Consider the following 56,383-nt stretch of genomic DNA (forward strand, 5'->3'; position numbering starts at 1 on the left):
GGATGTGGCGCGGATGGCGCAGCCAAGTTCCCAGGCTCTCGGGGCTCGCCGCATAGGTCATGCGGTCGACGTTCACCACGACCTCCTCGGTGGTGCCGAGCAGGCGCCGCACCACAGCCGAGCCGATGAAGCCCAGGCCCCCAGTGATCAAAAGGGTCATGCTGATTTCGATTCGCCCCCGGACATCACAGTCGTTCGAGATTTACGCAAGGAAAGCGGCAGGATCTAGACAGCGCCGCGTCGCGCCGCCCGGCCGCGCCAATGGCCGGGCAGGAATGCAAGGAAGCGGGCCGGCCACAGTGCATCGGCAGCGAAGCCGCCGCACGCGGTGGCGGCGGCGGCCGCGACGTCCCCCCGTCGGGCCTGGACCAGCAGCCGATATCCGGTGGCCCAGCCGTGCCAGCGTCGGTAGGCGGCCCGCGCAGCCGAGCCGGCCGTCAGCTCCGCCAGCCTGGTTCGAGCGGTGTCGAGCAGATGACGTGACAGCTTCTCCCGCAGGTCGCCGGCGGCGAATGTGAGCGACCCGGCGTGGGAGCGGTATCGGATGATCGTCGCCCCCGTCACCGCCACCGTGGGGCGCAGCAGCACCAGCCGCATCCAGAAATCCTTGTCCGCCGACAGGGGAAAGCGGTCATCGAAGGGGCCGACGCGCTCGATCAGGCCACGGCGGTACAGGGCTGCGTTCATGGTGGTGATGCCGCCGATGACGTTCGCCTCCGCGAGCGCGACGGCGCCGCCGGACAGACGCTTCAGGGTGCCCGCCTCGCTAAAGAACTCGGCTGCGCCGAGTACCATCTCCGCCGCGGGGTCGGCCAGCGCCGCCTCGGCCGCGGCGAAGGCGCCCGGGGCGTAGAGATCGTCGCTGTTCAGCAGGCCGACGATCTCTCCGCGCACCGCCCGCAATCCCTTGTTGATCGCGTCGTAGAGGTTGCGGTCACTTTCCCTGATGACCGTCAGTGACGGGTAGCGGGCGAGTACCTCCGCCGTGCCGTCGGTCGAACCGCCATCGACGATGATGTGCTCGACCGAGGGGTGGCGCTGCGCCAGTACGCTCTCGATGGCCGCGCCGATGGTCGCTGCGCGGTTGAGACAGGGCGTCACGATCGAGAACCGCGGCGTCACCGGCGCACCATGCCGCGCAGGCGGCGCAGCGCGCCGCCGAGGATCAGCGCCTCTGCAGCCCGGCCCAAGGCTGGCGAAAGACGGTCGCACAGCCCGATCAGGGCGATCGCCGCACGTGCCGGCGCGGCGGCCCGGCGGCGCGCCTTGGCGTCCCCGGCCGCGTCGTCCAGCGCCTCCAGCACCCTTGCGCCCGCGGCCGCGCCGGCCTCGGCGGCGACGAGCTGGTACCAGGCGCGCCGCTCGGCGGGCCAGTCCTCCGGCAGGTTGCGGGTGCCCAGGATCTCGTCCGAATCATGGATCGGGATGCCGGCCAGCCGGGCGCGGCGCAGCAGCGCCGTCAGGTGATGCGCGGTCTGTGGCGGCGCGGCATCGAACTGGCGCAGCACATCCGCATGGATCAGCGTCGCCTGCGGCACGCCGAGGCCGCGTGGGCCGCGCGGCCCCACATCCCCGGCGAGCAACCGGTCCCACCCAGCGCCGAACTCGGCGATGCGCAGCAGCGTCTCGCGGCCCGCACGGTCGCGCGCCACGTGGTGGCCGCGGATGATGCGCGCTTCCGGCGGCGCCCCGCCAATGACGCGGTCGAGTGCGGCGGCGTCGTGGCGGACGCCCTCGCCGCCGAGGATATGCCAGGGCGAGGGCGCCGCCGGCACGGCGACGCTCGCCTCGCGCGCGGCGATGGCGGCGCGCGGCGCGGCGATGAAGTCGAGCAGCGCCGGAACCCCCGCTTCCCACGCCGCGCGGCCGCGCAGCATGGTCTCGCGCGCCCGCGCACCAAGGTCTCTCGCGTTGGCGAAGTCGAGCGCCCGATATTGCCCCGGCGCATACAGCAGGCCGTTCGCGCCGTGGGAGATGTACTCGTTCATCGTGGGCGCGTCCGGCGCGACGACGCAGAGCCCGCGCGCCATGGCTTCGAGGAAGGACATGCCGATGCCTTCCAGTGGCCGCGGTGCGAAGAAGACATTGGCGCCGGCGAGCGCGGTGGCGAAGGCGGACCCGTCCTCGGACCAGCCCGTGCGCCGCAGCGTGCCGATGTGGCGTGGCGCCGCGGCGGGGAAGGGTGCCTCATGACCGGGATCGGGCCCGTCATGGATGGTGAGGCTGTCGAAATGCGAGCCGGCCGTCAGGGCGAAGACCGCTTCGGGGGAGATGTCGCGGCGTCGGTACCAGAGGAAGCCGCGGAGCGTATCAAAATCGCCGACCGGCGGGACGGCGTCCGCATCCGGGAAGTACTGCACGCGCCGATGCACGGCGGCGTAGCGCGCCACTTCCGCCGCCAGCGCCCAGGAGAAGCAGAGGATCTTCGCCTTGCCGAAGGACGGCTTCCACGTGAAGGCGCCGCCCCGCCACATCGCATCGTACATCGGTGCGAAGGTGACGTTGGGATGCCGGCCGGACAGCAGTGCGAAGGCTTCGTGCAACTGCCAGATGACGATGGCGTCGTAGCGCGATTCGTCGAAGCCAGGCGCGGCGCGGCGCACCGCGGGGACGCTTGCCTCCGCGAAGAAGGTGTCGACTGTCGCGTGCTGTTCCAGCAGGTCGAGGAGGAAGCGGCTCGACCCCGTCTTCGCGTGATAGCCGAGGCCGAAGAAGGCGACGCGCATGCGCGCGGCCTTCAGGTCCGCAGCGAGGGCTGTTCGAGGAACCAGCGGTAGGTGGCCGCGAGCCCCTCGCGGAAGCCGACCCGCGCCTGCCAGCCGAGGGCGGCGATCCGCGACACGTCCATGCGCTTCAGCATCGTGCCGTCGGGCTTGCTGGTGTCCCACTCGATCCGGCCCTGGAAGCCGGTGACGCGGGCGATCTCCTCGGCCAGTTCCCTGATCGTGATATCGGATCCGGTGCCGATGTTGAGATGGCCTTCCCCCGAATAGGTCCGCAGCAGGAATGTGCAGGCGGCGGCGACGTCGTCCACATGCATGAATTCGCGCCGCGGCGTGCCGCTGCCCCAGCAGGTGACGACCTCGGTACCGTCCTGCGCCGCCTTGTGGAACCGTTGCAGCAGGGCCGGGATGACGTGGCTGCGCTCGGGGTGGAAGTAGTCACCCGGGCCGTAGAGGTTGCACGGCATGGCGGAGATGTAGTCGCGCCCGTACTGCCGGCGATAGGCCTGGCAGAGCTTGATGCCGGTGATCTTGGCCACGGCGTACCACTCGTTGGTTTTCTCGAGCGGGCCGGTCAGCAGCGCGTCCTCGTTGATCGGGTTCGGCGCCTCGCGCGGGTAGATGCAGGAGGAACCGAGGAACAGCGCGCGGTTCACATCGTTGCGGTGCGCCGCCTCGATGAGGTTCGCCTCGATCATGAGGTTGTCGTAGAGGAATTCCGCCGGATAGGTGTCGTTGGCGAGGATGCCGCCCACCTTCGCCGCCGCAACGACGACAGCGTCGGGCTTGGTCCGCGCCATGAAGGCCTCGACCTGGTCCTGGCGGCGCAGATCGACCGTCGCCCGGTCGGACGTGATGACCTCGGCACCCTGGCCCACCAGATGGCGTGCGCAGGCAGCGCCGACCATGCCGCGATGGCCCGCGACATAGATGCGCTTATCCTTCAGAGTGAAGAGGTCAGCCATTGGATTTCAACGCGGCCACGTCGGCGGCGACCATCTCGGCCGCCAGTTCGGGCAGCTTGATCGTGTGCGACCAACCGAGCACGCGCTTCGCCTTGGCGGGATTGCCGATCAGCAGGTCCACCTCGGTCGGGCGGAAATAGGCTGGATCGACCCGCACAAGCTCCCGCCCGGTCTTCTTGCAGACGCCGATCTCGTTCACGCCGGCGCCGCGCCAGTCGAGGGCGATGCCGACCTCGCCGAAGGACAGGTCGCAGAAATGGCGGACCGTATAGGTCTCCCCGGTCGCGAGCACGTAATCGTCCGGCGTGTCCTGCTGGAGGATGCGCCACATGCCCTCGACGAAATCCTTCGCATGGCCCCAGTCGCGGCGGGCGTCGAGATTGCCGAGCCAGAGCGTGTCCTGCTGGCCCAGATGGATCGCGGCGACGGCGCGGGTGATCTTGCGGGTGACGAAGGTTTCGCCGCGGCGCGGGCTCTCATGGTTGAACAGCACGCCGTTCGAGGCGTGCAGCCCGTAGGCCTCGCGGTAGTTCACCACGATCCAGTAGCCGTAGAGTTTCGCAGCGGCGTAGGGGCTGCGTGGATAGAAGGGCGTCATCTCGTCCTGCGGCACTGCCTGGACCTTGCCGTACAGTTCCGAGGTCGAGGCCTGGTAGAAGCGCGCTGACTTTTCCAGGCCGAGGATGCGCATCGCTTCGAGCAGCCGCAGCGTGCCGAGCGCGTCGGAATTGGCGGTGTATTCCGGCGTCTCGAAGGAGACGGCGACGTGGCTCTGGGCGCCGAGATTGTAGATCTCGGTCGGCTGGACCTGCGACAGGATGCGGATCAGGTTGGTCGCGTCGGTCAGGTCGCCGTGGTGCAGCAGGAAGCTCGCGCCCGGCACATGCCGGTCGTGATAGAGATGATCGACGCGGCCCGTGTTGAAGGAGGAGGATCGGCGCTTGATGCCATGCACCTCGTACCCCTTCTCGAGCAGCAACTCCGCGAGATAGGAGCCGTCCTGCCCAGTGATGCCGGTGATGAGGGCGACCTTGCGACGATCCGACATCCTGTTCCTTCCATGGGCGGCCGCGCTGGGGCGCGGCGCTGATCTGGGGGCCCGGAGTCGGGCTGTCTAGCAGCCCGGCGTGGGCACAGGAAGGGCGGCGAGGTCAGGATCGGATGCGCGAGAGCCGCCGCTTGGCGCCCTGGACGGCGCGGAGGACCGGCCGCGGCAGAATGGCAGCGAGGCGCGCCTTCCACGGGAGGGGCGGGGGCGCCAGCCCGGATGCCGCAGCGGCCTCGCGCAGCGCGGCGGCCTCGATCCGGGCCTCAAGCCAGGCCTTTTGAAGCAGCTCGATCCTCCGCCGGTCCCATTCGGCGCTGCGGTACAGCATGGAGGCGTTCTGGATGGCGAAGACCTCCGGCTGCCCCTTGGCAAGTTCGGAGGAGGCGCCGCCAAGCGCAAAGGAGGCGACAACGGTGTCGATTCGGCGGAGACGAAGGGTCGGGTCCGCCATCACCTTGAGCCACCAATCGTAATCGGCGTGGCGGCGCCAGCGCAGATCGAATGGTCCGGTGCGATCGAACACCGCCCGGCGCGCCAGCGTTGCCTGATGCGGCAAGCAGCCGGTCACCATCTCCTCCGCAGCGGCATCGGGTGACGCTGGAGTATGAATGACGGGCCCAAAGCCTTGGCCCAGGTCGCTGCGAACCTCGATCGAGCCGTAGTACACGTCGCCGTCCGGCAGCTTGTCGATGGCAAGTATTGCATCTCGCAGCGAATGTCGTGACGCAAAGGTGTCATCGGCATTCATGAACAGCACGAACTCTCCGTTCGCCGCGGCTATTCCTTTGTTCATGGCGTCGTAAAGGCCCCGGTCGGGCTCCGATATCAGCGTGCCAATTTCCGATCTGTGCTTCTCGAGGATAGCGAGCGTGCCGTCTGTGGACGCGCCATCGACCACGACATGTTCGAAATCGCGGTAACTTTGCCGTGCGATGCTGAAAAGGCATGAATCAATTGTCGCTGCTGCATTCATACAAACCGTAATTAGGGAGACCCGTGGGCGATTCATTCTGCAAATCTTCGACATTGCGTACTGCTCCGGCCTGGAGCAAAGACCCGCGTCCCCGGCGACCATGCAGTCACACTCGATACGGAGTAGGCAAGTTTGAGCTATAACACCAGCGGGGAGAGCGGCGTAATGGCGAGCGATCATGCATTAGTCGGCGTTGAGACGCCGCGGCTGGTTGCTAGCATGCGCATGCTTGTTGCGGGGCCGGCGACGGATGCACCAGCCCTGCGCCGTATCGTCGAAGTGCAGGCCGAGGATCTGGTCAGGCTGCGGCGGGAGCTCGTTTCCGCTCGTCATCGGCTCAAGGCGATGGGCGAGGGCGGTGCGGCGCCCGAGCCGATCGCCGATAGCGCCGATCGTGTGTCGGACGACCAGGTGCTGGCCCTGCTGCGCGCCGCGCAGATTGATATTGAAGCGGTGACACGGCGCTCGCGCTGGCTTCGGCTGGGACGCCAGCTTGGGGTGGCGCGGCAAACAGAATGGGAACAGGCCGACTGGCGTTCCCCCTATGCCGAGGATACCGCGTCATCCGACGCTGCTCTGCCGGCCGGCTTGCTTCGGGCGGAACTGTCCCGGCTAAAGCAACTTCAGCGCGAACTGAGCCGATCCCGGTGGCGTCGCCTTGGACATGTCCTTCGCCTTTCCAAACCTCTGAGCTGGGACCTCGCCACCCCGCAGCGCGCGACGCCGCGCGCACCCGTTCATCCCGCAGCAGGAAGCTCGACCGCCACCGAGATGGATCACGTCGAAGGCCAGTTTCTGACGGCGGAGTTCGTCGAGCAGTGCAAGGCCTTCGCGGTCGACGTGGTCCTGGATGTGGGCGCGAACAGCGGGCAGTTCGCCGGCGCGCTGCGCGCCAGCGGCTGGCACGGTCAGATCGTCAGCTTCGAGCCCCTTTCCGATGCGCATGCGCAGCTCCGGAAAGCGGCGGCGGGCGACGCGCTCTGGGACGTGGCTGAGCGCTGTGCCCTCGGTGCCACGAAAGGCGACGCCAGGATCAACATAGCGGCCAATTCCTGGAGTTCGTCGCTGTTGCCGATGGCGGCCCTGCACCATGAGGTCGCACCGCAATCGGTCTACAGCGGCACAGAATCCTGCACCGTCCTGATGCTCGATGACGTCATCGGCGGGACCTACTCCGACCCCACGACGCTGTTCGCCCTGAAGATCGACGTTCAAGGCTACGAGAAGCAGGTTCTCGAGGGACTTCGGAAGTATGGCCCGCAGGTGCGCGTGCTGCTGTGCGAGCTCTCGCTGGCCGAGCTCTACGACGGCGCAGCCCAGATCAGCGAAATGACCGCCTATCTGGCGGGACGAGGCTTCCGATGCCTGGCGTTGGCGCCGGCGCTGGAGGATCCGCGGACGGGCCGGTTGCTGCAGGCCGATGGCCTGTTCGTGTCGCGCTGAGAAGGGTCGGGGACATGCGCATCGCGCTACAGAACGCATTCCCGAATGCCCGTCACACTGCGGAGGCCGAGTGGATCCGCCGCTGCATCGCCGCCTGCGAGCGGCTTGGCTTCTCTGCCGTGTCGGTGGTGTCGTCCGACGACATCATGGAAGCGAAAGTGGATTGCGTCCTCGCAACCCATCACTTCACGCCCAAGCTCACGAGCGTGCCGACGATCGGGCTGATGTGGAACGCGCCCGTGTACTTTGCCGGCGATCAAGCGGCACATGACGCCATCCTGAGCTATGACGGGCACCTGTGCGGATCGGAGCCGATCGCGCAGTGGGTGGACGATTTCCTGGCGAGCCGCGGCAAGGAGAGCGTCATCCATGAGGGGCTGATGCTGCCGTCATCCCCCGACAGCGGTCCGGCCGACCGGCTGCCGCCCGTGCTTCGCCTGATGTACGCAGGCATCCACTGGGACGGGTCGCGGCACGGGGAGGTCTTCCGACACCTCGACGGACAGGTTCCCATGGACATCTATGGGCCGCCGGAGGCCTGGAAGGATCGGCCCGACAGCTACCGCGGTCCGCTGCCCTTCGACGGGACCTCCGTCATCGAAGCGCTGCGCCGGTCCGGCGTGGCTCTGTGCCTCCACAAGGGCGCGCACCGGGATTGGAATTGCCCATCGATGCGCCTGTTCGAGGCAGCCGCGGCCGGGGCTCTGATCATCACCGACGATTTCGAGTTTCCGCGCGTCTGGTTCCGCAATGCCGCGCTTTATGTGAATCCGGAGCTTCCGCCGCCACAGGTTGCCCGGCAGGTGATCGGCCATCTGCGCTGGGCGGCGGCAAACCCGATGGCTGCGCAGAGGCTTGCGACCCGGGCCAACGAACTGTTCCGTAGTCGACTGTCGCTTGAAAGCATGCTGTCCGGCCTGCCCGAGTACCTCGACAAGGTGCGCGAGCGCCGTTCGATGGTGCGCACGGAATCGTACCTTTCCGCGCCGCCGCCGACGGTTGAGTACGTCGTGCGCGTCGGTCTTCGTTCCACGGAGATGATCGCTCGCGCGCTGGACAGCCTGGCCGAGCAGACCTGGCCGTCCATTGCCGTGACCCTGCTGCAGTTTCATCCCGTGCCGGGCCTGGATGCCCTGATTGACGCGTATCGCGACCGCTTCGCCTGGATCCACCATGTCATCGTCGCGAATGACGGGAACCGGGCCACGTCGCTTTGGGCCGGGGTCTCCCATGTTTCCGCCGAGTATTTCGGCATTCTCGATGACGACGACACGTTCCATCCCAATCACGTCGCTTCCCTGATGGAATGCCTGAAGCGCCATCCGCGGTGCGGCTTTGCCTATTCCGGCCTCATGCGCGTGCATGACGATGAGGGACATTTTTTCAGCACTCCGCGCGACCGGACGTCACGCGCCCCACTCGCGACAAGAGAGCGGCGCGAACTGTTCAGCATGTATGAGGAGGAGTTCCACGACCTCTCGCCTGTCCGCAACGTCATTGGCATTCACGCCTGGGTATGCCGCCGGGAGTTGCTCGATGAGCACATCCTGAAGAACCCCCGGCTCGATCTGTCGGAGGACGTGTTCCTCATGGCGTCGCTGGCGGAGCGTACGGAATTCGTGTTCAGTGGCATGGCGACCGCCGAATGGCGCTGGCGGCAGACGCAGCAGGACAATTGGACATTGTCGCATCCGACCGACGAGGCCCGCGCCTTCATCGCCAGATGGCACCTGCGCGGTCGGGCCCTGAAGTTCATTCAGCGGAAGCGGCCTTCGCCGCCGGAGGCGATCTACGATTTCGCGCGAGAAGTCGAGCGTGACCGCTCACCGGGCGCCCCGGCCGTGGTACCTGACGCCGAGCCCCCGCGGTGGCGGCAACTCGTGACAAAGTTTGTGCACTCTCTTGAGGCCGGTCGGAAAGTCCAGAGATGAATCCTGAAGCTGATGTTGCGCGGGGCGATCGCCCGGTCGCGCCGGCAGTGTCGGACAACGAAGCGCTGCCGATCCACTTCTTCACGATCGTCCTGAACGGGGAGCCGTTCATCCGCTACCACGAGACGATGCTGGCCGAGCTGCCCTTCCGCTGGCATTGGCACATCATCGAGGGCGTGGCCGCCCTGCGCCACGACACGGCCTGGAGCGTCGCCGCCGGCGGCACCATCAGCGACGCCGTCCATCGCGATGGCCGCAGCAACGACGGGACGAGCGAATACCTCGACGATCTCGCGCGCCGCTTCCCCGGCCAGGTCACGATCTACCGCAAGCCGCCTGGTGTTTTCTGGGATGGCAAGAGGGAGATGGTGAACGCACCGCTCGAATCGATCCGCGAATCCTGCCTGCTCTGGCAGATCGATGCGGATGAGCTGTGGACCGCCGACCAAGTGGCCGAGATGCGCCGCCGCTTCATCGCGGAGCCGGAGCGTGGCGCCGCCTTCTACTGGTGCTGGTACTTCGTCGCACCTGACAAGGTGATCACCACGCGCGGGAATTACGCTGCCAACCCGAAATACGAATGGCATCGCACCTGGCGCTACGAGCCGGGCGACCACTGGGCCGCGCATGAGCCGCCGACACTGGTGAGGCCCCGCGCGGAGGGAGAGCCGCTCGACGTCGCGACGCAGCTTCCCTTCACCCATGATGAGACGGAAGCCTTCGGCGCGGTCTTCCAGCACTTTGCCTACGTCACCGAGGCACAGCTCGGTTTCAAGGAATCCTATTACGGCTATGCCGGCGCGACGGCGCGCTGGCGGGAACTGCTCGCACATAAGGGGCCGGGCTTCGTCGCCGACTATTTCGCCTGGGTCACCGACCGGGCGGTGTTCGACGATGCGGCGATGCTGCGCATCGAACCCATCGCGCGGCCCGATGCGAACGGGGCTTGGCACTTCGCCGCGCCGACCGGGCGGAAGGACCGCGGCCCGGTGCCGGTGCGGCCGCGCATCCTCATCGACGGCATCTACTGGCAGTACCTCGCCACCGGCGTTGCCCGCGTCTGGCAAAGCATGTTCGAGGAATGGGTGAAGGATGGCACCGCCGACCATTTCATCCTGCTCGACCGCGTGGGTACGGCGCCGCGCATCCCGGGCGTGCACACTGTCACCATCGCCGAACATGACTATGGCCGCTGCGGGGCGGACAGCCTCTATCTGGAGCGACTCTGTCGCGACCTCGGCGCGGATCTGTTCGTCTCGACCTACTACTCGGCGCCGACGGCGACACCCGCCTTCTTCTTCGGCTACGACATGATTCCCGAGGTCACCGGCGTCGACCTTTCGGATGAGGGCTGGCAGGAGAAGGCGCGCTCTATCCGGCACGCTTCCGGTCACGCGATGATCTCGCATTCTTCCGCCCGGGATCTCACGCGCTTCTTCCCCGCCATCGCCGAGGCGGACATCGCGATCGCCTATTGCGGGCTGCCGCCCGTCTTCACGCCGGCGACCGCCGGTGAGATCGCCCGGTCGCGCGCGGCGCTCCGCATCGACCGCCCGTATCTGCTGCTGGTCGGCGACCGCAGTGGCGCAGGCGGGTACAAGAACGGCATCCTCGCCTTCCGCGCCGCCGAGGCCATGGCGAAGCGTGGTACCGTCTTCGAGATCGTCTGCGTTGGTGGTCTGGCGGATATCGAGCCCGCCTTCCGCGCGGCCGCGCCGTCGGTGCCGATGCGTCGCGTGAAGGCGGACGATGCGACGCTGCGCCTGCTCTATGCCGGCGCGGCGGCGCTCATCTACCCCTCTCGCTATGAGGGCTTCGGCATGCCGGTGCTGGAGGCGATGGCCTGCGGCTGCCCGGTGGTGACCTGCGCCAACTCCTCGCTGGTCGAGGTCGGCGGGGATGCGGCGATCTTCGTTGGTGCCGACGATGCGGCCGGCGCAGCGGACGCGGTCTTGTCGCTGTCCGACCCCGCATTGCGCGCATCGCGCGTTGCGGCGGGGCTCAGCCAGGCGGCGAAGTTCACCACCGCGGCGCAGGCGCGCGCCGCGTTCGACGCCTTCCGTGTGACCATCGACGATCTCGCCGCCGGGCGGCGGGCGGTGCCCGGCGATGGCTGGCGGGAGTTCCGCACCTACCAGGCCGGCATTCAGGCCTGGCTGCAGCGCCGGCCGGACCTCGCGGTCGAGGCGCTGGCGCATGCGGGCGGCAGCAGCGCGCTGGCGGCGCCGGCCCGGCCTTCCGGCGCCCTGCTGCGCGCGCTCGCCGAGATCGAGGCGATGAAACGCAGCCCCTTCTGGCGGCTACGCGGCACTGTCATCGACCTGTTGCGCCGCGCGAAGCTGCGCCATCACGGCTAATCCATGCGGCTGCTGCTCTGGTATTGGGGGCGGAGGGGCGGTGGGGCCCAGCAGACGCTTGCGTTGGCTGCGGCGCTGGCGCGACGGAACGATACCCCTGCGGTGTTGTCGCTGTCGGCGCAATGCGAGCTGATGACCGAGATCCGGGCCACCGGCCTGCCGGTCGATGCCGTGCCGACCTACCGCTCCGCCGCCGGCTTCGCCACGGGGTTCTTGCGGGTGCCGGCGCTCGCGCAACGGCTGCGGCGCCAGGCGCTGGCCTTCCGGCCGGATGCGGTGATCTCGGTGATGACGCATCTCTGGACGCCGCTGATCGCGCCGGGCCTGAAGCGCGCCGGGCTGCGCTATGTGCCCATGGTGCATGACGCCGAACCGCATCCAGGCGACCCGGCCCTGTTCTGGGAATGGCGGCTGATGCGCGAACTCGACGCGGCGGAATCGGCGATCGCGTTCTCCGACAGCGTGGCGGCGGGCATTCACAGACGGCGACCGACGCTGCGGGTCCATCGCCTGTCGCTCGGTGCCATCATGCCCGCCGCGCCGGAGGTGGCGCGTAGACCGGGTGAAGGCCTGCTGTTCGTCAACGCCGGCCGGATGCGCGCCTACAAAGGCCTCGATCTGCTGCGCGATGCCTGGCGGCTGTTCCAACCCCGATTCCCCGCCGCGCAGCTGCTCGTGGCGGGGGAAGGTGATGCGGAGGCGCTCGCCCCCGGCCTCGCCGCGCTGCCGGGCGTCAAGCTCCGCGCGGGCTGGCTGCCCGAGGCGGAGATGGCGCGGCTCGTTGCCTCGGCCGATGCGGTGGTGCTGCCCTATCGCGAAGCGAGCCAGAGCGGTGTCGCGCCGCTGGCTCACGCCGCCGGCGTGCCGGTGGTGGCGACCCCGGTCGGTGGCTTGGCCGAGCAACTGCAGGACGGCATTGACGGCTTGCTCGCCCGCGCCGTGACGCCGGAGGCCTTTGCCGAAGCGATGATGGTGATGGCCGACGCCGACCGTCGCGCCAGGCTTGCGGCCGGCGCGCGGGCGGCGGGGCTGAGGCTCAGCGACTGGGACGGCATGCTCGATCGGTTGCTGGCGGCGCTCGCGACGGCCTGACCGCGCCTGCGAGCTTCTGCCTGCCCGTGGTCGCAAAGCCTGCGGGCGCCATCATGCGCCCGGCCGCCTTCAGTCAGGCGCGATCCGCTTCGATTACGTCCTCGACCGGGCCATCGGCGACGATTCGCCCGCCCTCGAGTCGGATCGCACGCGTGCACCACTTCCGCACCACGGTCATGTCGTGCGTCGCGATCATCAGGATGTCGGCGCCCGTCACGAGCTGCGCGAGGCGTTCCTCGGCGCGCTTCATGAAGTCCGCATCGCCGGCCAGGAACCATTCGTCCATCAGCAGGATATTCGGCGACATCGCCGTCGCCATGGCGAAGGCGAGGCGGACGTTCATGCCGGCGGAGTAGCCGCGGGTCGGCACGTCGAGGAAGTCGCCGAGCCCGGCGAAGCCCGCCACCTCGTCGGCCAGGGCGCGACCCTCGGCCTCGGTCATGCCGCGGAACAGGGCGCGCAGCACCACATTCTCCCGCCCCGTCAGCAGCGAATCCATCCCGGCGGCCGGGTCGATCAGCGAACCGATCTCACCCTCGACGCGCAGCATGCCCGCGACCGGTTCGTAGACGCCGGCGATGGTGCGCAGCAACGTCGTCTTGCCGGCGCCGTTCGGCCCCACCAGCGCGACGCGCTCCCCCTTTCCGATGGAAAAGCTGAGGTCCCGCAGCGCGGCGACCACCACGCGGTTGTCCGCGTCCTGCTTCAGCCGCAGGCCGGAGGAAGCAAGGATGCGCTGCTTCAGCGAGCGCGCATTGTGGTGGTAGAGCGGGAACTCGATGGCGAGCCCCGCCGCTTCGATCGTGGCCATCGTGTCAGACCCAGAAGGCGATCCGGCCGCGGAAGCGGACGAAGAAGGCCCAGGCAATCACCACCATCACGCCGGTCCAGAAGATGGCGGCGAGCCAGACCGTGATGCCGCCGGGGGACCCCATCAGCGGCGCACGCACGGCCTCCATCAGGGCGAAGACCGGGTTGATCGGCAGATAGGGCTGCCAGTGGCCGACCATCTCCGGCTTCCAGATCACCGCCGAGACGAAAAAGGCGACCTGCATGACCGAGCCGATGATCGGCGGGATATCGCGGAACCGCGCGCAGGCCATCCCGAGGAACAGGGCTGCCGCGAAACCCGCGACGGCCATCAGCAGGAAACCGGGTATGGCGAGCAGCGCGTACCAGCTCGGCGCCACGCCGAAGATCATGAAGACCACCGCGATCAGCGGCAGGTTATGGGCGGCGATCAGCGCATTCCGCATCACCACCCGCATGGCGTGCACCGAATAGGGCAGGGGCATCTGGCGGATGACGCCCTCGGCGCCCGTCAAACTGCCGGAGGCGTCGGAAACCACCTGGTTGAGCACGTTCCAGACGATCAGGCTGACCGTGAGCCAGGGCAGATAGTCGGTCATGTCGATGCGGAACAGCTTGGCGTAGAGGAATCCCAGCGCCCCGAGCATCACCGCGGTGGACAGGGTGAGCCACATCGGCCCGAGGATGGAGCCGCGATAGCGATGCGTGATGTCGCTGCGCGCGAGAGCCCAGGCGAGTCGCCAGCGCGCGAGCCCGCCTGCCAGGTCCTCGAGGGCGCGTTCACGCCGGCGGGGATTGGCGGCATCGAAGCCGTGGGTCGGGCGAGCGGTGTTCAGCATCGGCGCGGGCTTCTACACCCTGGCAGATCGGGCAGGAAGGGCGTGCCGCAGCGGACCGCGTGGTCGCGGGCCTGGGCTGCGACCTTCACTTCCCCGGAGCGTCGACCGGACCGCCGCCGTAGCCGCCAGAGGCCCCCCCGGGATAGGCCGCGCCGTAGCCTACCGGCGCGGCGCCGCCGGCGCGCGACAGGCGGACGCGATCGGTCTGGGTCATGATCACGCGTTCCCCGACGCCGAGGTTCTGTTCGTTCGTCTGGATCACCGACCGCATCTGGCCGTTGTCGTCGCGAATGATGAATTCCATGGCGTTGCCGCGGGTGACGCCTTCCTCGATGGCGCCGCCGGCAAGGCCGCCGGCCAGGGCGCCGACCACCCCGGCCACGGTGCGGGCGCGCCAGTCGCCGCCAATGGTGCTGCCGATCAGCCCGCCGGCCACGGCACCGCCCGCGGCGCCGACGCCGCTACGCGAGCCCTGCACCTGAACCGGGCGCATGCCAACGATGGTGCCGGCCGAGACATAGCCCGACGAGCCGAGCGCGTTGTGGCTGACTACCGAGTTGCCGGCCGGCGCGCAGGCCATGAGGCCCGTTCCGAGGGCCAGCATGACAGCCAGCGGCGCAAGGCGGCGAAATTCGAATATCATGCAACTCTCCGGTTGGTTGCGGACGGCATGGGCCGGATCATCCCGCAGGTCGCCTCGCTCTGGCCACAGTCTGATGGTCCCGTCCACCCACGGCGCGGCCGGCCAGGCAGGACACACCATATGGTGCGATGCGTCCGCAATGCTTGACCGGGTGGCCGGCACTGGCCTACGCAACGTTTCAGCAGATTGCACTCAACGTCCGCTAGCGGGCTGCCCGGAAGGGCCGGAGGGGGATTCCGGACCTTCACGCAACGGACAGCCGGCGATGCGGCGGTATGGAGATCAGGGGGAATGACCGCACGCTTGGCGAACGGCAGCAGGGCCGTTCTGGTCGCAGCGGCGTTGTCGCTGCTCGCGGCCTGCGCCCAGACGGGGACGCGCACCGCGGCTAACAACGGGCCATATTACAATCGTCCTGACAGCACCTCACCGCCGGGGCCGCCCGGCGACCCGTGGGGGCCGTGGGTCCGCGACGCCTCCCGCCGTTTTGACGTCCCGGAAACTTGGATCCGTGAGGTCATGCGCCAGGAGAGCGGCGGGCGCGCGAATGCCACCAGCCCTGTCGGGGCCATGGGTCTGATGCAGGTGATGCCAGGGACCTATCGGGAGTTGCAGGCCCGCTACAACCTCGGCTCCGACCCGTACCATCCCTATGACAGCATCCAGGCGGGCACCGCCTATCTCCGGGAAATGTACGAGCTTTACGGCAGCCCGGCCTTCCTTGCCGCCTACAACGCGGGTCCGCGGCGGCTCGAGGACTATCTGTGGGGTGGCCGCGGCCTGCCTGCGGAGACGCGCAATTATGTCGCTCGAATCGGGCCGCGCATCGCAGGCGCCCATCCGAGCAACCGCGCGCCGGCCGAGGTCTATGCCGCCGCCGACATCGGCACGCGCATCGCCGCCGGGCCGCGCCCGATGACTGCGGGCACCGCCTTCGCCCTTCGCGAACAGCGGCAGGCCCCGGCCGCCGTCGCGGTCGCCGTTGCCGCCGTCAGCCCGCCGCCCGCCGCCGCGCCGGTCCAGGTGGCGAGCATCGCCCCGATGGCACCGCCACCGCCGGCCCCGAGCGGCGGAACGCCGGCCTATATGACGGGCGCCGAGAACCCGACGCTGACGGCAAGCGCCCGCGCGGCCCTGGCCGAGGCGGCCCGCCAGTCCGAGATCGAACGCGGCATGCAGTCGGATGAGGGGCCGATGCCGCAGGCGACACCCGCCGTGGTCGCGACGGCACTTGCGGCACCGACCGAACGCCGCGCGCCGGCGGCTTCGCCTTTCCGTGGCTTCGGGATCGTGGGCTCCGCCCATGCCGGCACCCTGCCGGCCCCTTCCGTATCGCCGCGGGTGACACCGCCGGTGCGGCAGGCCGCCGTCGCGGCGCCGCCTCCGCCCGCCGCTTCCGGCGGCGGCAATGGGTGGGCGATTCAAGTCGGCGCCTTCTCGTCGCAGAACCTGGCCCGCACGACGGCGGACCAGGCGCGCGATGTGGTTGCCACCATGGGCACGCGCACGGCCGTTACGCCGGTACGGCAGGGTTCCACGACGCTGTACCGCGCGCGGGTCACCGGTCTGAACCGGTCCACGGCCGAGCAGGCCTGCTCCCGTCTGCGTTCGCGCGGCGGCTGCACGGTCGTCGCCCCCGGCGCCTGACCACACGCCAGGGGGCGCCAGTCGGGCGCCCCCTTTTGCGTCGCCCCCATGAAGTTTTGCGCTGTCATGCGTCTGCGGTGAATCGCCGCTGTCGCTTCCTGGCACCGTCCGCCCGTCAGCCAAGGGAGACCGGCGATGGACGGGCTTGAGATCGAGATCGAAGGTGACAGCGACGCGGCGGTGGCGCTCGCCCTGCTGCAGATCGTGATGCGCGCCGAAGGCAAGGACGAGGGCGGCGCTACGGCCGACTGGATCCTCTCGACATACCAGCGCTGCATGGATGCCGTGTCCGGCGAGTTCGAAGCCGAGGAGCGCGACCCCGAGGATTCGGACGAGGACGAAGAGGACGAAGACGAGTCCGAAGAGGACGAGGCTGAGGAGAAGGTGGCTTCCTGAGCCATCGCAGTTCCGCCCGGCGGCATGTCACGCCGGGCGGGCGGCATCGACATCGCTCGCGCGGCCTGCTTCTCACGCGTGCCGCCGCATGAGCCTCCGACCGACCGAACGGTCGATCACGCCTCCAACCCCCCTTGCCCACGGCGGCGCGTGGCGTCACCCTCCGGCGACAGCCGGATAAGGAAACGTCCATGCCCGCCGAAGGCGGTCACCCCGATATTGCGCCGCGCGGCACTGCGTTCGCTGCCCTCGATGCCATGATCCGTCCGCGGTCCGTCGCCGTCATCGGCGCTTCGGACGACGCGACCCGCATCGGTGGGCGGCCCATTGCCTACATGACCAACCAGGGTTTCGCCGGCGCCATCCTGCCCGTGAATCCGAACCGCGCGACGGTCCAGGGGCTGCCCGCCTTCGCTTCCGTTTCCGCTCTGACGCAGGTACCGGACGTTGCGATCGTCGCGGTGCCGGGCGAGGCGGCGGTGCAGGCCGTCGCCGATCTGGGCGCGAAGGGCTGCCGCGCGGCGATCGTCTTCACCGCCGGCTTCGCCGAGGTGGATGAGGCCGGCGCGGCAATGCAGGACCGCTTGGTCGCGGCCGCCCGCCAGCATGGCATGCGCATCCTGGGGCCGAACTGCCTCGGCCTGTTCAACGCGGCGGTCGGCTTCTACCCCATGTTCTCGACCAGCTTCGAGCAGGGCTGGCCGATCCGCGGCAATATCGGCATTGCCTCGCAATCCGGCGCCTATGGCACGCATCTGTTCGCGACGTCGCGGGCGCGCGGGCTCGGTACGACGGTCTGCGTCACGACCGGCAATGAGAGCGACGTCTCTCTCGGCGAAGTGATCGGCTGGATGGCGCAGGCACCGGAAGTCGAGGTGATCTGCGCCTATGCCGAAGGGATCCGCGAGAGCGCGCGCTTCACCGCCGCGCTCGATCTGGCGCGGCGCAACCGCAAGCCGATCGTGATGATGAAGGTGGGTCGCTCGGAACTCGGCGGTCATGCGGCGAAGTCGCACACCGCGTCGATCGCCGGCGATGATGCGGTGACGGATGCCGTGCTGCGCGAATTCGGCGTGGTGCGAGCGAGCACGACGGAACAGATGCTCGACATCGCCTATGCGGCGTCGCGGCGCATCTATCCGGCGAAGAACACGCTCGGCGTCATCACCGTGTCGGGCGGTGCCGGCGTGCTGATCTCGGATGCCGCGGAATCCGTCGGCCTGCCGATGCCGGAAATGCCGCAGGCGGCGCAGGACAAGCTGCGCTCGCTGATCTCCTTCTCCGCGCCGCGCAACCCCGTGGATTGCACCGCTCAGGCGGTGAACCAGACGGAGATGTTCGAGCATTTCCTCGAGACCACGGCGGAGGCCGGCGGCTACGAGTCGATGCTGGTGTTCCTGACGCAGACCGGCGGATCCACCACCATGGCGCCGAAGCTGCGCCCATACCTGAAGCAGGCCCGCGAGAAATTCGCGGACCGGCTCTGGGTGCTGTCGGTCATCGCTTCCGCCGACAAGGTGAAGGGGTACGAGGAAGACGGCTACATCGTCTTCGAGGACCCGACGCGCGCGGTGAACGCCATCGCGGCGATGGGCAGCTTCGGCGCAGCCTTCGCGGCCGCCGGTGAGCGCGAGGAGATCGTGCTGCCGGAGGTTCAATTGCCGGCGACGACGCCGACCGAGGCCGAGGGCAAGCGCATCCTGGCGGAAGCAGGCGTGCCGGCGGTGCCCGAGAAGGCCTGCGCGTCGGTGGAGGAAGCCGTCGCCGCGGCGGAAGCCTTCGGCTATCCGGTCGTCGCGAAGATCCTGTCTCCCGACATCCTGCACAAGAGCGAGATCGGCGGCGTCATCCTCGACCTGGCCGATGCGGCCGCGGTGCGGGAAGCGCATGCGACGCTGCTGGCGCGTGCCGCCGAGCGCGCGCCGGGTGCGCGCATCGAGGGCGTGCTGATCGCGAAGCAGATCAAGGGCGCAGTGGAGATGGCGCTCGGCATCGCGCGCGACCCGGTGTTCGGGCCCGTCGCGATGGTGGGCCTGGGTGGCGTGTTCATCGAGATCCTGAAGGACGTGTCCTTCCGCCGCTGCCCGTTCGGGGAGGCCGAGGCCGAGCAGATGATCCGCTCGCTGAAGGGCTTCCCGCTGCTGGATGGCGCGCGTGGCCGGCCGAAGGCGGATGTGGCGGCGTTGGCCTCGGCCCTCGCGGCGCTGTCGCGCTTCGCGGCGGGTGCGGGGGATCGGCTGGCGGGCGTCGACGTGAACCCGCTGCTGGTGCTGCCGCAGGGGCAGGGTGCCTTTGCCGCCGATGCCGTCATCGGAGTCGGGGATTCGCACTGATGGCGATCAATCACGACCACCTGCTGAATTACCCGATCCCGGAGATCCGCCAGACGATCCGCTGGCAGGATACGGCGCTGTACAATTTCTCGATCGGGCTCGGCCAGGACCCGATGGACCAGGCGCAACTCGACTTCCTGTACGAGCCGCGGCTGAAGGCGATGCCCTCCATGGCGGTGGTGCTCGGCTATCCGGGCTTCTGGATCCGCAACCCGGACACCGGCGTCGATTGGACGCAGGTGCTGCATGGGGAACAGTCGATCATCCTGCACAAGCCGCTGCCGGCGGAAGGCGAGATCGTCGGCAAGTCGCGCATCACCAGCATCGTCGATCGCGGCGCCGGCAAGGGCGCGATGCTGTACAATGAACGCGTCGTGACCGACGCGAAGACGGGCGAGAAGCTGGCGACGCTGGAAGGCACGACCTTTGCGCGCGGCGATGGCGGTTTCGGCGGCCCGTCCGGCCCGATCCGCAAGCCGCATCCGGAACCCGAGCGCACGCCCGACTTCACGGTCGACCTGCCGACGCGGCCGGAACAGGCGATCGTCTATCGGCTGAACGGCGACCACAACCCGCTGCACATCGATCCGGACGTGGCGGCCAAGGCCGGCTTCAAGCAGCCGATCCTGCACGGGCTGTGCACCTTCGGCGTGGTCTGCCACGCGCTGATGAAGGCGCTGTGCGGGTATGATCCGGCGCGCTTCGGGCGGATGGATCTGCGCTTCTCCTCCCCGGTGTTCCCCGGCGAGACGATCCGCACCGAGATCTGGCACGAGGATGGCGGCGCGGCCTTCCGCGCGCGTGTCGTCGAGCGCGACAAGGTCGTGGTGAGCAATGGGTTGTTCCGACACGCGGGGGCATGATGGACGCATCCGAGCGCGCGGCGCGCTTCGCCGCCCTGCATGAATCCGGCTGCTTCGCGCTGCCGAATGCGTGGGATGCGGGCAGTGCGCGCATCCTGGCGCATGCCGGCGCGGTGGCGATCGCGACGACCTCGGCGGGCATCGCGTGGTCGCTCGGGCGGCGCGACTACGCGATCACGCTGGCTGAATCGCTGGACAACGCGCGCATCCTGATCGCGGCGACGGACCTGCCGGTCTCGGCCGATCTCGAGGACGGCTTCGGCCCGTCGCCAGAAGATTGCGCGATGACGGTGCGCGCGGCGGCGGAGGCCGGCCTCGCCGGCTGTACCATTGAGGACACGACGCGCGACCCGGCCTCGCCCATCCACGACTTCGACCATTCGGTGGCGCGCATCCGCGCCGCGGTGCAGGCCGCCCGCGCGGTGGGCCGGCCCTTCGTGCTGACGGCGCGATCGGAGAACTTCCTGAACGGCCGGCCCGACCTGGACGACACGATTCGCCGGCTGGTGGCCTTCGCGGAAGCCGGGGCCGATTGTCTCTACGCGCCGTTCCTGCCGGACATGGATGCGATCGCGCAGGTGGTCGCCGCAGTGTCGCCGAAGCCGGTGAACGTGCTGGGTGGACCACGGGCGGGCTTCGTGCCGATGGCGACGCTCGCTGCGGCCGGCGTGCGGCGTGTCAGCGCGGGCGGGCTGATCACGCGGGCGGCCTATGCGCATACGCTTGAACTTGGTCGCGCGATGGTTGCGGGTGATTTGGCAAAGCTGGCCGGCGGCCCGGCGGGCAGCGAAGTGAGTGCCGCGATGCGCGGCGAGGGAGACTGACACCGGTGATCAACAAGATCGTGCAATCCATGGCCGACGCCATGGCGGGCATCAAGGATGGATCGACCGTGCTGATCGGCGGCTTCGGTGCCGTGGGGCAGCCCGATGAGCTGATCGAGGCGCTGATCGAGCAGGGTGCCAAGGACCTCACCTGCGTCTGCAACAACGCGGGCACGGGGCGCGTCGGCCTGGCGAAGCTGATGGAACTCGGGCGGGTGCGGAAGATCATCTGCTCCTTCCCGCGCAGCCAGGGTTCGGTGGTGTTCGAGGAACTGTACCGCGCCGGCAAGCTCGAACTGGAGATCGTGCCGCAGGGCACGATGGCCGAGCGCATGCGCGCCGCGGGCGCCGGCGTGCCGGCCTTCTTCACCGCGACCTCGGTCGGCACGATCCTCGCGAACGGCAAGGAAGAACGCGAGTTCAACGGCCGGAAGTACGTGATGGAGCACGCGTTGAAGGGCGATGTCGCGCTGGTCGAGGCCTGGGAAGGCGATCGCTGGGGCAACCTGACCTATCGCGCGTCCGGCCGGAACTTCAACCCGGTGATGGCGATGGCGTCGGACCTGACGATCGCGCAGGTGTCGCATCTGCGCGAACTGGGTGAGTTGGTGCCGGAGAACGTGCACACGCCGGGCATCTTCGTAAAGCGCGTGATCCAGGTGGATCGCGGGCCGAACTGGGCATAACCCGCATCCGGTCGCCGCCGGCCGCAGCGTCGCGGCGGGAACCGGGTGCCGAACCGTAAGGAGGAGCAGGACATGTCGGGCTTCGACCGCAAGGCCATGGCCGCGCGCCTGGCGCAGGACATTCCCGAGGGCTGGATCGTCAACCTCGGCATCGGCATTCCGACCATGGTCGGGAACTACGTGCCGAGCGAGCGCGAGGTGATCTTCCATTCCGAGAACGGCATTCTCGGCATGGGCCCCGCGCCGGCGCCGGACAAGGTGGATCCGTGGCTGGTGAATGCCGGCAAGCAGGCGGTGACGCTGCTGCCGGGTGGTTCGTACTGCCACCATGCCGACAGCTTCGCGATGATCCGCGGCGGGCATATCGACCTTTGCGTGTTGGGCGCCTTCGAGGTCGCGCAGAACGGCGACATCGCGAATTGGGCGACGAGCGAGAACGATACGGCCCCGGCCGTGGGCGGTGCCATGGACCTCGGCGCGGGCGCGAAGCGCCTGTGGGTCATCATGGAGCACAGCACGAAGGATGGCCGTCCGAAGCTGGTGGAGCGCTGCGGCTACCCGCTAACGACGCCGGGTGCGGTGAAGCGCGTCTACACGAATCTCGGTGTCTTCGAGATCGTTGCCGACAAGGGCTTCGTCGTCGTGGACCTCGCCCCCGGCGTGACGCTGGAAGAAGCGCAGGCCGCCACCGGCGCGACGCTCCACACGCAATGACCGGCTGCCTCTCGCCAGCGGCGAGGGGCACAGACAGAAAAAGGAGGGGGTTCGGGGGAGTTCATCTCCCCCGACCTTTTGGAAGTGATGAGCCAGGCACTCGACGACCGATCCGAATCCATCCGCATGATCCGCGACAGCGCGGGTGCGGTCGCCCCGCGCGACGGCGACACGAAGCGCGTTCGTGCGCTGCGCTTCGTTGAGCCCGGCTTCTCGCGTGACGTCTTCGCGGAGATGGGCGCGCTGGGCTGGATCGGCCTGGCGGCGCCGGAGGCGGCCGGTGGCAGCGGCCTTGGCATGTCTGAGGCGGTGGCGCTGACCGAGGAACTCGGCGCGGGCCTGGCGCCGGAACCGCTGATCCCGGCGATGCTCTCCGCGCGCCTGCTGGCGGCGGCGGAGGACAAGGCGCTGCTTGGTGGATTGCTGGACGGCAGCAAGGTGGTGCTGACCGCGTGGCAGGAGAAGGCCGACAGCATCGCGGTGCCCGGCACGGGGGATGCGCCGCGCATGTTCATCCCGCAGGCTGGCGGGGCGGACGCCTTCCTGCTGCCGGTGCGCGAAGGCAACCGCATCGCGCTGGTGGCGCTTGAGGCGGCGGGGTCTGACCTGGTCCTGGAGAAGACCATGGATGGCGGCTTCGTCGGCACGCTGCGCGCGGACCTGTCGCGCGGCAGCCGCATTGCGGACGATGTCGGCGCCGTGGTGGAGCAGGCGATCGACGAGGCCGCGCTGGCCACGGCCGGTCACATGCTCGGGTTGATGGAGAAGGCGTTCGAACTGACGCTCGGCTACCTCAAAACGCGGCAGCAATTCGGGCGGATCATCGGCACCTTCCAGTCACTGCAGCACCGCGCGGCGGATCTGAAGATCCATGTGTCGCTGACGCGTGCGGCGGTGGAAAGCGCTGCGGCGGTGCTGGATGACGGCGCGACCGGCGCGGTGCGGCAGGCGGCCGTGTCGAAGGCGAAGCACCGCGCGGTTGAATCCGGAATGTATGTGCTGCGGCAATGCATCCAGCTGCATGGCGGTATCGGCTACACGGACGAATACGATGTCGGGCTGTATCTGCGGCGCGGCATGGTCATCATGAATCAGTACGGCGCGGCCGCGCTGCATCGCCGCCGCTTCATGGCGCTGGCGCCGGAGGATGTGGAATGAGCGAGGCGCGTGTCCGGGAGGAGATGGACGGCAACGTCCTGATCCTGACCATCGACTATCCGCAGCGGAAGAACGCGATCGCCCCTGCGGTGCGCGCGGCGTTGGAGGACGCGATCGAGCGCGGCCATGCCGACAAGGCCGTGCGTGCCATCGTCATCACGGGCGCGGAGGGCACCTTCTGCGCGGGCGGCGATATCTCCTCGATGGATGTGGGGGATGCGCTGGCGGGGCGGGAACGCATGCGGCGCACGCATCGCCTCGTGCGGCTGATGGCGCGCGGCGCGAAGCCGATCGTCGCAGCGGTGGAGGGTTGGGCAGCGGGTGCTGGCATGGCCGTCGCCTGTGCCTGCGACACCATCGTCGCGGCCGAGGATGCACGCTTCGTCGCCGGCTTCCACAAGATCGGGCTGATGTCCGACATGGGCCTGCCGTACTTCTTGCCGCGCCGCGTCAGCGTCGGCCGGGCGCGCCGCATCCTGTTCTACCATGAGGTGGTCAACGCGCCGGAAGGCGAGCGCATCGGCCTCGTGGACTACCTCGCCCCCCCGGGCAAGGCGCTGGAGGTCGCGCTGGAGAAGGCGCGCTTCCTTGCCGCCGAGGCGTCCGGCCCGATCGAGCTGACGAAGAAGATCCTGTCGGAGGGCCTCGACGAGGCGCTGGCCGACGAGCAGACCTTCCAGGGCCTGCTGTTCACCACATCCGACTTCCAGGAAGGCCGCGCGGCGTTCCTCGAGAAGCGTAAGCCCAAGTTCGGAGGCTGAACCATGGCCGTCAGCATCGCACCGAAGGAAACCGCCGACCTCAGCGCCATGGAGGACGAGGCGTTCCGCGCCCATGTCCGCCAGTGGATCGAGGCGAATTACCCGTCCGAGCTGCGCAACCCGCCGAAGCGCCTGCACTGGGACGAGAACAAGCCCTGGTACTTCAAGCTCGCCGAGAAGGGCTGGCTCTGCCCCGGCTGGCCGCGGCAGTTCGGTGGCCTTGGTCTCGCGCCCGCCAAGCAGATCATCTTCACCGAGGAAGTCGAACGCCACGGCTGCGCCCGCACCAACGACCACGGCATCGTCATGGTCGGCCCGCTGCTGATCAACCACGGCACGGATGCGCAGCAGCAGGAATTCCTGCCGAAGATCCTCAATGGCGAGCATGTCTGGTGCCAGGGCTATTCCGAACCCAATGCCGGGTCGGACCTCGCCGCGTTGCGCACGGAAGCCGTGCTCGATGGCGATGACTACGTCGTCAATGGGCAGAAGATCTGGACCACGCTCGCCTCCGACGCCAACTGGTGCTTCCTGCTGGTCCGCACCGACAAGAACGCGAAGAAGCAGGAAGGAATCTCCTTCCTGCTGGTGGACATGGCGACGCCGGGCATCACGGTGAAGCCGATCATCAACCTCGAATACCATGACGAATTCTGCGAGGTGTTCTTCGACAACGTGCGGGTGCCGGCGAAGAACCTGGTCGGCACGCCGAACCGCGGCTGGGACATGGCGAAGGCGCTGCTGTCCTTCGAACGCATCTATCTCGGCTCGCCGCGCCTGTCGGCCTATGCCTTCGCGCGACTGCGCCAGCTCGCGGAACGCATGGGCGTGTGGGAAGAAGCGACCTTCCAGGACACCTATGGCCGCCTGCGCCTGGACCTCGAAGATTTGAAGTCGCTCTACGGCACCTTCGTGGACAAGCTGCGCCGTGGTGAGACCCTCGGCGCCGATGTCTCGATGCTGAAGGTGTTCCAGACCGAGCTGTTCCAACGCATCACCGACACGATGCTGGAGATCGCGGGCGAGAATGCCGGGTTGCTGGAACCGATGGAAGGCAACCGGAACCTCAACCCGACCGGGCAGTACATCCAGGCGCGGCCGGCCACGATCTATGGCGGGTCGAACGAGATCCAGCGGAACATCCTGTCGAAGAACGTCTTGGGCCTGCCGGGGTAGCTGGCCTCGCCGGGCGCTCCGGAAGCGCCCGGCGCAACCTTTCCGGTTGTCCATGCGCTGTGGCCGAAGGCCGTTGGCGAGCAGCTTCGTGCCGCTGCCGCCAGGCCAGCCAGCGCAAGGAAGCCAGCCAATGGTCAGCAAGCCGAATCCGGGAAAAGGCAACACAACCCGCATCCACGACCAGCAGCTTCGCCGCGGTGCGGGCGGTGAGTTGCACCAGGTCGCCGACGGCGGCACCCCACCGCTCACGACGGCCCAGGGCGTGCCCGTTGCCGACGACCAGAACTCACTGAAGGTCGGTGGCCGCGGCCCGACGCTGATGGAAGACTTCCATCTCCGCGAGAAGCTGTTCCACTTCGACCACGAACGGATCCCGGAGCGCGTGGTGCACGCGCGCGGCTACGGCGCCCACGGCTTCTTCGAAACCTACAAATCGCTGTCCGACGTCACGCGCGCCGACATCTTCCAGCGCGCCGGGGAGAAGACGCCGGCCTTCGTCCGGTTCTCGACGGTGGTTGGGGCCAAGGGTTCGGCGGATCTCGCGCGCGATGTGCGCGGCTTCGCCGTCAAGCTCTACACGAAGGAAGGCAACTGGGACATCGTCGGCAACAACATCCCGGTCTTCTTCATCCAGGATGCGATCAAGTTCCCCGACCTGGTTCATTCGGTGAAGGAGGAACCCGATCGCGGCTTCCCGCAGGCAACCGCCGCGCATGACAATTTCTGGGACTTCATCTCGCTGACCCCGGAATCCATGCACATGATCATGTGGGCGATGTCGGATCGCGCGATACCGCGTTCCTTCCGCTTCATGGAGGGTTTCGGCGTCCACACCTTCCGCTTCCTGGACGCGAAGGATCAGTCGACCTTCGTGAAGTTCATCTGGAAACCGAAGCTCGGCATGCAGTCGGTCGTTTGGAATGAGGCGGTGAAGATCAACGGCGCCGATCCGGACTTCCATCGCCGGGACCTGTGGAACGCGATCCAGTCCGGCGACTTCCCCGAATGGGAACTGTGCGTGCAGCTTTTCGACCAGGCTTTCGCCGATGCCTTCGAGTTCGACGTGCTGGACCCGACGAAGCTGATCCCCGAGGAAGTCCTTCCACCCATACCGGTCGGACGCCTCGTACTCGACCGCATGCCGGACAATCTGTTCGCGGAGACCGAACAGGTCGCCTTCATGACGCAGAACGTGCCGCCGGGCGTCGATTTCTCGAACGACCCGCTGCTGCAGGGGCGGAACTTCTCCTACCTCGACACGCAGCTCAAGCGGCTCGGCAGCACGAACTTCACGCATCTGCCTATCAACGCGCCGAAATGCCCGTTCCACCATTTCCAGCAGGACGGGCACATGGCGATGCGCAACCCCGTCGGGCGCGCGAACTACCAGCCCAATTCCTGGGGCGCCGGCCCGCGGGAGGCCCCCACCACCGGCTTCAGGTCCTTTGCTGCCGACGAAGCCGGATCGAAGGTGCGGCTGCGGCCGGAGAGCTTCGCCGACCACTATAGCCAAGCGCGGCTGTTCTATCGCAGCCAGACACCGACGGAACAGTCACACATCGCGATGGCGCTCGGCTTCGAGCTGTCGAAGGTGCAAACGGGAGCAATCCGGGAGCGCATGCTGTCCCACCTCCTGCGGATCGACGATTCGCTCGCGGCGAAGGTGGGTGAGGCCCTGGGCGTGGCACGCATGCCGAAGCCCGCGGACGCCGCCGTCGAGCCGCGCGACGACCTGGCGCTCTCCCCCGCGCTCAGCATCCTGAAGAACGCGCCGGACAGCTTTGCGGGGCGCAAGCTTGGCATCCTGATCGGCCCGGGGTCCGATGCCGGGCTGATCACGGCACTGCGCCAAGCCTCCGCAGCGGCCGGCGCGACGGTAGAGATCGTCGCTCCGCATCTCGGCGGCACGACGTTGTCGGATGGCAGCGTCGCCGACGCCGACCACACGGTCGAGGGCGGGCCGTCGGTGCTGTTCGACGCCGTCGCCCTCCTGCTCGCCGAGGACATGAAGCACCCGGCAGCCCGGGATTTCGCCGCGGACGCATTCCGCCATTGCAAGATCATCGCCTTCACGCCGGCCGCGCGGACGCTGATGAACCGCAGCGGCGCCGAGGAGGATGAGGGCACCATCGCCCTGGATGGCAAGGAGGCTGCCGACGCCTTCTTGGCTGCCTGCCGGAAGCTTCGCTTCTGGCCACGGGAGCAACGGCTGCTCGGATGACCCTCGCCGGTTGACTTATGCGACCGGCGGGCGTCGAAGGGGGGCGCATGGCGCTCCCCTTCGAAACGATCATCGATCCGGTCGCCCCGCCCGGGCGAAAGGCCAGTCGCCTCCTCGGCACGGCGGTGCCCGACGCCCCGCCGCCCGGCAACCTGGTCGCCTTCTACTGGTACTTCATCCGGCAGGCGAAGGCGCTGTTCCTGCTGCTGTTCCTCCTCGGCATGGCCGTTGCGGTGCTCGATGCGCTGATCCCGATCTTCATCGGCACCGTCATCGGCCTGTTGTCGCAGCACGGGCCGGACCGGCTGCTGACGGAGGCCTGGCCGCAGCTTGCCGGCATGGCGGCGGTGCTGCTGATCGGCCGACCGCTGGTCATCACCGCGCAGAACCTGGTCGCGCAGCAGGGCATCAGCGCGAACTTCACCAGCATGATCCGCTGGCAGGGCCATTTCCACGTCGTCCGCCAGGGCTGGGCCTTCTTCCAGGAGGATTTCGCCGGCCGCATCGCCAACCGCGTGATGCAGGCTGCGCCGGCGCTACGCGAGAGCGTCGTGCAGGGCGTGAACGCCGTCTGGTACATCATCGTCTACGGCAGCACGGCGGTGATCTGGCTGACCCAGGCTGATGTACGCCTGGCATTGCCGGTCATCGTCTGGTTCGTCGCCTACATCACCCTGCTTCGCTTCCTGGTGCCGCGCCTGCGGGACCGGTCGAAGGCCGCTTCCGCCGAGCGGTCGCTGCTGACTGGCCGGATCGTCGACAGCTACACCAACATCCTGACCGTGAAGCTGTTCGCGCGGGCGGAGGAGGAGGACAGCTTCATCCGCGACGGCGTCGCGCGGCTGACCGAGGCATTCCGCCGCCAGATGCGCCTGATCACGCTGAACGGCCTGCTGCTGTCCACCCTGAATGCGCTGATGCTGACCTCGCTCGGCGTCGTGTCGATCCTGTTGTGGCAGGCGGGCGAGATCGGTCTCGGCACCGTGGCCGCAGCGCTGCCGATGGGCTGGCAGATCGCCAACATCTCGGGCTGGGTGGCGTTCAACGTCACCGGCATCTTCGAGAATGTCGGCGTGGTGCAGGAGGCGACGGGCAGCATCGCGGTGCCGCCGACGGCGCCCGACCCGGTTGGCGCGACGCCGCTGGTCGTCAGGCGCGGCGAGATCCGCTTCGAGGATGTGCATTTCGGCTATGGCCAGGAACGCGGCGTACTGAACGGCTTCGACCTGGCGATCGCGCCGGGCGAGCGCGTCGGTCTGGTTGGCCATTCCGGCGCGGGCAAGACCACGGCGATGAACCTGCTATTGCGGTTCTTCTCGCCGGAAGCCGGGCGCATCGTGATCGACGGGCAGGACATCGCGACCGTCACGCAGGAATCCCTGCGCGGGGCGGTTGGCGTCGTTACGCAGGATACGGCGCTGCTGCATCGTTCGATCCGCGACAACATCCGCTACGGCCAGCCCGGCGCGGCGCAGGAGGAGATCGCCGCCGCGGCGCGCCGCGCCGCGGCGGATGGCTTCATCGAACAGCTCGCCGATTGGCGTGGCCGCACGGGCTATGAGGCGCATGTCGGCGAGCGCGGCGTGAAGCTCTCCGGCGGCCAGCGCCAGCGCATCGCCATCGCCCGCGTCCTGCTGAAGGACGCGCCGATCCTGGTGCTGGATGAAGCGACCTCCGCGCTCGATTCCGAGGTCGAGGCCGCGATCCAGGAGCAGCTCGCCGGGCTGATGGAAGGCAAGACGGTGATCGCGATCGCGCATCGCCTGTCGACCCTCGCCAGCATGGACCGGCTGGTGGTGCTCGAGCACGGGCGGGTCGTCGAACAGGGCACGCATGCGGCGCTGCTCGACCGCGGCGGCACCTATGCGGCGCTGTGGAAGCGGCAGTCGGGCGGGTTTCTCTGAGCGGCGACGGGCGCGCGCCGCCCTACCTCCGGTCCCCCTTCTGCACGGCGTTGCAAAGCGCGGAGGCCAGCGGACGTCGATGTCGTTGACCTCGTGCACGGCTCACGAAACCATGTCCGTCGGCATCGACGGAGCCTCCCATGACCGACCTCTGGCGTCTTCCAGCCACTGAGCTGGCCCATCGCATCCGCGCGCGGCAGGTCTCCGCGATCGAGGCCGCGCGCGACGCCCTGGCGCGGCTCGACGCCGTCAACCCGGCGATCAACGCGGTGGTGGACCATCGGCCCGAGGACGTCCTGGCCCAGGCCGCCGCCATCGATGCGGCGATCGCGCGGGGGGACGACCCCGGCCCGCTCGCCGGCGTGCCAGCCACCATCAAGGTCAATGCCGACCAGGCCGGCTACGCCACCACCAACGGGCTGCGCCTGCAGAAGGATCTGATTGCGCAGGAGGACAGCCCGGTCGTCGCCAATCTGCGCAAGGCCGGCGCGGTGATCCTGGGGCGGACCAACACCCCGGCTTTCTCGCTGCGCTGGTTCACGCGCAATTCCCTGCACGGGCACACGAAGAACCCGCGCGATGCGTCGATCACGCCGGGCGGGTCCTCGGGCGGGGCCGCTGCGGCCGTCGCGGCCGGGATCGGCGCCATCGCGCATGGCACGGATATCGGCGGCTCCATCCGCTATCCGGCCTATGCCTGCGGCGTGCACGGGCTGCGGCCGACGCTCGGGCGCATCCCGGCGTGGAACCAGTCGGGCGCGGAACGCCATGCGGGCGGGCAGCTCATGGCGGTGTCGGGGCCGATCGCGCGAACCATCGGCGACCTGCGCCTCGCCTTCGCCGCCATGGCGGCGCGCGACATCCGCGATCCCTGGTGGGTCGGCATGCCGATGGAAGGCCCGCCCGTGCCGAAGCGCGCCGCGCTGTGCCTCAGCCCGGATGGCCTGGCGGTGCAGCCCGCCGTGGCCGATGCGCTGCGCGACGCGGCCCGGCGCCTCGAAGCGGCCGGCTGGGCCATCGAGGAGACCGACACCCCGCCGCTGCGCGAACCCGCCGCCCTTCAGGCGATGCTGTGGCTCGCGGAATCGCGCCGCGGCCTGAACGCCGCTTTGCATCGCGAAGCGGACCCCGACGCCAGCTTCGTCTTTTCGCAGATGGAGGCGCTGTGCCCGCAGCCGGACCTGAACGCCTTCATGGACGGGCTGCAGAAGCGCGCGACCTTCGTCCGGCAATGGATGGAATTCTTCGAACGCTTCCCCGTCGCCATCACCCCGGTCTCGGCCGAGCTGCCCTTCCGTGACCAGGAGGATGTCGAAAGCCCCGAGGCGTTCCACCGCATCATGGAAGCGCAGCTCACGCAGATCGGCGTGCCGTTGATGGGCCTGCCGGGGCTGGTGGTGACGACCGGACTGGTCGGCACCGTGCCGGTGGGCGTGCAGCTCCTCGCCGGACGATACCGGGAGGATGTGTTGCTCCAGGCCGGCGCGCTGATCGAGGCGGCCGGCGTCCCGCCCGCCCCGGTCGATCCGGCCTGATTAGTCGCGCCGCACGGGCGGCCCGCCGGGGTTCGGCCATTGGCCCGGCTGCTGCGGCGGGTGCCCGTAGCCGGGCGGGGGCTGCTGGCCATAGCCCGGCGGAGGCTGCTGCCCGTAGCCCGGCGGGGGCGCGCCGGGGTTCTGCTGCGGCGGGTAGCCCTGCGGTGGCTGGCCTTGCCAACCCTGCTGGGGCGGCGCCTGCCAGCCCTGCTGCGGCGGCGGCTGCCACTGCGGCTGCGGCGGCTGCTGTTGGGGCTGCTGGTACGGGCCGGGCTGCTGCCATTGCTGCGGCGGCTGCTGCCACGCCTGCTGCGGCGGTTGCCCCTGCGGCCACTGGGCCGCGCCGGCGCCGCCCAGCGGGTCCGGCCCGAAGCGGTTCGGCCCCGGCGTGCCGCGCAGGAAGCCCAACTCGATGAAGGACCAGATCGCGCCGACCAGCGGGATGAAGTTGATCAGCACGAACCAGCCGGACTTGTCCCGGTCATGCCAGCGCTTCACCTGCCCCGCGAGGCCACCCCAGATCAGCGGGATGAGCGCCAGGAGGCTGAACGGCCCGACCCCCTGCGTCTGATAGGCATAGCCATCAGCCGGCGACGCATCCTCCAGCGAGATGAAGCCGAACGAGATGTCGAGCACGGTGCCGAGGACGGAGATGGCGATCGACACCAGCACATAGCCGAGCCACCACGTCTTTCGCCGGATGCGCCCCTGAAAACTGAACCACTGTCCGATGCTCATGCCCGCGATCCTTCCGACGAAGCGCTTCAGAGCACCATGGCGGCGCGGGACCGCGCAAGCCCGCGCCATCTTGCCCACGTAACTTGCGTTGCATACCGTGACATTGTCGCAGGGCGAGCCGGCCGGCGCGCCACCAACCCCCCGGGAGATTGTCTCGATATGCGCCGTCGCTTGCTGCCCGCTCTCGCCGCCCTGCTCGGCACTGCCGCCGTCGCGGCCTGCGCCCCTCAGACTGTCTACGTCCCGGTGCCGGCGACCGGCGTCGCGCCGGTGCCGATGCAGCAGGCCTGCGACACGCGCTTCCAGGTCGTGAACAATTCCTCGCGCGCGGTCTACTCGCTGCAATACAGCCACGCGAGCCGCAACGACTGGGGCCCGGACCAGCTCGGCCAGAGCATGATCCCGTCCGGCGGCGTGTGGAATGCCCGTGCGGCCAACGCCGGCCTCTACGACTTCCGGATCACCTGGAACGGCGGCGGTGCGGCCGAACTGCGGCGTGTCGACATCTGCACGGCCAGCCGGATCGTCGTGACGAATTCGGGACTCTTTGCACGCTGATCGCCTCGCCCCGCCCGGGGCGCGCCCGCCTTTCGCGCGGAGCGCCCCGGCGCGGGTTCAGCATCGAGCATAGCTAGGCCGGCGCCCGTCCGGTCTCCTCGGCACCACGCGACCGACGGCAGGGTCGCGTCTCGCAAACGTCATCCCGTTGGAACCAGCCACGTCCCGGCGATGCCACGGGCGCGCATTGCCCTGGACGTGACGGGCATGCGCAGGCACGCGATACTGCGGCTCAACGACAAGGGGAAACGCCGATGACCGTCCTGACGCGCCGAGCCGCGCTGGCCCTGCCTGCCCTCCTGCCCGCCACCGCCCGCGCGCAGGACTGGCGCCCGGGCCAGCCCGTGCGGATCATCGTACCCGCCGCGCCAGGCGGCACCGCCGATGCGATGGCGCGCCTCACCGGCCAGTTCCTGCAAACCCGCTGGGGCACGCCCGCGGTCGTCGAGAACCGCTCCGGCGCCGGCGGCACCATCGGCACGATGGAGGTCGTCCGCTCCGCGCCCGACGGCCGCACCATGCTGCTCGGCAATATCGGGCCCCAGGCGATCGGTTACTCGCTGTTCCGCAACCTGCAATACCGGCCCGACAGCCTCGCCGCCGTCGCCAACATCATCCGCGCGCCGAACGTGCTCGTCGTGCATCCCTCCGTCCCGGCGCAGACCGTTCCGGAATTCGTCGCCTGGCTGAAGCGTGAGAACGGCCGCGCCACCTACGGCACCTCCGGCATGGGGCAGTCGCCGCACCTCTCGGCCGTCTGGTTCAACCAGCTCGCCGGCACCCAGGCCGAGGCCATTCACCATCGCGGCGCTGGACCGCTGGTCATCGACCTCATCGCCGGCAACGTCCAATTCGCCTTCGACAACCTCACCACCTCGATGGAGCACATCCGCAGCGGCCGGATGCGCGCTCTCGGCGTCACCACCGCCGAGCGCAGCCCGGGCCTGCCCGACGTACCGGCCATCCGCGAGACCATGCCCGTGCTCGCACCCTACGAGGTGTCCACCTGGTTCGGCGTGTTCGTCCCCGCCGGCACGCCGGCCGAGATCATCCGCAGCGTGAACGCCGACATGCAGGCAATGCTCGCCCTGCCGGAAACCGGGGCGCGCTTCACCACCATGGGCGGCCGCACCGCTCCCGGCACGCCGGAAGATTTCGCGACCTTCGTGCGGGCCGAGATCGACAAGTGGGGCGGCGTGATCCGGCGCGAAGGGTTGCAGATGGACGCGACCTGACGGGAAGGAAGGCCGGGGGAGGGAACTCCCCCGGGCCCCCTCCTTTTTCTGTCTGTCGCCAGGGCGGGACCGTGCGTCGGGGTCACCCATCCTTCGGCGGACTTTCAACCGATGCCACCGTGCGGCATGCTCCCCGTAACGAATGTTCTGGGGAGGATCAGATGGTCGCCATTGCCCGTCGCGCGGTGTTCGCTGCGCCGTTGCTCGCCTTGCCGCATGTCGCCCGCGCGCAATCCTGGCGGCCGCCGGGACCGACGCGCATCATCGTGCCCGCGGCAGCCGGCGGCACGACCGACATCATGGGGCGGCTCGTCGCCCAGTTCCTCAATCCCCGCTGGAACATTCCCGTCGTCGTGGAAAACCGCACCGGCGCGGGCGGCACCATCGGCTCGCTCGAACTCGTCCGCGCGCGTCCCGACGGCACGACCCTGATGCTGGGCAATATCGGACCGCAGGCCATCGCCTACTCGCTGTTCCGCAACATGCCCTACCGGCCCGATCAGATCCTGCCGATCGCAGGCACCATCGCCGGGCCGAACGTGCTGGTGGTGAACAAGGATGTGCCCGCGCGGACCGTCGCCGAACTCGCCGCCCTGCTGCGTGCCCAGCCGGGACGCATTCCCTACGCCTCGACCGGCGTCGGCCAATCCACCCATCTCTCGCCCGTGCTCATGCTCCAGATGCTGAACACCGAGGCGATCCACGTGCCGCATCGTGGCTCCGCCCCCGCACAGGTCGATCTGCTCGGCGGCAACGTCGCCTTCATGATCGACAACCTCACGGGCATCATCGGCCACATCCAGTCCGGCGCCGTCCGCGCCCTGGCGGTGACGAGCAAGGAGCGCAACAGCCTGCTGCCTGACGTGCCCGCGATGCGCGAGACGATGCCCGAACTCGCGACCTACGAGGTGAACACCTGGTTCGGCCTGTTCGGTCCCGCCGGTCTCGCCGCCGACGCCGTCAACAGCCTGAACGCCGATGTCGCGGCGATGATCGCCCTGCCGGAAACGCAGCGCCGCTTCACGGAACTCGGCGGCTTCCCGATGCACGGCAACGCCGACGAGTTCGGCGCCTTCGTGCGCAGCGAGATCACCAAATGGGCCGAGGTGATCCGCCGCGAGGGTCTGAGCGTCGAGGCCGGCTGACCGCCGGCCGGGCCGTTGATACGAGGGCCGCTTCGGGCCACCTTGCGCGGGTCCCTGGAGGACCAACGCCATGATCCGACGCCGCGGGCTTCTCGCTTCCGCGACCATCTTCGCTGCGCCTGCCGCCCTGGCGCAGCAGCCCGCCTGGCCGACGCGGCCGATCCGGCTGATCCTGCCGGACGCGCCGGGCAGCGGGAACGACACGACGGCGCGACTGATCGCGCCGCTGCTGGAAGCCTCCCTCGGCCAGCCGCTGGTGCCGGACAACCGCGGCGGCGCCGGCGGGCGCATCGGCGTGGAGGCCGCCTTCCGTGCGGCGCCCGACGGATACAACTTCCTGCTCGGCAATGCGGGGTCGAACGGCATCAACGCGGCGATCTATCGCGACCTGCCCTATGACCTGACCAACGCCTTCGACCCCATCGCGCTGCTGGTCGTCGGGCCGAATGCGCTGGTGGTGAACACGGCCGTGCTGCCGGTGAACGACGTCGCCGCGCTGATTGCGGCCATCAAGGCACGGCCGGGCCAGTTGAACTACGCATCCGGCGGCGTCGGGTCCTCGGCGCATATGTCGATGGAGCTGTTCAAGAACGAGGCGGGGCTCGACATCCAGCACGTGCCTTATCGCGGCACGCCGCAGCTTGCCCAGGCGGTGATCTCGGGGGAGGCGCCGGTCGCCTTCGCGAATCTGGTCAACGTCATGCCCTACATCGCGCGGGGCGAGATGAAGCTGCTCGCCGTCACCACGCCGCAGCGCCACCCCGACCTGCCGGAGGTGCCGACCGTGGCGGAAAGCGGCCTGCCGGGCTTCGAGACCATCGCCTGGAACGGCATCCTCGCGCCGAAGGGCACGCCCGAGCCGATCCGGCAGAAGCTGTGGGATGCGCTCGCCGCGCTCCGCGGCAATGCCACCTTGCAGGACCGCGTGCGGCTGCTGGGCGGCACCTACGTCGCTTCCACCCCGGCCGAGTTCCAGGCGCGGATCGACGCCGACATCGCGAAATGGAAGCACCTCGCCGAGGCTGCGAACATCCAGGCCCAATGACCATGCGCATCACTGCCGTCGAATACCTTGGCGTCAACGTCACGCCGAAGACCAACTGGTCCTTCCTGGTCGTCCGCACGGATGACGGGCGCAGCGGCATCGGCGAATGCACGCTGGCGAACCAGGAGGCGCTGCTGGAGGCCGAGGCCGCGCGCCTCGCCGCGATCGTGGTGGGGGAGGATGCAGGGGCGAGGAACCGGCTGGCGCGGCTGATCCCGCACGCGCCGGGCGGGCTCGTCGCCCATGCCGTGCTCTCGGCTTTCGAGCAGGCGCTGTGGGACCTCGCGGGACAGGAGGCAGGGCAGCCGATCCACGCATTGCTCGGCGGCGCGCTGCGCGATGCCGTCCCGCTCTATGCCAACATCAATCGCGGCGCCAATCCGCGCACGCCGGAAGGCTTCGCCGCCGCGGCGACGCGCGCCGTGTCCGACGGTTTCCGCGCGGTGAAGCTTGCGCCCTTCGAGCCGCTGGTGTGGGAGGACGCCGCCGATGCATCGCAGCGGGCGGCCTATCAGCAGGGCCTCGCCCGGATCGCGGCAGTGCGCGCAGCGGTCGGCGCAGACATCGACATCATGGTCGATGCGCATTGGCGCTTCTCCCCCGGCGGCGCGGCGCGACTGGTCCAGGACGTCGCGGCCTACGGCCTGTTCTGGCTGGAATGTCCCGTGTCGGAGGCGAACCACCCCGATATCCGCCGCGTCCGGTCCATGGCCAATGACCGCGGCATGCGCCTCGCGGGGGCGGAGTCGCTCGCCGGCCTCGGCGCCTATCGCACCATCATCGAGGCCGGCTGCTACGACGTGCTGATGCCCGACATCAAATACGCCGGCGGGCATGAGGAGATCCGCCGCATCGCCGCCCTGGCGCAGACCGCAGGCGTGGAAATCGCGCCGCACAACCCGACCGGCCCGGTCTGCCACGCGCATTCGGTGCATCTCTGTGCGACGATCCCGAACTTGTTGCCGCTCGAGGTTCAGTTCGGCGAGACGGAGCGCTTCTTCACCCTCGTCGGCGGTCACGACCTGCGCTTCGCGCGCGGCACGGCGACGCTGCCCGCCACGCCCGGCCTCGGCAACGCGATGGACGATGCCGGGGCGCGGCTGACGCCCTGGCAACCCATGCCCAAGCCCTGGCTGGATCCGCGGCTGGGCTGATGCCGACCTGGGTCGTCGCGACGCTGTTCGCCGGTCTGTTCCAGACCTGGCGGACGGCCCTTCAGCAGAAGCTGCGCGGGCAGCTTTCCGTGAATGCCGCCGCCGTGGTGCGGTACCTGTACGGCGTGCCGGTCGGCGCGTTGTTCGTGGTGCTGTACCTGTCCCTGATCGGCGGCAGCCTGTCCTCGCCGTCCTGGCTCTACCTGTTCTACTGCGTGCTGGGCGGGCTCGGGCAGATCATCGGGACCAACCTGTTGATCATGTCCTTCGGCCATCGCGGCTTCGCGGTCGGCACCGCTTATTCCAAGACCGAGGCCGTGCAGGCCGCCTTCATCGCGCTGATCTTCCTGGGTGAATCTTTCTCGCCGCTCGCCTGGCTCGGCATCGCGGTCTCGGTGACGGGCACGCTGTATCTCTCGCTCGCGGGGCGTGTCGCCTCCCTGCGCGAGGTCGCCGCGGCGACGGTGCAGCCGGCGGCGATCCTCGGCCTCAGCGCGGGCCTCGCCTTCGCCCTCTGCGCCCTGGCGATCCGCGAGGCGACGCAGACACTGGACGGCCCTGACCCGACGCTGCGCGCGCTGGAAACCCTCGTCGTCATCAACATGCTGCAGACGGTGATGCAGGGCGGCTGGCTGGTCGCACGTGAACGATCCTCCATCCCCGCGTTGTTCCGCACCTGGCGGTCCTCGGCGCAGGTGGGTGCGCTGTCGGCCTGCGGTTCGGCCTGCTGGTTCACCGGCTTTGCGTATGCCCCGGTTGCGCTGGTTCGCGCGGTGGGGCAGGTGGAGATCCTGTTCACGTTGCTGTTCAGCCGCTTCTTCCTGCATGAGCGGATGCGGCGCAGCGACATCATCGGGGCGCTGACGGTTGTCGCGGGGGTGGTGCTGGTGCTGCTGGGGCGGTGAGCGCCCCTTGCAAGCAACACCGGTCCACAGCCCATCCACCACGTCAGTTTGCTGGAATCGGTGCCTGTCGTTGCCAGATGGTACGGTGGACCTCGAAGCCGCTTGCCGCATCCGTCCAGCATGAGAGGATGGCCCGACGCCGCCCGGCGTCGAGATACCGGAGGAACTGGGTGCCGAGCACCGCACCGAAGCCGCGCCGGGGGGTGAAGCCCGCGGCCTCGTCCGTGAGCAGCGCCGGCGCAGCCCCGCCGCGCCAGCGCACGGCCGCGATGACGCAGTTCGAGGACCTGATCGAGATCCTCGAATCCGGCGGCTATTCGCAGCCGGTGCAGGGCCGCATCCTGCAGATCTTCGAGGTGGCGTGCCGGCTGTTCGCGCAGCGCGGCTTCGACGGCGTGTCGATGCGCGACATCGCGCAGGAATGCGGGATCTCCAAGGCGACTCTATACCACTACTTCCCGGACAAGGATTCGCTGCTGCGGCCGCTCGCCATGGGCATCACCAAGGCGCTGTACCTCGACGTCGCGAAGCATGACGATCCGTCGCTCGCCGCCACCGAGCGCCTGCGCCGGCTGGTCGGCGGCACCGCGCAGTTCTTCGAACGTCATCGCTGGGCCTGGATCGCGTCGGCCATCAGCTTCTGGCGCGATCCGAAGTCACAGACGCGGCGCGAGCGCATCGACTGGCGCGACCGCTACGAAGGCCTGGTGCGCGAGATCCTTGAAGCCGGCGTCGCCGCCGGGGAGTTCGGTAAGCTCGACGTGCCGGTCGCCGGCCGCATGATCATCGGCGCGCTGAACTGGATGCCGCGCTGGTACGACCCCAAGGGGGTGCTTACTGCGCCGGATATCGCGCTGTACTTCTGCGACATGGTGCTCGGCGGCATCCTGGCGCCGGCGAGACAGGCGCCGGACGCGCCCTGATACCCATTGCCCTCCGATGACGCGCCCCGCGAAGGGCATCAGAGCCTGATAGCCCGGTCCCGATCGCGGCGGCAGACGGTTGGAAGTCCTTGGCGCGAGATCCGCGGATAAGAGAACGATCCTTGGGCTGAAGCGCCTGAAAGGGCGCCGGACATTGCATCCCATTGCCGGCCGGGCACGCCGCCCTACCTCCTGCCGCAAGGGCCTCACGGCCAGTGCCGGCGTTGCGACCCCTGGCGCGGCGCCTGAACAGGAGCATCACCATGTCCAGCCGACGCCGCCTGCATCTGGGCGCCTTCATGCGGCCCGTGACGATCCATACCGGCGGCTGGCGCTATCCCGGCGCCTGGCCCGAGGCGAATTTCAGCTTCCCGCGCCTGAAGTACCTGATCCAGCGGCTGGAGGCCGGCAAGTTCGACGCCTTCTTCATGGCCGACCACCTGGCCCTGCTGAACATGCCGATCGAGGCGCTACGGCGGAGCCACACCGTCACCTCCTTCGATCCGCTGACGCTACTGCCGGCGCTGGCCGCGGTGACGGACCGCATCGGGCTGATCGCCACGGCCTCCACCACCTATAACGACCCGTATCACGTGGCCCGGAAATTCGCTTCGCTCGACCACATTTCGAACGGGCGGGCGGGGTGGAATGTGGTGACCACGGCGAACCCCGATGCGGCGCAGAATTTCGGCCATGACGCGCATATGGCCCATGGCGAGCGCTACAAGCGGGCCCGCGAGTTCTACGAGGTCGTGACCGGCCTATGGGACAGCTTCGCCGACGATGCCTTCATCCGCGACGTCGACAGCGGCATCTTCTGGGACCCCGCCAAGATGCATGTGCTGGACCATGTGGGCGAAGAACTGTCCGTTCGCGGGCCCCTGAACGTGGCGCGGCCGGTGCAGGGCTGGCCGGTCATCGTGCAGGCCGGCGCGTCGGATGCCGGGCGGCAACTGGCCGCGGAAACGGCGGAGATGGTCTTTGCCGCCGGCGGTCCCATCGCGGACGCACAGGCCTTCTACGCCGATGTGAAGGGCAGGGCGGCACGTCTCGGGCGCGACCCGGACGGCATCAAGATCCTGCCCGGCGCGTTGGTCGTCATAGGCGACACGGTCGAGGAAGCGAAGGCAAAGCGCGCCCATCTGGACAGCCTGGTGCACTACGACAGCGCCATCGGGTCGCTTTCCATCGCGCTCGGCGTAGATGCGCGCGCCTTCGATCCCGACGGCCCCCTGCCGCCGATCCCGGAGACGGAACACAGCAAGAGCGGTCGGGAGCGGGCCATCGCACTCGCGCAGCGGGACGGGCTGGCGGTCCGGCAGCTCGCCCAGCGTCTCGGCGGTTATGCCGGCGCGGCGATCGTCGGCACGCCGGCGACGATCGCCGACACCATGGAGGAATGGCTGGAGACCCGCGCCTGCGACGGCTTCAACGTCATGTTCCCGCACGTCCCGGCGGGTCTCGACGAGTTCGTCGAACGCGTCGTGCCGGAACTGCAGCGCCGCGGCCTGTTCCGCACGGAATACGAAGGAACGACCCTGCGCGATCATCTCGGGCTACCCCGGCCTGAGAACCGGTTCTTTGCCAAGGCGGCGCGGGCTGCGGAGTAGTGGAGTCCGGCAACGCCAGCGGCGCCGAGGTTCCGGAGCAGTTCCTGGAGATTGGAGGGGCTTTGCCCCTCCAAGCCACCCCAGCAAAGGCCGAAGGGCCTTTGCAAACCTCGACCTGGCGTTGTGCGTCGATGCCGGAATGGATGCCCGGACCCGCTCTTGCGCGCCACACGCGCCTGGAGGGGTCAATGAGCCGGTGATGCCCGGCACCAAAAGAGTGCGGTCCAGGTGCTCCAAGCACCTGGCGGGGTGGTTCGGAGGGGCAGGGCCCCTCCGATCTCAGACGCCTGGACCTGGCCGGGTCGGCCGCATGAGCCGAAGACCAGTTCCTCCCGCCTTTACGCCGGGATGAGCACCCCGCCGACGACGTGAATCACGCCGTTCGAGCAGAGCAGGTTCGACCGCACGACGGTCGCCGAGGCGCCGGAGGGCTGGGCGCCCAGGCGGGCTGCCTGGATCCGGGGCTCGGTCGGCGAGCCGCCGACGATCCGGATCTCCATGCCGCTCAGCGTGCGGACCCGGCCGTCGCGCGCGGTGATGTCCGGCAGGCGCAGGCGGCCGCCGGCGATCAGGCTGCGGAGCGAGTTCGCCCCGCCGTCGCGGAAGCTGGCCGGCGCCTGGGACCACGCCAGGTTGGTCGGGGCGAAGACGGTGAAGGGCCCGGGGCCCGACAGCAGTTCATTCAGCCCGGCGCTGCGCAGTGCCGACCGGAAGTCGGAGACCTCGGGCAGGATCCCGAGCACATCCATGATGGGGAAACGGCCATCGGCCGTGACCGGCTCACCGGCGCAGCCGGCCAGGACCAGGGCTCCGCCGCCGGCGGCGAAGAAAGAACGGCGCGTGATCACCGGCGCATCTCCTTGTTGACGGGGCGAATCGGGGCCCGCATGCGGGGCGCGGCCTTTTCGCGCCCCGGGGGGCTGAGGGCAAGCCCCGAGCGAGGGGCCGGTCATGGGATGCCCGCGAAACGGCGGAGCACCGCCAGAAGTTGCGGGCGAAGGGCAGCGTAGTCCTCGCTCATCGGGAAGTGGCCGAGGCCCTTCATGATCAACGCCTCGGCGCCGGGTATGGCGGCCGCGGTGGCAAGCGTGTCCTCGGGCCGGCAGGAATAGTCGTACTCGCCGGTCAGCAGCACGACCGGGCAGCGGGCGGTGTCGATGCGGGCCAGCTTCGGCCGCAGGTCGCCCTCGCCCTTGTAGAAGTGAAGGTCGCCCCGGAAGACGCCGGGCCCGCCCTGCATGTAGTGCCACAGCGTCTCCCAGCGGTCCCTGTCGGGTGCCGAGGGCGCGATCAGGCCGGACACCACGGCCGCGCAGACCTCCCCGCCATGGGCATGGGGATGATGCAGCCATTCCGTGTCGTAGTACGGCGCGACGAAGGCGGAGGATTGCAGGCCGATCACGCCGCGGACGGCGCTTGCGTGCTCGGCGGCGAGATCCAGCACGATTCGCCCGCCGATCGAACAGCCCATCACCACGGGCCGGTCGAGGCTCAGCGCGGCCGCGACGGCGAGTGCCATGCCGGTATAGGCGGCGGTGGTCAGGCGATACTCTCCATCCTGCCAGCCCTCGGGCGGGGAGGATTTGCCGTGCCAGGGCATGTCGAAGGCGATGCAGCGGAAGTGGTTGGTCACCGCCGCGTCGTTCATCAGGTGCCGCCACTGCCGCCCATCGGAGCCGGCGGTGTGGAGCAGCAGCAGCGGCACGCCCTGGCCGGCTTCCTCGACGTAGAGCCGGTGCGTCCGACCCTCGAGATCGAGCCGCAGGTAGCGGCCGATGATGGGCTCGATCACGCCGCATCCTCCCGCAACAGGGCGAACAGGCCCTTGAACCAGAACAGATGCGCCATGAAGGGCTGGAGGTCGCCCTCCACCCGCAGGGCGCCGTGGCGCATCAGTGCCATCAGGTCGTGCCAGCCCGGTGGGGGCGGGTTCGCCAGGAAGCGCACCAAGCCGTCAGGCGCGAATCGCAGCGCCAGGTCGAAACGGGGCATCAGCGACGGGGCGGGGCCGGCACTGACCAGCATGCCGTCGCGGATCGCAAGGATGACAGCCTGATCGCCGGCATCGACCAGCACCTGGGCGGTCAGATGCCGTCCCCACCGTGCGAGGCCCGGCGCGGCGGCGGCCCGGGCAGGCAAGGCGGCGAAGTTCATGGGCGCGTCGCCCCTGATCGGCGCATGGCGTTTCCCCTATCGTTTCGGACCAGGCTAGACCGTGGGTCGCCGGGGTCAAACCCTGCCCTTCGCGCGGGATTCCGGCTAAACGGGACGGCCAGCCTGTCCGAGGACGCCCGTGGTCGAGATCACCTCCCCCGCCTTCAAGGAGAACGCCGCGCGCGCCCTGTCCGATCCGGGGCTGCAGAAGGCGCTCGGCAAGGCCAAGGGCGCGTTCCTCCAGCGCCGGGCCGAGGCGGTCTCGCGCCTGCCGGAATTCGAGCAGCTTCGGGACATCGGCCGGGACATCAAGAACCACACCATCGCCAATCTCGATTTCTACCTCGAGACCTTCGCGGCGAATGTCGAACGCGCCGGCGGCACGGTGCATTGGTGCTCGACTGCCGAGGATGCGCGCGCGGCGGTGCTCGAGATCTGCCGCAATGCCGGCGCGAAGACCGTCACCAAGGGCAAGTCGATGATCTCCGAGGAGATCGCGGTCAACGACCATCTGGAGAAGCATGGCATCACGCCGGTCGAGACCGACCTTGGCGAATACATCATCCAGCTTCGGCGCGAGCATCCGTCGCACATCATCGCCCCGGCCTTCCACCTGAACCGCGAGGATTGGGAGGCTGATTTCCGCCGGATGCACACGGACCTCGACCCGAACCGCGTGTTCAATGAACGGCGCGACATCCTGGCGGAGGCGCGCACCAAGCTGCGATCGAGGTTCCTCGCCGCCGATGTCGGCATCACGGGTGCGAACTTCCTGATCGCGGAGACGGGCTCCTCCGTCATCGTTACCAATGAGGGCAATGGCGATCTGACGCAGACCCTGCCGCGCGTGCACATCGCGCTGGCATCGATCGAGAAGGTCGTGCCGACGCTGGAAGACGCGACGTCCCTGCTGCGGCTGCTCGCGCGGTCGGCGACGGGCCAGGATTTCTCCGTCTACACGACCTTCAGCACCGGGGCACGGCGGCCCGCCGACCTGGATGGGCCGGAGGAGTACCACGTCGTCCTCATCGACAACGGCCGTTCCAACATGATCGGGTCGGACTTCCAGGAGATGCTCCGCTGCATCCGCTGCGCGGCCTGCATGAACCACTGCCCGGTCTATGGGGTTACGGGCGGGCACGCCTATGGCTGGGTCTATCCGGGCCCGATGGGATCGGTGCTGACACCTTCGCTGGTCGGCATCGACAAGACTGCGCTGCTGCCGAACGCCTCCACCTTCTGCGGCAAGTGCGAGAGCGTGTGCCCCGTGAAGATCCCGCTGCCGGGACTGATGCGCCATTGGCGGGAACGGGAATTCGAGCGCCACCTGACGCCGCGCGCGGTGCGGCGCAACCTTGGTCTCTGGGCGTGGTTCGCGAAGCGGCCGGGGCTGTATCGCGCGGTGACCCGCACCGCGATGGCCGCGCTGTCCTGGCTTTCGCGCGGCAAAGGGGCGTTCACGTCGCTGCCGCTCGCCGGCGGCTGGACGGCAGGGCGCGACCTGCCGGCGCCGGAACCGGGCGGCACCTTCATGGCGCGCTACGCAAAGATGCAGCGGGGCCGCTGATGACCAAGGACGCCATCCTCGCTTCCATCCGCCGCGGCCTGCGGCGCGGACCGTTGCCGGCCGACCAGCGCGCCATGCTGGACGGACGCCTTGCGACCCACCCGCGCCACCTGATCCCGGCGCGGTCCCGTGTGCCGCGTCCCGAGCAGGTCGCGCTGTTCATCCACAACGTCGAGAAGGAGTTCGGCACCGTCGATCGCGTGACCGACGCCGCCGATATCCCGGCCGCGGTCGCGGAGTATCTCGCGTCGCAGAACCTGCCGCCGCGCGTCGTCATGGCGCCGCACCCGGAACTTCAGGCGCTGCCCTGGGCCGGCAAGCCGCTGCTGGACGTCGAGGCGCGGCGCGCGGAAGCGACCGACGCCGTTTCGGTGCAGCACGGCTATGCCGCGATCGCAGAGACCGGCACGCTGATGCTGCCCTCCGATCCCGCGCGGCCGACGACGCTCAACGTTCTGGCGGAAACGGAGATCGTCGTGCTCCGCACCTCCCGCATCCACGGGGCCTACGAGGAAGCATGGGACACGCTGCGGCGTGAGCGCACCGACCCGATCACCGGCGGCTTCATGCCGCGCAACGTGATGCTGGTGACTGGTCCCTCGCGCAGCGCGGATATCGAGCAGACGCTGGAACTCGGTGCCCATGGGCCGCGGCGGCTGCACATCATCCTGCTGGACGACGATCCCGCCGCCCTGCCCGGCGCATGACACGTCGACGCCTGCGAGGCCTGTCCGAGGCGGACCGCGCCCTGTGGCGCGCCTTCGCGGCCGAGATCGTGCCGCTGCCCGGCCGGGAACTGCCGCCGGAGGTGGCCGCGCCGGTGGCAGCCCCGCCGGCGCTTCCCGCCGCTGCCAGCCTGGCGCCGTCCCCCCCTTCGCCGCGCTGGACACCGCCGCCCGACATCGCGGTGAACGCGCCGCCCGCCGGCCTGGACGACCGCCGGTGGCGCGACCTGCGGCGCGGCAGGATCAGGCCGGAACGCACCATCGACCTGCACGGACGCCGGGCGCAGGAGGCGCATGCGGCGGTCCACGCCTTCCTGGCCGAGGCCTATGCCGACGGGGTCCGTTGCGTGTCAGTCATCACGGGACGCGGTTCGACCACTGAGGGCGGTGTGTTGCGGCGCGAATTGCCGCACTGGCTGAATGCGCCGGACTTGCGCCGAATCATCCTGGGGGCCGCGCATCCGCATCGGGCGAATACCGGATCGGTGCACCTGCTGCTGCGACGGCGGCGGTAGCAACCACCGTCGCCGCCAAGGGCGCCAGGAGGGCGAGCGACGGCATTGGCCGCTCGCCGTTCTGCGGCGGAACCCGCTACGAGATTACCCGCCCCAGCGCCGCCTTGTAGCGCTCGGCCACCCGCGGCTTCACCTCGGGATTGATGATCCGCGGCGGGAAGCGACCGGCCACGAAGTCGGAGAACGCCTCGGCAGCAATACGGGTGATCATCGACCGGCTTTCGTGGGTCACGCCGGCCGTGTGCTGTGTGCAGATGACGTTCGGCAGGGACAGCAGCGGGTGGTTACCCGGCGGTGGCTCCTGCTCCCACACATCGAGGCCGGCGGCGGCCAAGTGGCCGGACTTCAGCGCCTCGGCGAGCGACGCCTCGTCATGGATCGACCCGCGCGCCGTCGTGACCAGCACCGAGCCGGGCTTCATCGCCGCGAAAGCGTTCGCCGCCATCATGGTGCGGGATTCGGGCGTCAGCGGGCAGTGCAGGGAAACGACGTCGCACTGGGCGAGCATGGTGGCGAGGTCGTCGATCTTCTCCGCTCCGCGGTCGGCGACCGTCGCCGCGTCCACATAGGGGTCGTAGGCCAGAACCCGGCAGTGGAAGGCCGCATTGAGGATCGCCGCCGTCCGGGTCCCGACATTGCCGATGCCGACCAGCCCGACCGTCTTGCCGTAGAGGTTGCGGCCCATGAATTCCTCGCGCCGCTGGGCGCGACCTTCGCGCATCGCGGCGTGACACTCGCCGAACCGCTTCAGGGAGGCGAGCATCATGCCGACGGCGTGCTCGGCGACCGCCTCGGCATTGCCGCCGGCCTGGTTCACCAGCAGCACGCCGGCGCGGGTGCAGGCGCCGGGCTCGATCGTGTCGTAGCCCGCGCCCTGGGACGCCGCCATCAGCAGGTTCGGCAGGCGGGCGAGCAGCTCGTCTTGCACATGCATCGGCTTCGGCAGCTCGTCCCGCGAGGCGCGGACATAGTAGCCCTGGCACGTCTCGAGCACCTTGATCGCGGCGTCCACCCCGTCGTCGAGCGTCATGCGCACCACTTCGAGCGCCGGGTCCTGCGCCGCGGTGTCGAGGAAGGTCTGGTGCGGCACCTTGATCAGATAGCCGATGCGGAAGCGGGATGGCGAAGCGGACACCTGGCGTTTTCCCCCGATAGGACGATCCGTCCTGCGTAGCGCGGGTCGCGGGGTCGCGCCAGAGCAGGGCTTGCCGCCGGCGGCGGCGGATGGCACCCCTGGCTGCAAGCATTGGGGGAAGGAGACGCCATGGACATCGGCGGGCTGTTCTCGCTGGCGGGGCGGCGGGCCTTCGTGACGGGCGCCTCGGGTGTGCTGGGCGGGCATTTCGCGCGGGTGCTGCACGGCGCGGGGGCGTCCGTGGCGCTCGCGGCGCGGCGGGCGGAGGCAACGGCGGCGCTGGCCGGAGTGCTCGGCGCGCGCACCGTATCGGTGCCGCTTGACGTGACCGACGCGGCCTCGATCCCGGCGGCCTTCGAGGCGGCGGAGGCCGTCCTGGGCGGCCCATGCGACATCCTGGTGAACAATGCCGGCATCGCGGTGACCAAGCCCTTCCTGCAACAGGACGCGGCCGATTGGGACGCGGTGATCGACGTCAACCTGCGCGGCTGCTTCCTGGTGGGGCAGGAGGCCGCGAAGCGGCTCGCCGCCGCGAAGCAGCCCGGCGCCATCATCAACATCGCCTCGGTGCTGGGAGAGCGCATCATCCCGGGCGTGGCCGGATACACCGCGGCCAAGGCCGGGCTGCTGCACCTGACACGACAGATGGCGGTGGAGCTCGCGCGCTACGGCATCCGGGTCAACGCCATCGCGCCGGGCTATGTCGCGACGGACATCAACCGGGACTACTTCGCCTCCGACCAGGGCCAGGCGATGATCAAGCGCATTCCGCAGCGGCGGCTGGGGTCGCCCGATGACCTGACGGGTCCGCTGCTGCTCCTCGCCTCCGCCGCCGGCGCGCACATGACGGGCGCGACGCTGACGGTGGATGGCGGGCATTCGGTCAATCCGCTTTAGTTTGATCGTGCGATTCAGACCTCCGGCGTTGTCGTGCCCGCGGTCATCGTACTCTGAGGAACGCCGCCCATGGATTTCGTCCTGCCGCCTGAGATCGAGGAAGTCCGGCAGCGCATCCGCCGCTTCGTGGATGAGCAGCTGATCCCGCTGGAATCCGACCGCGCGAACTACGACGAACACGAGAACATCGCGCCGGGCGTTCTGACCGACATGCGCCGCGCCGCGAAGGCGGAAGGCCTGTGGGCGTTGCAGATGCCGAAGCGCCTCGGGGGGATGGAGCTGCCGCGCATCGGCATGGCCGCCTGCTATGAGGAAATGAACCGCTCCATCTTCGGCCCCGTCGTGTTCAACAGCGCAGCACCCGACGACGGCAACATGATGATCCTTGATCGCGTGCTGCCGGAACACATGAAGGACCGCTGGCTGAAGCCCATCGTGGATGGCGCGGTGCAATCGGCCTTCGCCATGACGGAACCGGATGGCTGCGGATCGGACCCCGGCCTGACCTACACCAAGGCAGAGCGTGTCGGGAACGACCGCTGGCGCATCACCGGCCGCAAGCACTTCATCACCGGCGCGGGCAACGCGAAGATCTTCATCATCATCGCGCGCACCTCGGACGATGAGCGCAAGGGCCTGTCGGCCTTCCTGTTCGATGCCGAGGATGCGGGCTGGCGCATCGTCCGCCGCATCCCGATCATGGGGCCGGAGGAGCATGGCGGGCATTGCGAGCTGGAGTTCGACGGGCTGGAGATCCCGGATGAGCAGCGCCTGCTCGGCGTCGGCGACGGGCTCAAGCTGACGCAGATGCGGCTGGGCGTGGCACGGCTGACGCATTGCATGCGCTGGACCGGCCTCGCGCGGCGGTCCTTGGAAGTCGCGATGGAGCGCGTGAAGCATCGCGATTCCTTCGGCATGAAGCTGATCGACCGCGAGAGCGTGCAGGGGCTGATCGGTCAGGCGGCGATGGAGATCGAGATCGGCCGCCAGTTGACGATGCGCGCGGCCTGGGCGCTCGACCAGGGGTCTTTCGCGCGGAAGGAAGTGTCGATGGCGAAGATCGTCGTGGCCGATGCCTTGCAAAAGGCGGTGGACACGGCGCTGCAGCTCCTCGGCGCGCGGGGTTATTCCAAGGACACGGTGATCGAATGGATCTACCGCTACGCCCGCCAGGCGCGGCTGGTGGATGGCGCATCAGAGGTGCATCGCATGGTGCTGGCCGGCATGCTGCGCGCCGAGGGCGACGGCTTCTTCCGCTGGGGCGAGGCCGGGCGTGGATGAGGCGCGCCGCGACCGGCTGACCGACTGGCTGCGCGCGGCCAGCGGCGATGCGTCGCTGACGATCGGGCGCATGGCGCTGCTGTCGGGCGGCGCCATCCAGCAGAACTGGGCGGTGGACGTCTCGGGCGGGCATGAATGGGTGTTGCGGACGGACAATGCGGCGACGCTGGCCGTATCGCATGGCCGCGCGCAGGAATTCGCTCTGCTGCGGGCGGCCTTCGCGGCCGGCGTGACGGTGCCGGAATCGCTGTTTCTCTGCGAGGACAGAGACATCATAGGCGCGCCGTTCTTCGTCATGCGGCGCGTCGCCGGCACTGCTGCCGGGTTCCGCGTGGTGAAAAGCGACACGCTCGGCGGCGGGCGCGTGGCTTGTGCGCGATCGCTGGGGCGCGAACTGGCGCGCATCCACAGCATCACGCCGCCGCGCGACGACCTGGCGTTCCTCGGCGCCGCACCGAACGATCCTTGCCGCGCTTTCATCGCTGAACAGCGCGCTGCACTGGACCGTCAGCGCCTGCCGCGGCCGGTGCTCGAATGGGGCTTGCGGCATCTGGAACGCACCGCGCCGCCAGCCATCCCCGCCGCGCTGGTCCACAACGATTTCCGTACCGGCAACATCATGCTGGACGAGACCGGCGTCACCGCCGTGCTCGATTGGGAATTCTCCTGCTGGTCGGACCCGCATGCCGATCTCGGCTGGCTCTGCGCGAAATGCTGGCGCTTCGGGAATGACGCGCAGGAGGCCGGTGGCATCGGGCCGCGCGCGGCGCTGTATGAGGGCTATGGGACGCCGGATGATGCCCGGGTGCGCTGGTGGGAACTAGCCGCCCATATCCGCTGGGCGTCGATCGCTGTGGATCAGGCGGAACGCCACATCTCCGGCTTGGAGCGCAGCCTGGAACTGGCGCTGACGGGCCACATGGTCCCCGGCCTGGAATGGGAGATCTTGCGCATGGTGGAGGCCCGCGATGGACGGTGAGGACCCTCAGGCGGCCGATCTGCTCGCTACCGCGCGGGACGTGCTGCTGAACGACCTGCTGCCGGCACTGCCGTCGGACAAGGCGTTTGCGGCACGCATGATTGCGAACGCCATGGCGATCGCTGCGCGGGCAGCGGAAGCCACGCCCGGCCCGGATGCGGATCTGCGCGCGCTCGCCGCCGATATCCGGGCGGGACGCTGCGATCCCGGCTCCGCCCGCCATGCGGAGACAGCGGCGCTGCTCGACGCCATAACCCGCGCGCGTTGCGCCGTCAGCGCGCCGCGCGCCCTGGGATGACCGCGATGGAAGACGACCTGCCGCGGAACGGTGCCAATCACGTGCCCCTTTCACCCGTCTCCTTCCTGGCGCGTGCGGCGCGCATCTGGCCCGGGCGCACGGCGATCATCCATGGCGAGCGGCGCATCACCTACGCCGAATACGCGGAACGCAGCCGGCGCCTGGCATCCGCGCTGCGTCGAGCGGGCGTCGCGCCGGGCGAGGTCGTCGCCGCGCTGCTGCCCAACATCCCGCAGATGCTGGAAGCGCATATGGGCGTGCCCATGGCGCATGCGGTGCTGTGCCCGATCAATACGCGGCTGGATGCGGCGACGGTGCGTTTCATCCTCGGGCATTCGGGCGCGAAGGTGCTGTTGCTCGACCGCGAGTACGCCGCTGTCGCGACCGTTGCGCTGAACGGCGTGACGAACCCGCCGCGCGTCGTGGTCGTCGATGACGGTGTCGAGGGCGCCGCGATCGATGCGGTGCCCTACGAAGAATTTCTCGCCACCGGCGACCCGGCGTTCGCTATCGAGCCGCCGCGCGACGAATGGGCGGCGATCTCGCTTTCGTATACCTCGGGCACAACGGGCGATCCCAAGGGCGTCGTCGTGCATCACCGCGGCGCCTATCTGAATGCCTGCGGCAATGCGCTGTCCTTCGGGCTCTCGCCGCGCAGCGTCTATCTCTGGACGCTGCCGATGTTCCACTGCAATGGCTGGACCTATACCTGGGCCGTGACATTGCAGGGCGGCACGCATGTCTGCCTGCGCCGCGTCGATCCGGCGCGCATTTTCGTGCTGATCGCCGAACACGGCGCCACGCATCTCTGCGCTGCGCCGGTCGTGCTGACCATGCTGATCCATGCGCCCGAGGACCAGCGCCGCAGTTTCCCGCACCGCGTCGGCATCGCGACCGGCGGCGCGGCGCCACCGTCGCCCGTCATCGCCGCGATGGAACGGCTCGGCTTCGATGTCACCCATCTATACGGCCTGACGGAATGCTACGGGCCATCGCTGCTGTGTGCCTGGCAGCCGGAACTTGCGAACCTCGCTCTGCCCGACAAGGCCGCCTTCATGGCGCGGCAGGGCGTGCCGCTGCCGACGCTGGAGGACGCTACCGTGATCGACACCGACACCGGCGCGCGCGTGCCGCCAGATGGCACGACGCTCGGCGAGATCGCGCTGCGCGGCAACACCGTGATGAAGGGCTACCTGCGCAACCCGGGCGCCAACGAGGCCACCTTCAGGGACGGCTGGTTCCGCACCGGCGACCTCGGCGTGCTGCACCCCGACGGCTATATCGAGGTCAAGGACCGTGCGAAGGACATCGTCATCTCCGGCGGGGAGAACATCAGCAGCCTCGAGGTCGAGGAGGCGCTGTACCGGCACCCCGACGTCATGGAAGCCGCCGTCGTCGCGCACCCTGACGCGAAATGGGGCGAAGTGCCGCACGCCTTCGTCACGCTGAAACCCGGCGCGGCGACGACGGAAGCCGAGATCATCGCGCATTGCCGCGCGACGCTTGCCCACTTCAAGGCGCCGCGGCACGTCACCTTCGGCGAACTGCCGAAGACCGCCACCGGCAAGATCCAGAAATTCGAGCTGCGGCGCTCCTTGGCGTCAGGTTGATCTCGATGCCGCGACTTCCTCAAAGGGTTGCAGACGGCAAACATTTCGAGTCCGATGGCATGTGACGCCCGGCATCTCGGGCGGAGATCGTCCGAGGGCACGCAGCGTGGACCAGATCATCGGCTTCCTGAACACGATCTTCTGGGGATACGTGCTGATCTACGGGCTGCTGGCCGTCGGCCTTTACTTCACGATACGCCTGAAGCTTCTCCAGATCGTGCATTTCCCCGAGATGATCCGCTGCGTCATCGGGTCGGGCGCGACGGATCGTTCGGGTATCACGCCGTTTCAGGCGCTATGCACCAGCCTCGCTTCGCGAGTCGGCACCGGTAATCTGGCGGGCGTCGCGATCGCGCTCTATCTCGGCGGTCCGGGCGCGATCTTCTGGATGTGGGTCGTAGCGACGCTCGGCATGGCGACGGCGCTGGCGGAAAGCACGCTCGCCCAACTCTACAAGACGCGGGATGGGGAAGGGCAGTATCGCGGCGGCCCGGCCTTCTACATTGAGAACGGCCTCGGGTCGCGCTGGGCCGGCGTGCTGTTCTCGATCTGCCTCCTCATCTCCTTCGGCCTGGTCTTCAACGCGGTGCAGGCGAATTCGATTGCCGATGCGATGCAGGGCGCCTTCGGCGCGCCGAAGCTGGCCACCGGTATCGCGCTCGCGGTGCTGTCGGGCGTCATCATCTTCGGGGGCATCCGCTCCATCGCGACGGTTGCCGAGTACGTCGTGCCGTTCATGGCCGCCGCCTATCTCGCGATCGCGCTCTATGTCGTCGCCATTCACATCACGGAAGTGCCGGCCATGCTCGGCACCATCGTCGCCAGCGCGTTCGGCTTGTCGCAGGCGGCCGGCGGCGTGGCGGGATCGCTGGCTGCGGCGATGCTGAACGGCGTCAAGCGCGGGCTGTTCTCCAACGAGGCCGGCATGGGCAGCGCGCCCAACATCGCCGCCGCCGCCACGCCCGACCCGCACCATCCGGTCAGCCAGGGCTTCGTGCAGTCGCTCGGCGTCTTCATCGACACCATCCTGATCTGCACCGCGACGGCACTGATGATCCTGTTCTCAGGGGCGCTGGCGCCCGGTTCGGGCATCACGGGCACGCAGCTGACCCAGGCGGCGATGGAGGTGCATATCGGCGGCGCCGGTCCCTACTTCGTCGCCATCGCGATCTTCTTCTTCGCCTTCACCTCGATCATCGGCAACTACGCCTATGCCGAGGGGGCGCTGGTGTTCCTGCGCATCGACAGCCACATATCGCGCGCGGTGCTGCGCGCGGCAGTCTGCGGCATGGTCGTATGGGGTGCCTATCAAAGCGTGGCGACGGTGTTCGACGCCGCGGATGCATCCATGGGCCTGATGGCGACGATCAACCTGATCGCCATCGTCATTCTCTCCGGGCTCGTCGCGCGGCTGGTGCGCGACTACCTCGACCAGCGCCGCCGCGGCGTGGAACCGGTCTTCGTCGCCGCGACCATGCCGGGCATCCCCGGCAAGATCGATGAGGAGATCTGGCGGCCGAAGGCGGCGCCGGCGGAATAGGCGCCGACTACTTCCCCGGCGGCGCGGCGGGCGCCGGCTGCGGTTTCGGCGCCGGCGGCCGCGGCGGCGTCGAAGGGCCGGAGATCACGTCGAAATCGTATTCACTGCGGTGCATAGCTGGCCTCTGCCTTGGTTGGGCCGCCTTGCACCTGGTGTCTTGCCGGAAGCGGGGTGTCCCCGAAAACGCAAAAGCCGCCAGGGCTTGGCGGCTTTCGGGGAACTCGGTCGCGTGGACGATCCCTAGGCCGCTGGTGGATACCAGCGGTACCAAAATCGAGCGGTGGGGATGCGGTTCGCAACCATGACGGCAGCCTAACGCCGCTCGGCGGCCTGCTGCAAGCCCGGGAATTGCGCAGATCGCCATCTTTCCTGCCGCCCGCTGCGGCAACGGTGATGCTGTGGCCGTCAGGCCGCACCGCATGCTGCTTGCATGGCACCCCTCCGCCGGGGGATAGCTCACGATGTCCCGACCGATGGAGCCCGTGACATGGACCGCCGCTCTCTCCTTGGCGCCGCGACCGGCCTGCTGGCTGCGCCGGCCGCGCTGCGCGCCCAGACCCTGCCCAAGATCACCATCGGGATGTCCGGCTGGACCGGCTTCGCACCGCTGACGCTCGCCGAGCAGGCCGGGCTGTTCCGCGCCAACGGCATCGAGGTGGAGACGAAGTTCGTCCCGCAGCGCGAGCGCAACCTCGCCCTGGTCGGCGGCTCGCTGAACTGCGTCGTCACCACGGTGGACACGATGATCCTGTGGGCCAGCGCTGCGCCGTTGCAGCAGGTGCTGGTGCTCGACCGTTCGCGCGGCGGCGACGGCGTGGCCGTGCGGCCCGCGATCAATTCCTGGACCGACCTCAAGGGCAAGACGATCGCCGTCGATGGCGCCGGCACCACGCCCTATTTCGTGCTCGCCTACATGATGCGTGAGAACGGCCAGTCGATCCGCGACGTCACGACGGCGACGCTGGCGCCGCAGCCAGCCGCGCAGGCCTTTGTCGCCGGGCAGTTCGATGGCTGCTCGACCTATGAGCCGTACCTGTCGCAGGTGCGCGGCATGGGCGCGGACAAGGGCAAGATCCTCGCGACCACGGTGGAGTATCCCTGCGTAGTCGATACCCTCGCCTTCCAGCCCGCCTTCATCCAGGCGAACCCGGAAGCCGTGCGCCGCGTCGTGAAGTCGTGGTTCGACGCGCTGGCCATGATCGCGAACGAGCCCGACCGTTCCTTCGAGATCATGGGCCGCCGCGTCAACCAGACGGGCGAGCAGTTCAAGGCCAGCGCGCAGTACATCGAGTGGCTCGATCAGGCGAAGAACAAGGAGTACGTCGCGTCCGGCCTGCCGCAGTTCATGCAGAAGGCGCTGGTGGTCCAGCGCGAAACCGGTGTCGTGCGGCAGGATGTGAACCTCGGCGCGCTGCTCAACACCACCTTCCTCGGGTGAGATGAAGCCGCTCGTTCCCGTCTCCACCGGCGCCAGGATCATCCTCGGCGCCGGCTTCTTCGTCATGTTCGTGGCGGTCTGGGGCGCCGCAACCTGGTCTGGCTGGGTGCCGCCGCTGTTCCTGGCGAGCCCGGACCGGACGCTGGCCGCCGGCTGGTCGCTGCTGACGGAGTTCGGCTTCGCCGGCGACATCGCCATCACCATCTTCCGCGTGGTCGGTGGCTTCCTGATCGCGGCGGCGATCGGTGTGCCGCTTGGCCTGATGATGGGCGCCTTCAAGCCGATCGAGGCCTTCTTCGAACCCTTCGTGTCGTTCGCCCGCTACCTGCCCGCCTCCGCCTTCATCCCGCTGCTGATCCTGTGGGCCGGGGTGGGAGAGGCGCAGAAGCTCTCAGTCATCTTCATCGGGTCGTTCTTCCAGGTCGTCATCATGGTCGCGCTCATCGCGGGCGGGACGCGGATGGATCTGGTGGAGGCCGCCTATACGCTTGGCGCGCGCTCGCGCGGCATCCTGCGCCGCGTCATCATCCCGTCGGCCGCGCCGCAGGTGATGGAAACGCTCCGCCTCGTGCTCGGCTGGGCCTGGACCTACGTGATCGTCGCCGAGCTGATCGGCGCCACCTCCGGCATCGGCCACATGATCATGGACAGCCAGCGGCTGCTCGACACGGGCCAGATGATCTTCGGTATTGTCGTGATCGGCCTGATCGGCCTGATTACGGATTTCCTGTTCAAGGCGCTGAACCGCGCGCTGTTCCCCTGGGCGTCGCTGTGAGCCGCAAGACCCTTCGCATCGCCGGCGTCACGCGCAGCTTTCCCGGGCGCGGGAAGGCTGGCCCGACGCTCGCGCTGCAGCCGACCGACCTCACCGTGCAGCCCGGCGAGTTCGTGGCCATCCTCGGCCCGTCGGGGTGTGGCAAGTCGACGCTGCTGCGCATCGTCGCCGGGCTCGATCGGCCGACCGCCGGGGCTGTCACGCTCGATGGCGTCGCCGTCACCGCGCCGGGCCCTGACCGCGGCATGGTGTTCCAGTCCTACACGCTGTTCCCGTGGCTGACGGTTGCGCAGAACATCCGCTTCGGGCTTGAGGAACGTGGCCTGCCATTGGCCGAACAGGCCGCCATCGCCGACCGCTTCATCGCCCGCACCGGCCTGCGCGGCTTCGAGAACCATTGGCCGCGGCAGCTTTCGGGCGGCATGCAGCAGCGTTGCGCACTGGCCCGGGCGCTCGCGAACGACCCTGAGATCCTGCTGCTCGACGAGCCGTTCGGCGCGCTCGACCACCAGACGCGGGAACTGATGCAGGAGCTGCTGCTGGAGATCTGGGAGGCGGACCGCAAGACGGTGCTGTTCGTCACGCATGATATCGACGAGGCGATCTTCCTCGCGAACCGCGTCGTCGTGATGTCCGCCCGTCCCGGCCGCATCAAGGCGGATGTGGCGGTTCCCCTGTCCTATCCCCGCGACTGGACAATGAAGACCACGCCCGACTTTGCGACGCTGAAGGCGCGGCTGATGGGGGAGATTCGCGACGAGGTCCGCAAGGCCGCCATGGCCTAAGCGGCGGGGAGACACCTTCCTCCCCAACCCCCGTCCGCTCTCCCTCGTCGGAAACTGACCGCGGCGGTCGGCACCAATAGACAGAAAAAGGAGGGGGTTCGGGGGAGTTCATCTCCCCCGACCTTACTTTTTCCCGCGCGCCGCTTCCCCTGTCGCATGCCCTTCCGCCGCCATCGCCGCCAGCCGTGCCGGCAGGGCGCCCAGGATCGCGCCGCGATACCCGCGCACGCGTTTCCAGGCCTTCTTCTCCGGCTTGGTCATGCCGCAGCCGCGGCACCAGCCGCTGTCGTCGTCGTACTCGCAAACCTTGATGCAGGGACGTTCCATGC

At 68.9% G+C, this 56,383-nt stretch carries 53 protein-coding genes; 37 read left to right on the forward strand and 16 right to left on the reverse strand.

Annotated features, from left to right (window positions below):
• The 6 genes from GXW78_RS08670 to GXW78_RS08695 all read right to left on the reverse strand — a co-directional run.
• Positions 1–160, reverse strand: a 160-nt coding sequence (locus GXW78_RS08670; protein ID WP_211868183.1) for an NAD-dependent epimerase/dehydratase family protein, incomplete at its 3' end; no start/stop codon positions are given.
• Between the two features lie 65 nt (positions 161–225).
• Positions 226–1,212 (reverse strand): glycosyltransferase, encoded by a 987-nt coding sequence (locus GXW78_RS08675; protein WP_338147710.1) that lies wholly within the window; start codon positions 1,210–1,212, stop codon positions 226–228.
• On the reverse strand, positions 1,119–2,726 hold the full coding sequence (locus tag GXW78_RS08680; RefSeq protein ID WP_211867931.1) for a glycosyltransferase: 1,608 nt from the start codon (positions 2,724–2,726) through the stop codon (positions 1,119–1,121). Before GXW78_RS08680 ends, GXW78_RS08675 begins: the two co-directional genes overlap by 94 nt.
• A gap of 11 nt (positions 2,727–2,737) precedes the next feature.
• Positions 2,738–3,688, reverse strand: coding sequence for a GDP-L-fucose synthase (gene fcl / locus GXW78_RS08685; RefSeq protein ID WP_272876812.1), 951 nt, complete (start codon positions 3,686–3,688; stop codon positions 2,738–2,740).
• The gene (gene gmd, locus GXW78_RS08690; protein WP_211867932.1) at positions 3,681–4,736 is read right to left on the reverse strand and encodes a GDP-mannose 4,6-dehydratase; all 1,056 of its coding nucleotides are present in this window, start codon (positions 4,734–4,736) and stop codon (positions 3,681–3,683) included. The genes fcl and gmd overlap by 8 nt, the downstream gene beginning before the upstream one ends.
• A 103-nt stretch (positions 4,737–4,839) precedes the next feature.
• Positions 4,840–5,889, reverse strand: a complete 1,050-nt coding sequence (locus tag GXW78_RS08695; protein WP_338147711.1) for a glycosyltransferase family 2 protein — start codon at positions 5,887–5,889, stop codon at positions 4,840–4,842.
• Positions 5,890–5,928: 39 nt separating this feature from the next.
• Here GXW78_RS08695 and GXW78_RS08700 point away from each other — a divergent pair, with 39 nt between their 5' ends.
• Genes GXW78_RS08700 through GXW78_RS08715 form a run of 4 tightly spaced genes read left to right on the forward strand, consistent with a single transcriptional unit; the run spans position 5,929 to position 12,532 of the window.
• Entirely contained in the window at positions 5,929–7,152 is a 1,224-nt protein-coding gene (locus tag GXW78_RS08700) for an FkbM family methyltransferase (protein WP_211867934.1), read from the forward strand.
• A 14-nt stretch (positions 7,153–7,166) separates the two neighbouring features.
• Complete coding sequence (locus tag GXW78_RS08705; protein ID WP_211867935.1) at positions 7,167–9,083, forward strand: glycosyltransferase family protein; 1,917 nt, start codon at positions 7,167–7,169, stop codon at positions 9,081–9,083.
• Positions 9,080–11,440: a glycosyltransferase gene (locus GXW78_RS27875; protein WP_246521986.1), complete on the forward strand. Its 2,361-nt coding sequence runs from the start codon at positions 9,080–9,082 to the stop codon at positions 11,438–11,440. The genes GXW78_RS08705 and GXW78_RS27875 overlap by 4 nt, the downstream gene beginning before the upstream one ends.
• 3 nt (positions 11,441–11,443) lie before the next feature.
• Complete coding sequence (locus GXW78_RS08715) at positions 11,444–12,532, forward strand: glycosyltransferase family 4 protein (RefSeq protein WP_211867937.1); 1,089 nt, start codon at positions 11,444–11,446, stop codon at positions 12,530–12,532.
• Positions 12,533–12,605: 73 nt separating this feature from the next.
• On the opposite strand, the gene GXW78_RS08720 is transcribed toward GXW78_RS08715, so the two are convergent.
• The 3 genes from GXW78_RS08720 to GXW78_RS08730 form a co-directional block, all read right to left on the reverse strand.
• Positions 12,606–13,343, reverse strand: coding sequence for an ABC transporter ATP-binding protein (locus tag GXW78_RS08720; protein ID WP_211867939.1), 738 nt, complete (start codon positions 13,341–13,343; stop codon positions 12,606–12,608).
• A 4-nt stretch (positions 13,344–13,347) separates the two neighbouring features.
• Positions 13,348–14,181 carry an ABC transporter permease gene (locus tag GXW78_RS08725; protein WP_211867941.1) on the reverse strand — a complete coding sequence of 278 codons (834 nt, stop codon included), beginning with the start codon at positions 14,179–14,181 and terminating at the stop codon, positions 13,348–13,350.
• Between the two features lie 85 nt (positions 14,182–14,266).
• Positions 14,267–14,824 (reverse strand): outer membrane lipoprotein, encoded by a 558-nt coding sequence (locus GXW78_RS08730; protein ID WP_246521987.1) that lies wholly within the window; start codon positions 14,822–14,824, stop codon positions 14,267–14,269.
• Between the two features lie 291 nt (positions 14,825–15,115).
• On the opposite strand from GXW78_RS08730, the gene GXW78_RS08735 reads away from it, so the two are divergent.
• The 13 genes from GXW78_RS08735 (at position 15,116) to GXW78_RS08795 (ending at position 31,042) form a co-directional block, all read left to right on the forward strand.
• On the forward strand, positions 15,116–16,471 hold the full coding sequence (locus GXW78_RS08735; protein ID WP_211867943.1) for a lytic transglycosylase domain-containing protein: 1,356 nt from the start codon (positions 15,116–15,118) through the stop codon (positions 16,469–16,471).
• A 135-nt stretch (positions 16,472–16,606) separates the two neighbouring features.
• Positions 16,607–16,867: a hypothetical protein gene (locus GXW78_RS08740; protein WP_211867945.1), complete on the forward strand. Its 261-nt coding sequence runs from the start codon at positions 16,607–16,609 to the stop codon at positions 16,865–16,867.
• 191 nt (positions 16,868–17,058) lie between these two features.
• Entirely contained in the window at positions 17,059–19,200 is a 2,142-nt protein-coding gene (locus tag GXW78_RS08745) for an acetate--CoA ligase family protein (protein WP_211867947.1), read from the forward strand.
• Complete coding sequence (locus tag GXW78_RS08750) at positions 19,200–20,063, forward strand: MaoC family dehydratase (RefSeq protein ID WP_211867949.1); 864 nt, start codon at positions 19,200–19,202, stop codon at positions 20,061–20,063. Before GXW78_RS08745 ends, GXW78_RS08750 begins: the two co-directional genes overlap by 1 nt.
• Entirely contained in the window at positions 20,060–20,887 is an 828-nt protein-coding gene (locus GXW78_RS08755; protein WP_246521988.1) for an isocitrate lyase/PEP mutase family protein, read from the forward strand. The genes GXW78_RS08750 and GXW78_RS08755 overlap by 4 nt, the downstream gene beginning before the upstream one ends.
• Before the next feature lie 5 nt (positions 20,888–20,892).
• Complete coding sequence (locus GXW78_RS08760) at positions 20,893–21,573, forward strand: 3-oxoacid CoA-transferase subunit A (protein WP_211867951.1); 681 nt, start codon at positions 20,893–20,895, stop codon at positions 21,571–21,573.
• 72 nt (positions 21,574–21,645) lie between these two features.
• Positions 21,646–22,287 (forward strand): 3-oxoacid CoA-transferase subunit B, encoded by a 642-nt coding sequence (locus GXW78_RS08765; RefSeq protein WP_211868192.1) that lies wholly within the window; start codon positions 21,646–21,648, stop codon positions 22,285–22,287.
• A gap of 87 nt (positions 22,288–22,374) precedes the next feature.
• Positions 22,375–23,445, forward strand: coding sequence for an acyl-CoA dehydrogenase family protein (locus tag GXW78_RS08770; protein WP_211867953.1), 1,071 nt, complete (start codon positions 22,375–22,377; stop codon positions 23,443–23,445).
• Positions 23,442–24,206: an enoyl-CoA hydratase/isomerase family protein gene (locus GXW78_RS08775; RefSeq protein ID WP_211867955.1), complete on the forward strand. Its 765-nt coding sequence runs from the start codon at positions 23,442–23,444 to the stop codon at positions 24,204–24,206. The genes GXW78_RS08770 and GXW78_RS08775 overlap by 4 nt, the downstream gene beginning before the upstream one ends.
• A gap of 3 nt (positions 24,207–24,209) precedes the next feature.
• Positions 24,210–25,382, forward strand: a complete 1,173-nt coding sequence (locus GXW78_RS08780) for an acyl-CoA dehydrogenase family protein (protein ID WP_211867957.1) — start codon at positions 24,210–24,212, stop codon at positions 25,380–25,382.
• A gap of 130 nt (positions 25,383–25,512) precedes the next feature.
• Positions 25,513–27,603, forward strand: a complete 2,091-nt coding sequence (gene katE / locus GXW78_RS08785) for a catalase (protein ID WP_211867959.1) — start codon at positions 25,513–25,515, stop codon at positions 27,601–27,603.
• Between the two features lie 47 nt (positions 27,604–27,650).
• A complete protein-coding gene (locus GXW78_RS08790) occupies positions 27,651–29,507 on the forward strand; it encodes an ABC transporter ATP-binding protein (protein WP_211867962.1) in 1,857 nt (618 codons plus the stop codon).
• A 140-nt stretch (positions 29,508–29,647) separates the two neighbouring features.
• Positions 29,648–31,042: an amidase family protein gene (locus GXW78_RS08795; protein WP_211867964.1), complete on the forward strand. Its 1,395-nt coding sequence runs from the start codon at positions 29,648–29,650 to the stop codon at positions 31,040–31,042.
• On the opposite strand, the gene GXW78_RS08800 is transcribed toward GXW78_RS08795, so the two are convergent.
• Positions 31,043–31,780: a DUF805 domain-containing protein gene (locus GXW78_RS08800; protein WP_211867966.1), complete on the reverse strand. Its 738-nt coding sequence runs from the start codon at positions 31,778–31,780 to the stop codon at positions 31,043–31,045.
• A 159-nt stretch (positions 31,781–31,939) separates the two neighbouring features.
• Between GXW78_RS08800 and GXW78_RS08805 the strand changes: the two genes are divergently transcribed.
• The 6 genes from GXW78_RS08805 to GXW78_RS08830 all read left to right on the forward strand — a co-directional run bounded on the left by GXW78_RS08805 (position 31,940) and on the right by GXW78_RS08830 (position 37,822).
• Entirely contained in the window at positions 31,940–32,338 is a 399-nt protein-coding gene (locus GXW78_RS08805; protein WP_211867968.1) for a hypothetical protein, read from the forward strand.
• Between the two features lie 254 nt (positions 32,339–32,592).
• The gene (locus GXW78_RS08810) at positions 32,593–33,573 is read left to right on the forward strand and encodes a Bug family tripartite tricarboxylate transporter substrate binding protein (RefSeq protein WP_211867970.1); all 981 of its coding nucleotides are present in this window, start codon (positions 32,593–32,595) and stop codon (positions 33,571–33,573) included.
• Positions 33,574–33,734: 161 nt separating this feature from the next.
• Positions 33,735–34,718 (forward strand): Bug family tripartite tricarboxylate transporter substrate binding protein, encoded by a 984-nt coding sequence (locus GXW78_RS08815; RefSeq protein WP_211867971.1) that lies wholly within the window; start codon positions 33,735–33,737, stop codon positions 34,716–34,718.
• A 70-nt stretch (positions 34,719–34,788) separates the two neighbouring features.
• Positions 34,789–35,763, forward strand: coding sequence for a Bug family tripartite tricarboxylate transporter substrate binding protein (locus GXW78_RS08820; protein WP_211867972.1), 975 nt, complete (start codon positions 34,789–34,791; stop codon positions 35,761–35,763).
• The gene (locus tag GXW78_RS08825) at positions 35,760–36,917 is read left to right on the forward strand and encodes a mandelate racemase/muconate lactonizing enzyme family protein (RefSeq protein ID WP_211867973.1); all 1,158 of its coding nucleotides are present in this window, start codon (positions 35,760–35,762) and stop codon (positions 36,915–36,917) included. Before GXW78_RS08820 ends, GXW78_RS08825 begins: the two co-directional genes overlap by 4 nt.
• Positions 36,917–37,822, forward strand: coding sequence for a DMT family transporter (locus GXW78_RS08830; RefSeq protein WP_211867974.1), 906 nt, complete (start codon positions 36,917–36,919; stop codon positions 37,820–37,822). The genes GXW78_RS08825 and GXW78_RS08830 overlap by 1 nt, the downstream gene beginning before the upstream one ends.
• Positions 37,823–37,865: 43 nt before the next feature.
• On the opposite strand, the gene GXW78_RS08835 is transcribed toward GXW78_RS08830, so the two are convergent.
• Positions 37,866–38,084: a hypothetical protein gene (locus tag GXW78_RS08835; RefSeq protein ID WP_211867975.1), complete on the reverse strand. Its 219-nt coding sequence runs from the start codon at positions 38,082–38,084 to the stop codon at positions 37,866–37,868.
• 7 nt (positions 38,085–38,091) lie between these two features.
• Between GXW78_RS08835 and GXW78_RS08840 the strand changes: the two genes are divergently transcribed.
• A complete protein-coding gene (locus tag GXW78_RS08840; RefSeq protein ID WP_211867976.1) occupies positions 38,092–38,745 on the forward strand; it encodes a TetR/AcrR family transcriptional regulator in 654 nt (217 codons plus the stop codon).
• A 263-nt stretch (positions 38,746–39,008) separates the two neighbouring features.
• Positions 39,009–40,355, forward strand: coding sequence for an LLM class flavin-dependent oxidoreductase (locus GXW78_RS08845; protein WP_211867978.1), 1,347 nt, complete (start codon positions 39,009–39,011; stop codon positions 40,353–40,355).
• Between the two features lie 338 nt (positions 40,356–40,693).
• Here GXW78_RS08845 and GXW78_RS08850 read toward each other — a convergent pair whose 3' ends face one another.
• The 3 genes from GXW78_RS08850 to GXW78_RS08860 form a co-directional block, all read right to left on the reverse strand.
• A complete protein-coding gene (locus GXW78_RS08850) occupies positions 40,694–41,203 on the reverse strand; it encodes a fasciclin domain-containing protein (RefSeq protein ID WP_211867980.1) in 510 nt (169 codons plus the stop codon).
• Between the two features lie 101 nt (positions 41,204–41,304).
• On the reverse strand, positions 41,305–42,147 hold the full coding sequence (locus tag GXW78_RS08855; RefSeq protein ID WP_211867982.1) for an alpha/beta fold hydrolase: 843 nt from the start codon (positions 42,145–42,147) through the stop codon (positions 41,305–41,307).
• Positions 42,144–42,509, reverse strand: coding sequence for a hypothetical protein (locus tag GXW78_RS08860; protein ID WP_211867984.1), 366 nt, complete (start codon positions 42,507–42,509; stop codon positions 42,144–42,146). The genes GXW78_RS08855 and GXW78_RS08860 overlap by 4 nt, the downstream gene beginning before the upstream one ends.
• Before the next feature lie 139 nt (positions 42,510–42,648).
• On the opposite strand from GXW78_RS08860, the gene GXW78_RS08865 reads away from it, so the two are divergent.
• From GXW78_RS08865 to GXW78_RS08875, 3 genes are read left to right on the forward strand one after another with little or no spacing between them, the layout of a single operon-like run.
• On the forward strand, positions 42,649–44,076 hold the full coding sequence (locus GXW78_RS08865; protein ID WP_211867986.1) for a LutB/LldF family L-lactate oxidation iron-sulfur protein: 1,428 nt from the start codon (positions 42,649–42,651) through the stop codon (positions 44,074–44,076).
• The gene (locus tag GXW78_RS08870) at positions 44,076–44,783 is read left to right on the forward strand and encodes a LutC/YkgG family protein (protein WP_211867988.1); all 708 of its coding nucleotides are present in this window, start codon (positions 44,076–44,078) and stop codon (positions 44,781–44,783) included. The genes GXW78_RS08865 and GXW78_RS08870 overlap by 1 nt, the downstream gene beginning before the upstream one ends.
• Positions 44,780–45,316 (forward strand): Smr/MutS family protein, encoded by a 537-nt coding sequence (locus GXW78_RS08875; RefSeq protein WP_211867990.1) that lies wholly within the window; start codon positions 44,780–44,782, stop codon positions 45,314–45,316. The genes GXW78_RS08870 and GXW78_RS08875 overlap by 4 nt, the downstream gene beginning before the upstream one ends.
• 76 nt (positions 45,317–45,392) lie before the next feature.
• Here GXW78_RS08875 and GXW78_RS08880 read toward each other — a convergent pair whose 3' ends face one another.
• A complete protein-coding gene (locus tag GXW78_RS08880; RefSeq protein ID WP_211867992.1) occupies positions 45,393–46,451 on the reverse strand; it encodes an NAD(P)-dependent oxidoreductase in 1,059 nt (352 codons plus the stop codon).
• Positions 46,452–46,580: 129 nt separating this feature from the next.
• Here GXW78_RS08880 and GXW78_RS08885 point away from each other — a divergent pair, with 129 nt between their 5' ends.
• From GXW78_RS08885 to GXW78_RS08925, 9 genes are all read left to right on the forward strand, one after another.
• The gene (locus GXW78_RS08885) at positions 46,581–47,348 is read left to right on the forward strand and encodes an SDR family NAD(P)-dependent oxidoreductase (protein ID WP_211867994.1); all 768 of its coding nucleotides are present in this window, start codon (positions 46,581–46,583) and stop codon (positions 47,346–47,348) included.
• Positions 47,349–47,417: 69 nt separating this feature from the next.
• Positions 47,418–48,629, forward strand: coding sequence for an acyl-CoA dehydrogenase family protein (locus GXW78_RS08890; protein ID WP_211867996.1), 1,212 nt, complete (start codon positions 47,418–47,420; stop codon positions 48,627–48,629).
• On the forward strand, positions 48,622–49,608 hold the full coding sequence (locus tag GXW78_RS08895) for a phosphotransferase family protein (protein WP_211867999.1): 987 nt from the start codon (positions 48,622–48,624) through the stop codon (positions 49,606–49,608). The genes GXW78_RS08890 and GXW78_RS08895 overlap by 8 nt, the downstream gene beginning before the upstream one ends.
• Positions 49,598–49,906 (forward strand): DUF6285 domain-containing protein, encoded by a 309-nt coding sequence (locus GXW78_RS08900; RefSeq protein WP_211868000.1) that lies wholly within the window; start codon positions 49,598–49,600, stop codon positions 49,904–49,906. Before GXW78_RS08895 ends, GXW78_RS08900 begins: the two co-directional genes overlap by 11 nt.
• A gap of 5 nt (positions 49,907–49,911) precedes the next feature.
• Positions 49,912–51,516, forward strand: a complete 1,605-nt coding sequence (locus GXW78_RS08905) for an AMP-binding protein (protein ID WP_211868001.1) — start codon at positions 49,912–49,914, stop codon at positions 51,514–51,516.
• A 106-nt stretch (positions 51,517–51,622) separates the two neighbouring features.
• Positions 51,623–53,056, forward strand: a complete 1,434-nt coding sequence (locus tag GXW78_RS08910) for an alanine/glycine:cation symporter family protein (RefSeq protein WP_211868002.1) — start codon at positions 51,623–51,625, stop codon at positions 53,054–53,056.
• 487 nt (positions 53,057–53,543) lie between these two features.
• Positions 53,544–54,494 carry an ABC transporter substrate-binding protein gene (locus GXW78_RS08915; protein WP_211868003.1) on the forward strand — a complete coding sequence of 317 codons (951 nt, stop codon included), beginning with the start codon at positions 53,544–53,546 and terminating at the stop codon, positions 54,492–54,494.
• Position 54,495: 1 nt separating this feature from the next.
• A complete protein-coding gene (locus GXW78_RS08920; protein WP_211868004.1) occupies positions 54,496–55,269 on the forward strand; it encodes an ABC transporter permease in 774 nt (257 codons plus the stop codon).
• Positions 55,266–56,054: an ABC transporter ATP-binding protein gene (locus tag GXW78_RS08925; RefSeq protein WP_338147712.1), complete on the forward strand. Its 789-nt coding sequence runs from the start codon at positions 55,266–55,268 to the stop codon at positions 56,052–56,054. Before GXW78_RS08920 ends, GXW78_RS08925 begins: the two co-directional genes overlap by 4 nt.
• Positions 56,055–56,177: 123 nt before the next feature.
• Here GXW78_RS08925 and GXW78_RS08930 read toward each other — a convergent pair whose 3' ends face one another.
• Positions 56,178–56,381 (reverse strand): DUF1289 domain-containing protein, encoded by a 204-nt coding sequence (locus tag GXW78_RS08930; RefSeq protein WP_211868005.1) that lies wholly within the window; start codon positions 56,379–56,381, stop codon positions 56,178–56,180.
• Positions 56,382–56,383: the final 2 nt, after the last annotated feature.

Origin of the sequence: Neoroseomonas terrae (assembly GCF_018129025.1) — a bacterium.
Lineage (GTDB): Bacteria > Pseudomonadota > Alphaproteobacteria > Acetobacterales > Acetobacteraceae > Neoroseomonas > Neoroseomonas terrae.

Bases quoted from the DNA above. Each gene is read 5' to 3' on its own strand.
- GXW78_RS08680 (WP_211867931.1), bottom strand. From the start codon at position 2,726: ATGCGCGTCGCCTTCTTCGGCCTCGGCTATCACGCGAAGACGGGGTCG.
- fcl (WP_272876812.1), bottom strand. From the start codon at position 3,688: ATGGCTGACCTCTTCACTCTGAAGGATAAGCGCATCTATGTCGCGGGC.
- gmd (WP_211867932.1), bottom strand. From the start codon at position 4,736: ATGTCGGATCGTCGCAAGGTCGCCCTCATCACCGGCATCACTGGGCAG.
- GXW78_RS08695 (WP_338147711.1), bottom strand. From the start codon at position 5,889: ATGATCGCTCGCCATTACGCCGCTCTCCCCGCTGGTGTTATAGCTCAA.
- GXW78_RS08700 (WP_211867934.1), top strand. From the start codon at position 5,929: ATGCGCATGCTTGTTGCGGGGCCGGCGACGGATGCACCAGCCCTGCGC.
- GXW78_RS08705 (WP_211867935.1), top strand. From the start codon at position 7,167: ATGCGCATCGCGCTACAGAACGCATTCCCGAATGCCCGTCACACTGCG.
- GXW78_RS27875 (WP_246521986.1), top strand. From the start codon at position 9,080: ATGAATCCTGAAGCTGATGTTGCGCGGGGCGATCGCCCGGTCGCGCCG.
- GXW78_RS08715 (WP_211867937.1), top strand. From the start codon at position 11,444: ATGCGGCTGCTGCTCTGGTATTGGGGGCGGAGGGGCGGTGGGGCCCAG.
- GXW78_RS08720 (WP_211867939.1), bottom strand. From the start codon at position 13,343: ATGGCCACGATCGAAGCGGCGGGGCTCGCCATCGAGTTCCCGCTCTAC.
- GXW78_RS08725 (WP_211867941.1), bottom strand. From the start codon at position 14,181: ATGCTGAACACCGCTCGCCCGACCCACGGCTTCGATGCCGCCAATCCC.
- GXW78_RS08730 (WP_246521987.1), bottom strand. From the start codon at position 14,824: ATGATATTCGAATTTCGCCGCCTTGCGCCGCTGGCTGTCATGCTGGCC.
- GXW78_RS08735 (WP_211867943.1), top strand. From the start codon at position 15,116: ATGACCGCACGCTTGGCGAACGGCAGCAGGGCCGTTCTGGTCGCAGCG.
- GXW78_RS08740 (WP_211867945.1), top strand. From the start codon at position 16,607: ATGGACGGGCTTGAGATCGAGATCGAAGGTGACAGCGACGCGGCGGTG.
- GXW78_RS08745 (WP_211867947.1), top strand. From the start codon at position 17,059: ATGCCCGCCGAAGGCGGTCACCCCGATATTGCGCCGCGCGGCACTGCG.
- GXW78_RS08750 (WP_211867949.1), top strand. From the start codon at position 19,200: ATGGCGATCAATCACGACCACCTGCTGAATTACCCGATCCCGGAGATC.
- GXW78_RS08755 (WP_246521988.1), top strand. From the start codon at position 20,060: ATGATGGACGCATCCGAGCGCGCGGCGCGCTTCGCCGCCCTGCATGAA.
- GXW78_RS08765 (WP_211868192.1), top strand. From the start codon at position 21,646: ATGTCGGGCTTCGACCGCAAGGCCATGGCCGCGCGCCTGGCGCAGGAC.
- GXW78_RS08770 (WP_211867953.1), top strand. From the start codon at position 22,375: ATGAGCCAGGCACTCGACGACCGATCCGAATCCATCCGCATGATCCGC.
- GXW78_RS08775 (WP_211867955.1), top strand. From the start codon at position 23,442: ATGAGCGAGGCGCGTGTCCGGGAGGAGATGGACGGCAACGTCCTGATC.
- GXW78_RS08780 (WP_211867957.1), top strand. From the start codon at position 24,210: ATGGCCGTCAGCATCGCACCGAAGGAAACCGCCGACCTCAGCGCCATG.
- katE (WP_211867959.1), top strand. From the start codon at position 25,513: ATGGTCAGCAAGCCGAATCCGGGAAAAGGCAACACAACCCGCATCCAC.
- GXW78_RS08790 (WP_211867962.1), top strand. From the start codon at position 27,651: ATGGCGCTCCCCTTCGAAACGATCATCGATCCGGTCGCCCCGCCCGGG.
- GXW78_RS08795 (WP_211867964.1), top strand. From the start codon at position 29,648: ATGACCGACCTCTGGCGTCTTCCAGCCACTGAGCTGGCCCATCGCATC.
- GXW78_RS08800 (WP_211867966.1), bottom strand. From the start codon at position 31,780: ATGAGCATCGGACAGTGGTTCAGTTTTCAGGGGCGCATCCGGCGAAAG.
- GXW78_RS08805 (WP_211867968.1), top strand. From the start codon at position 31,940: ATGCGCCGTCGCTTGCTGCCCGCTCTCGCCGCCCTGCTCGGCACTGCC.
- GXW78_RS08810 (WP_211867970.1), top strand. From the start codon at position 32,593: ATGACCGTCCTGACGCGCCGAGCCGCGCTGGCCCTGCCTGCCCTCCTG.
- GXW78_RS08815 (WP_211867971.1), top strand. From the start codon at position 33,735: ATGGTCGCCATTGCCCGTCGCGCGGTGTTCGCTGCGCCGTTGCTCGCC.
- GXW78_RS08820 (WP_211867972.1), top strand. From the start codon at position 34,789: ATGATCCGACGCCGCGGGCTTCTCGCTTCCGCGACCATCTTCGCTGCG.
- GXW78_RS08825 (WP_211867973.1), top strand. From the start codon at position 35,760: ATGACCATGCGCATCACTGCCGTCGAATACCTTGGCGTCAACGTCACG.
- GXW78_RS08830 (WP_211867974.1), top strand. From the start codon at position 36,917: ATGCCGACCTGGGTCGTCGCGACGCTGTTCGCCGGTCTGTTCCAGACC.
- GXW78_RS08840 (WP_211867976.1), top strand. From the start codon at position 38,092: ATGACGCAGTTCGAGGACCTGATCGAGATCCTCGAATCCGGCGGCTAT.
- GXW78_RS08845 (WP_211867978.1), top strand. From the start codon at position 39,009: ATGTCCAGCCGACGCCGCCTGCATCTGGGCGCCTTCATGCGGCCCGTG.
- GXW78_RS08860 (WP_211867984.1), bottom strand. From the start codon at position 42,509: ATGAACTTCGCCGCCTTGCCTGCCCGGGCCGCCGCCGCGCCGGGCCTC.
- GXW78_RS08870 (WP_211867988.1), top strand. From the start codon at position 44,076: ATGACCAAGGACGCCATCCTCGCTTCCATCCGCCGCGGCCTGCGGCGC.
- GXW78_RS08875 (WP_211867990.1), top strand. From the start codon at position 44,780: ATGACACGTCGACGCCTGCGAGGCCTGTCCGAGGCGGACCGCGCCCTG.
- GXW78_RS08885 (WP_211867994.1), top strand. From the start codon at position 46,581: ATGGACATCGGCGGGCTGTTCTCGCTGGCGGGGCGGCGGGCCTTCGTG.
- GXW78_RS08890 (WP_211867996.1), top strand. From the start codon at position 47,418: ATGGATTTCGTCCTGCCGCCTGAGATCGAGGAAGTCCGGCAGCGCATC.
- GXW78_RS08900 (WP_211868000.1), top strand. From the start codon at position 49,598: ATGGACGGTGAGGACCCTCAGGCGGCCGATCTGCTCGCTACCGCGCGG.
- GXW78_RS08905 (WP_211868001.1), top strand. From the start codon at position 49,912: ATGGAAGACGACCTGCCGCGGAACGGTGCCAATCACGTGCCCCTTTCA.
- GXW78_RS08915 (WP_211868003.1), top strand. From the start codon at position 53,544: ATGGACCGCCGCTCTCTCCTTGGCGCCGCGACCGGCCTGCTGGCTGCG.
- GXW78_RS08920 (WP_211868004.1), top strand. From the start codon at position 54,496: ATGAAGCCGCTCGTTCCCGTCTCCACCGGCGCCAGGATCATCCTCGGC.
- GXW78_RS08930 (WP_211868005.1), bottom strand. From the start codon at position 56,381: ATGGAACGTCCCTGCATCAAGGTTTGCGAGTACGACGACGACAGCGGC.